The organism is Aeromicrobium sp. P2_G6, from assembly GCF_056403535.1.
Map to the genome: position 1 here is coordinate 1 of NZ_JBFUFH010000008.1, position 56,291 is coordinate 56,291.

The 56,291-nt window shown below is 68.2% G+C and carries 52 protein-coding genes (1 of these 52 running past the window's edge); 36 read left to right on the forward strand and 16 right to left on the reverse strand.

The annotated features are described in order from the left end of the window. Positions 1-340: 340 nt before the first annotated feature. From AC1DVU_RS20580 to AC1DVU_RS20590, 3 genes are read right to left on the reverse strand one after another with little or no spacing between them, the layout of a single operon-like run. On the reverse strand, positions 341-1,507 hold the full coding sequence (locus tag AC1DVU_RS20580) for a thiolase domain-containing protein (RefSeq protein ID WP_476924323.1): 1,167 nt from the start codon (positions 1,505-1,507) through the stop codon (positions 341-343). Further along, positions 1,504-2,562, reverse strand: coding sequence for a thiolase domain-containing protein (locus AC1DVU_RS20585; protein WP_476924324.1), 1,059 nt, complete (start codon positions 2,560-2,562; stop codon positions 1,504-1,506). Before AC1DVU_RS20585 ends, AC1DVU_RS20580 begins: the two co-directional genes overlap by 4 nt. Continuing rightward, entirely contained in the window at positions 2,562-3,521 is a 960-nt protein-coding gene (locus AC1DVU_RS20590) for a Zn-ribbon domain-containing OB-fold protein (protein ID WP_476924325.1), read from the reverse strand. Before AC1DVU_RS20590 ends, AC1DVU_RS20585 begins: the two co-directional genes overlap by 1 nt. 89 nt (positions 3,522-3,610) lie before the next feature. Between AC1DVU_RS20590 and AC1DVU_RS20595 the strand changes: the two genes are divergently transcribed. The 3 genes from AC1DVU_RS20595 to fadD8 are packed head-to-tail and all read left to right on the forward strand — an operon-like array spanning position 3,611 to position 6,486. Beyond that, positions 3,611-4,072, forward strand: a complete 462-nt coding sequence (locus AC1DVU_RS20595; protein WP_476924326.1) for a nuclear transport factor 2 family protein — start codon at positions 3,611-3,613, stop codon at positions 4,070-4,072. Beyond that, positions 4,069-4,917 (forward strand): SDR family oxidoreductase, encoded by an 849-nt coding sequence (locus AC1DVU_RS20600; RefSeq protein ID WP_476924327.1) that lies wholly within the window; start codon positions 4,069-4,071, stop codon positions 4,915-4,917. The genes AC1DVU_RS20595 and AC1DVU_RS20600 overlap by 4 nt, the downstream gene beginning before the upstream one ends. Beyond that, the gene (gene fadD8 / locus AC1DVU_RS20605) at positions 4,918-6,486 is read left to right on the forward strand and encodes a fatty-acid--CoA ligase FadD8 (protein WP_476924328.1); all 1,569 of its coding nucleotides are present in this window, start codon (positions 4,918-4,920) and stop codon (positions 6,484-6,486) included. 190 nt (positions 6,487-6,676) lie between these two features. Here the strand turns inward: fadD8 and AC1DVU_RS20610 are convergent, their stop codons facing one another. Then, positions 6,677-7,471, reverse strand: coding sequence for a crotonase/enoyl-CoA hydratase family protein (locus tag AC1DVU_RS20610; protein WP_476924329.1), 795 nt, complete (start codon positions 7,469-7,471; stop codon positions 6,677-6,679). Positions 7,472-7,517: 46 nt separating this feature from the next. Here AC1DVU_RS20610 and AC1DVU_RS20615 point away from each other — a divergent pair, with 46 nt between their 5' ends. Together AC1DVU_RS20615 and AC1DVU_RS20620 are read left to right on the forward strand one after the other, a co-directional pair. After that, on the forward strand, positions 7,518-9,164 hold the full coding sequence (locus tag AC1DVU_RS20615; protein ID WP_476924330.1) for an acyl-CoA synthetase: 1,647 nt from the start codon (positions 7,518-7,520) through the stop codon (positions 9,162-9,164). Then, the gene (locus AC1DVU_RS20620; RefSeq protein WP_476924331.1) at positions 9,154-10,257 is read left to right on the forward strand and encodes an NAD(P)H-dependent flavin oxidoreductase; all 1,104 of its coding nucleotides are present in this window, start codon (positions 9,154-9,156) and stop codon (positions 10,255-10,257) included. The genes AC1DVU_RS20615 and AC1DVU_RS20620 overlap by 11 nt, the downstream gene beginning before the upstream one ends. A 324-nt stretch (positions 10,258-10,581) precedes the next feature. Here the strand turns inward: AC1DVU_RS20620 and AC1DVU_RS20625 are convergent, their stop codons facing one another. From AC1DVU_RS20625 to AC1DVU_RS20645, 5 genes are all read right to left on the reverse strand, one after another. Then, positions 10,582-13,647, reverse strand: coding sequence for a glycoside hydrolase family 16 protein (locus AC1DVU_RS20625; protein WP_476924332.1), 3,066 nt, complete (start codon positions 13,645-13,647; stop codon positions 10,582-10,584). Positions 13,648-13,791: 144 nt separating this feature from the next. Next, positions 13,792-15,411: a serine/threonine-protein kinase gene (locus tag AC1DVU_RS20630; RefSeq protein WP_476924333.1), complete on the reverse strand. Its 1,620-nt coding sequence runs from the start codon at positions 15,409-15,411 to the stop codon at positions 13,792-13,794. Positions 15,412-15,475: 64 nt separating this feature from the next. Continuing rightward, positions 15,476-17,008 (reverse strand): AMP-binding protein, encoded by a 1,533-nt coding sequence (locus tag AC1DVU_RS20635; protein WP_476924334.1) that lies wholly within the window; start codon positions 17,006-17,008, stop codon positions 15,476-15,478. Further along, positions 17,005-18,102: an acyl-CoA dehydrogenase family protein gene (locus AC1DVU_RS20640; protein WP_476924335.1), complete on the reverse strand. Its 1,098-nt coding sequence runs from the start codon at positions 18,100-18,102 to the stop codon at positions 17,005-17,007. The genes AC1DVU_RS20635 and AC1DVU_RS20640 overlap by 4 nt, the downstream gene beginning before the upstream one ends. 26 nt (positions 18,103-18,128) lie before the next feature. After that, on the reverse strand, positions 18,129-19,313 hold the full coding sequence (locus AC1DVU_RS20645; RefSeq protein ID WP_476924336.1) for an acyl-CoA dehydrogenase family protein: 1,185 nt from the start codon (positions 19,311-19,313) through the stop codon (positions 18,129-18,131). A 60-nt stretch (positions 19,314-19,373) separates the two neighbouring features. Here AC1DVU_RS20645 and AC1DVU_RS20650 point away from each other — a divergent pair, with 60 nt between their 5' ends. The 20 genes from AC1DVU_RS20650 (at position 19,374) to AC1DVU_RS20745 (ending at position 38,405) form a co-directional block, all read left to right on the forward strand. After that, a complete protein-coding gene (locus AC1DVU_RS20650; protein WP_476924337.1) occupies positions 19,374-20,537 on the forward strand; it encodes a 3-ketosteroid-9-alpha-monooxygenase, oxygenase component in 1,164 nt (387 codons plus the stop codon). Then, positions 20,537-20,872 carry a hypothetical protein gene (locus tag AC1DVU_RS20655; RefSeq protein WP_476924338.1) on the forward strand — a complete coding sequence of 112 codons (336 nt, stop codon included), beginning with the start codon at positions 20,537-20,539 and terminating at the stop codon, positions 20,870-20,872. The genes AC1DVU_RS20650 and AC1DVU_RS20655 overlap by 1 nt, the downstream gene beginning before the upstream one ends. Next, positions 20,865-21,923 (forward strand): 2Fe-2S iron-sulfur cluster-binding protein, encoded by a 1,059-nt coding sequence (locus tag AC1DVU_RS20660; RefSeq protein ID WP_476924339.1) that lies wholly within the window; start codon positions 20,865-20,867, stop codon positions 21,921-21,923. Before AC1DVU_RS20655 ends, AC1DVU_RS20660 begins: the two co-directional genes overlap by 8 nt. Beyond that, positions 21,920-23,515, forward strand: a complete 1,596-nt coding sequence (locus tag AC1DVU_RS20665) for an FAD-binding protein (protein ID WP_476924340.1) — start codon at positions 21,920-21,922, stop codon at positions 23,513-23,515. Before AC1DVU_RS20660 ends, AC1DVU_RS20665 begins: the two co-directional genes overlap by 4 nt. Then, entirely contained in the window at positions 23,506-24,279 is a 774-nt protein-coding gene (locus AC1DVU_RS20670) for an MlaE family ABC transporter permease (RefSeq protein ID WP_476924341.1), read from the forward strand. Before AC1DVU_RS20665 ends, AC1DVU_RS20670 begins: the two co-directional genes overlap by 10 nt. Further along, a complete protein-coding gene (locus tag AC1DVU_RS20675) occupies positions 24,279-25,118 on the forward strand; it encodes an ABC transporter permease (RefSeq protein WP_476924342.1) in 840 nt (279 codons plus the stop codon). The genes AC1DVU_RS20670 and AC1DVU_RS20675 overlap by 1 nt, the downstream gene beginning before the upstream one ends. Positions 25,119-25,121: 3 nt before the next feature. Next, positions 25,122-26,261 (forward strand): MCE family protein, encoded by a 1,140-nt coding sequence (locus tag AC1DVU_RS20680; RefSeq protein WP_476924343.1) that lies wholly within the window; start codon positions 25,122-25,124, stop codon positions 26,259-26,261. Beyond that, a complete protein-coding gene (locus tag AC1DVU_RS20685; RefSeq protein WP_476924344.1) occupies positions 26,258-27,325 on the forward strand; it encodes an MCE family protein in 1,068 nt (355 codons plus the stop codon). Before AC1DVU_RS20680 ends, AC1DVU_RS20685 begins: the two co-directional genes overlap by 4 nt. Further along, positions 27,325-28,311, forward strand: a complete 987-nt coding sequence (locus AC1DVU_RS20690; protein ID WP_476924345.1) for an MCE family protein — start codon at positions 27,325-27,327, stop codon at positions 28,309-28,311. The genes AC1DVU_RS20685 and AC1DVU_RS20690 overlap by 1 nt, the downstream gene beginning before the upstream one ends. Then, a complete protein-coding gene (locus tag AC1DVU_RS20695; protein ID WP_476924346.1) occupies positions 28,308-29,513 on the forward strand; it encodes an MCE family protein in 1,206 nt (401 codons plus the stop codon). The genes AC1DVU_RS20690 and AC1DVU_RS20695 overlap by 4 nt, the downstream gene beginning before the upstream one ends. Beyond that, the gene (locus AC1DVU_RS20700) at positions 29,510-30,838 is read left to right on the forward strand and encodes an MCE family protein (RefSeq protein ID WP_476924347.1); all 1,329 of its coding nucleotides are present in this window, start codon (positions 29,510-29,512) and stop codon (positions 30,836-30,838) included. Before AC1DVU_RS20695 ends, AC1DVU_RS20700 begins: the two co-directional genes overlap by 4 nt. Then, positions 30,835-31,965: an MCE family protein gene (locus tag AC1DVU_RS20705; RefSeq protein WP_476924348.1), complete on the forward strand. Its 1,131-nt coding sequence runs from the start codon at positions 30,835-30,837 to the stop codon at positions 31,963-31,965. The genes AC1DVU_RS20700 and AC1DVU_RS20705 overlap by 4 nt, the downstream gene beginning before the upstream one ends. Further along, complete coding sequence (locus AC1DVU_RS20710) at positions 31,962-32,468, forward strand: hypothetical protein (protein ID WP_476924349.1); 507 nt, start codon at positions 31,962-31,964, stop codon at positions 32,466-32,468. Before AC1DVU_RS20705 ends, AC1DVU_RS20710 begins: the two co-directional genes overlap by 4 nt. Before the next feature lies 1 nt (position 32,469). Further along, on the forward strand, positions 32,470-33,261 hold the full coding sequence (locus tag AC1DVU_RS20715) for a hypothetical protein (protein WP_476924350.1): 792 nt from the start codon (positions 32,470-32,472) through the stop codon (positions 33,259-33,261). Positions 33,262-33,312: 51 nt separating this feature from the next. Continuing rightward, positions 33,313-33,513 (forward strand): ferredoxin, encoded by a 201-nt coding sequence (locus AC1DVU_RS20720; protein ID WP_476924351.1) that lies wholly within the window; start codon positions 33,313-33,315, stop codon positions 33,511-33,513. After that, the gene (locus AC1DVU_RS20725) at positions 33,510-34,403 is read left to right on the forward strand and encodes a 3-oxoacyl-ACP reductase (protein WP_476924352.1); all 894 of its coding nucleotides are present in this window, start codon (positions 33,510-33,512) and stop codon (positions 34,401-34,403) included. The genes AC1DVU_RS20720 and AC1DVU_RS20725 overlap by 4 nt, the downstream gene beginning before the upstream one ends. Before the next feature lie 32 nt (positions 34,404-34,435). Further along, the gene (locus AC1DVU_RS20730) at positions 34,436-35,221 is read left to right on the forward strand and encodes a glucose 1-dehydrogenase (protein ID WP_476924353.1); all 786 of its coding nucleotides are present in this window, start codon (positions 34,436-34,438) and stop codon (positions 35,219-35,221) included. Between the two features lie 85 nt (positions 35,222-35,306). Beyond that, a complete protein-coding gene (locus AC1DVU_RS20735) occupies positions 35,307-36,584 on the forward strand; it encodes a glycosyltransferase family 4 protein (RefSeq protein WP_476924354.1) in 1,278 nt (425 codons plus the stop codon). Beyond that, positions 36,571-37,320 (forward strand): class I SAM-dependent methyltransferase, encoded by a 750-nt coding sequence (locus AC1DVU_RS20740; RefSeq protein WP_476924355.1) that lies wholly within the window; start codon positions 36,571-36,573, stop codon positions 37,318-37,320. The genes AC1DVU_RS20735 and AC1DVU_RS20740 overlap by 14 nt, the downstream gene beginning before the upstream one ends. Then, positions 37,317-38,405, forward strand: a complete 1,089-nt coding sequence (locus AC1DVU_RS20745; protein WP_476924356.1) for a prenyltransferase — start codon at positions 37,317-37,319, stop codon at positions 38,403-38,405. The genes AC1DVU_RS20740 and AC1DVU_RS20745 overlap by 4 nt, the downstream gene beginning before the upstream one ends. 49 nt (positions 38,406-38,454) lie before the next feature. Here the strand turns inward: AC1DVU_RS20745 and AC1DVU_RS20750 are convergent, their stop codons facing one another. Continuing rightward, positions 38,455-39,141, reverse strand: coding sequence for a hypothetical protein (locus AC1DVU_RS20750; RefSeq protein ID WP_476924357.1), 687 nt, complete (start codon positions 39,139-39,141; stop codon positions 38,455-38,457). A 174-nt stretch (positions 39,142-39,315) separates the two neighbouring features. Between AC1DVU_RS20750 and AC1DVU_RS20755 the strand changes: the two genes are divergently transcribed. Both AC1DVU_RS20755 and AC1DVU_RS20760 read left to right on the forward strand, forming a co-directional pair. Continuing rightward, complete coding sequence (locus AC1DVU_RS20755; RefSeq protein ID WP_476924358.1) at positions 39,316-40,428, forward strand: sensor histidine kinase; 1,113 nt, start codon at positions 39,316-39,318, stop codon at positions 40,426-40,428. Further along, positions 40,425-41,069: a response regulator gene (locus AC1DVU_RS20760; protein ID WP_476924359.1), complete on the forward strand. Its 645-nt coding sequence runs from the start codon at positions 40,425-40,427 to the stop codon at positions 41,067-41,069. Before AC1DVU_RS20755 ends, AC1DVU_RS20760 begins: the two co-directional genes overlap by 4 nt. A gap of 55 nt (positions 41,070-41,124) precedes the next feature. On the opposite strand, the gene AC1DVU_RS20765 is transcribed toward AC1DVU_RS20760, so the two are convergent. Both AC1DVU_RS20765 and AC1DVU_RS20770 read right to left on the reverse strand, forming a co-directional pair. Continuing rightward, positions 41,125-41,781, reverse strand: coding sequence for a class I SAM-dependent methyltransferase (locus AC1DVU_RS20765; RefSeq protein ID WP_476924360.1), 657 nt, complete (start codon positions 41,779-41,781; stop codon positions 41,125-41,127). Positions 41,782-41,830: 49 nt separating this feature from the next. Continuing rightward, the gene (locus tag AC1DVU_RS20770) at positions 41,831-42,088 is read right to left on the reverse strand and encodes a hypothetical protein (protein WP_476924361.1); all 258 of its coding nucleotides are present in this window, start codon (positions 42,086-42,088) and stop codon (positions 41,831-41,833) included. A 301-nt stretch (positions 42,089-42,389) separates the two neighbouring features. Here AC1DVU_RS20770 and AC1DVU_RS20775 point away from each other — a divergent pair, with 301 nt between their 5' ends. Then, complete coding sequence (locus tag AC1DVU_RS20775) at positions 42,390-43,049, forward strand: TetR/AcrR family transcriptional regulator (RefSeq protein WP_476924362.1); 660 nt, start codon at positions 42,390-42,392, stop codon at positions 43,047-43,049. Here AC1DVU_RS20775 and AC1DVU_RS20780 read toward each other — a convergent pair. Next, a complete protein-coding gene (locus AC1DVU_RS20780; protein ID WP_476924363.1) occupies positions 43,046-44,398 on the reverse strand; it encodes an FAD-dependent oxidoreductase in 1,353 nt (450 codons plus the stop codon). The genes AC1DVU_RS20775 and AC1DVU_RS20780 overlap by 4 nt on opposite strands. Before the next feature lie 316 nt (positions 44,399-44,714). Between AC1DVU_RS20780 and AC1DVU_RS20785 the strand changes: the two genes are divergently transcribed. From AC1DVU_RS20785 to AC1DVU_RS20820, 8 genes are all read left to right on the forward strand, one after another. Then, complete coding sequence (locus tag AC1DVU_RS20785; protein ID WP_476924364.1) at positions 44,715-46,115, forward strand: phytoene desaturase family protein; 1,401 nt, start codon at positions 44,715-44,717, stop codon at positions 46,113-46,115. Positions 46,116-46,248: 133 nt separating this feature from the next. Next, complete coding sequence (locus tag AC1DVU_RS20790) at positions 46,249-46,710, forward strand: FMN-binding protein (protein WP_476924365.1); 462 nt, start codon at positions 46,249-46,251, stop codon at positions 46,708-46,710. Then, positions 46,697-47,569, forward strand: coding sequence for an FAD:protein FMN transferase (locus AC1DVU_RS20795; RefSeq protein WP_476924366.1), 873 nt, complete (start codon positions 46,697-46,699; stop codon positions 47,567-47,569). Before AC1DVU_RS20790 ends, AC1DVU_RS20795 begins: the two co-directional genes overlap by 14 nt. Further along, entirely contained in the window at positions 47,566-49,167 is a 1,602-nt protein-coding gene (locus AC1DVU_RS20800) for an FAD-dependent oxidoreductase (protein ID WP_476924367.1), read from the forward strand. Before AC1DVU_RS20795 ends, AC1DVU_RS20800 begins: the two co-directional genes overlap by 4 nt. Before the next feature lie 78 nt (positions 49,168-49,245). Beyond that, a complete protein-coding gene (locus AC1DVU_RS20805) occupies positions 49,246-49,395 on the forward strand; it encodes a hypothetical protein (RefSeq protein ID WP_476924368.1) in 150 nt (49 codons plus the stop codon). Positions 49,396-49,507: 112 nt separating this feature from the next. Continuing rightward, positions 49,508-52,096: an ATP-dependent chaperone ClpB gene (gene clpB, locus AC1DVU_RS20810; protein ID WP_476924369.1), complete on the forward strand. Its 2,589-nt coding sequence runs from the start codon at positions 49,508-49,510 to the stop codon at positions 52,094-52,096. 138 nt (positions 52,097-52,234) lie between these two features. Beyond that, positions 52,235-53,092 carry a hypothetical protein gene (locus AC1DVU_RS20815; protein WP_476924370.1) on the forward strand — a complete coding sequence of 286 codons (858 nt, stop codon included), beginning with the start codon at positions 52,235-52,237 and terminating at the stop codon, positions 53,090-53,092. An 87-nt stretch (positions 53,093-53,179) separates the two neighbouring features. After that, entirely contained in the window at positions 53,180-54,577 is a 1,398-nt protein-coding gene (locus tag AC1DVU_RS20820; RefSeq protein ID WP_476924371.1) for an NAD(P)/FAD-dependent oxidoreductase, read from the forward strand. Here the strand turns inward: AC1DVU_RS20820 and AC1DVU_RS20825 are convergent. The 3 genes from AC1DVU_RS20825 to AC1DVU_RS20835 all read right to left on the reverse strand — a co-directional run. Then, on the reverse strand, positions 54,574-55,332 hold the full coding sequence (locus tag AC1DVU_RS20825) for a helical backbone metal receptor (RefSeq protein ID WP_476924372.1): 759 nt from the start codon (positions 55,330-55,332) through the stop codon (positions 54,574-54,576). The two genes, AC1DVU_RS20820 and AC1DVU_RS20825, sit on opposite strands and share 4 nt — an antisense overlap. 20 nt (positions 55,333-55,352) lie before the next feature. Next, complete coding sequence (locus AC1DVU_RS20830) at positions 55,353-55,856, reverse strand: hypothetical protein (protein ID WP_476924373.1); 504 nt, start codon at positions 55,854-55,856, stop codon at positions 55,353-55,355. A gap of 110 nt (positions 55,857-55,966) precedes the next feature. Then, positions 55,967-56,291: the 3' end of a hypothetical protein gene (locus AC1DVU_RS20835; protein WP_476924374.1), read on the reverse strand. 395 nt of this gene lie beyond the right edge of the window; the window shows 325 of its 720 coding nt (coding positions 396-720); the start codon falls outside the window, past its right edge; it ends in the stop codon at positions 55,967-55,969.

Genomic DNA, 56,291 nt, shown 5'->3' on the forward strand with positions numbered 1-56,291 from the left:
CTCCCCACTCGACCGGCGACTGGGCCTCCACTCGACCGGGGTAGTCGGCGGTCAAGCAGGGCCGAGGAACGAGGGAGCGTATCGAGACCACGTACGCCTAGGGCTCGCTCGAGCCGTCGACCTCCCGAGGTCTCGATACGGCTCGGCCGCGGGCGGCCTCCCCACTCGACCGGCGACTGGGCCTCCACTCGACCGGGGTAGTCGGCGGTCAAGCAGGGCCGAGGAACGAGGTGCGTATCGAGACCACGTACGCCTAGGGGCTCGCTCGAGCCATCGATCTCACGAGGTCTCGATACGGCTCGGCCGCGGGCGGCCTCCCCACTCGACCGGCGAGATTCTCCTAGTGGTTTGGCTTGTCGGCTCCTACGACCCACATCGCGAAGAACTGCGAGCCGCCGCCGTACGCGTGACCGAGAGCCTTGCGGGCGCCGTCGACCTGGTGCTCGCCGGCCTCGCCCATGACCTGCAGCGCGGCCTCGCCGAAGCGCAGCATGCCGCTGGCACCGATCGGGTTCGAGGACAGCACGCCGCCGCTCATGTTGACCGGGATGCGGCCACCGAGCGCCGTTTCGCCGGCCTCCGTGAGCTTCCAGCCGTCGCCGGGCTCGGCGAAGCCGAGGTTCTCGAGCCACATCGGCTCGAACCAGGAGAACGGCACGTAGATCTCGGCGCAGTCGATCTCGTCGATCGGCGACGAGATGCCGGCCTGCTTCCACAGCGCAGCCGCTGCCTCGCGGCCGGCGTGCGGGTTGACCTGGTCACGCTCGGCGGCGGTGGTCGGCTCGCTGCGCATCTGGGTGCCGTGGATCCAGGCGGGGTTCTTGATGCCGGACCGTTCGACGGCGTCCTCCGACGCGATCACGAGGGCGCACGCACCGTCGGACGACGGGCACGTCTCGTCGTACCGGATCGGGTCCCACAGCATCTGCGACGCCAGCACGGAGTCGACCGTCGTGTCGGGGTTCTGCAGGTGGGCGAACGGGTTCTTCAGCGCGTTCTGCCGGTCCTTCGCGGCGACGATCGCGCCGATGTGGGTGGGTGCGCCCGAGCGCCGGATGTACGACCGGACGTGGGGCGCGAAGTAGCCACCGGCGCCCGCGTGCACCGGCATGATGAACGGCACGGCGATCGACAAAGCCCACATCGCGTTGGACTCCGACTGCTTCTCGAAGGCGACGGTGAGGACCCGTTCGTGGATCCCCGCCTCGACGAGTGATGCGGCGACGATCGCGGTCGAGCCGCCGACGGAGCCGGCCGTGTGCACGCGCAGCAGCGGCTTGCCGGCTGCGCCGAGCGCCTCGGCGAGATAGAGCTCCGGCATCATCACGCCCTCGAACAGGTCTGGCGCCTTGCCGACGACGATCGCGTCGATGTCGGCGAACGTCAGCTCGGCGTCGGCCAGCGCGCGGTCGACCGCCTCACGCAGGAGGCCGGCGATCGACACGTCACCGCGCTTGGCCCGGTGGTGGGTCTGGCCGACACCGACCACAGCAGCCAATGTGCTCATGCGCGAGCCTCCATCGTGAGTACGAGATTCTGTTGCAGGGCCGGCCCTGAGGTCGCGTGGGCGAGGGCGCGCTGGGACGCACCCGACCACACCTGACGCGCCGCCTCGCCGATCCGGTTGAGGCCGGCGGTGAACATCGGGTTGGCGGTGAGCGCCCCGCCCGACGGGTTGATCCGTACGTCGTCGCCGAGGCCGAGCGCCGAGCCGAGGATCAGCTCCTGGTGGGAGAACGGCGCGTGCAGCTCGGCCAGGTCGACCCCGTCGACGCCAGCGGCGGATCCGGCGGATGCCGTGCTGGCGGAGATCGTGAGGTTGCGGCTGTTGAGGGCTCCGGACTCGATGCGGTGCTCGATGCCGGTGATCCAGGCCGCCGGGCCGGGGAGCCGGTCGAACGCCGGGGTGTCGGCTGCCGAGATGACGATCGCCGCGGCGCCGTCCGAGACGGGGGCACAGTCCCACCGGCGCAGCGGATCGGCGTACATCGGCTGGGCCAGGACATCCTCGACCGAGGTGGCCCTCGAACGGATGGCGTTCTCGTTGCCGGCGGCGTCGCTCATCGACCGGGCGACGACTCCTGCCATCTGCTCCTCGTCCCAAGCGCCCTTCTCGAGGCCGGCCCGAGCCTGCAGGCCGGCCACCGAAACGGCATCGGCCCACAGCGGGGTGACGGTGTACGGATCCATCTGCAGGGAGAGGATGCGGCGCAGCTGACCCGCACTGGACTTGCCGAACCCGTAGACGAGCGCGGTGTCGACCAGGCCGGTCTGGATCTTGACCCAGGCCTCGTAGAGCGCCCAGGCCGCGTCCATCTCGACGTGCGACTCCATGACCGGCGGCAGCGCGCCGATCGCGTCGACAGCCGAGACGAACGAGAACGACCGCCCGGCGAGGTAGTCGCTGGACCCCGAGCACCAGAACTCGATGTCGGACTTGGTCCAGCCGGTCTGCTCGAACAGCTCCGCGAAGATCGGGACGAGCAGCTCCACGCACGTGGGGGAGCCGTCGAACTCCTTCATCTGGCGCTGGGCGAACCCAACGATCGCAACGTCCCTCATCACAGGTGCACCTTGTAGGTCTCGAAGTCGGCGTCCGGTTCCCCGGTCGGCTCGAAGTGGCTGATGTTCTCGATCGTCGTGCCCCACTCGTCGCGGGGCTTCCAGACCGCCTTGACCCGCATCCCCATGCGTACGTCGGCGGGGTCGACGCCGAGCAGGAGGTGCAGGAACGCAATGTCAGCGCCGTCGAGCAGCATGTAGGCCGAGACGTACGGCGGCGTGATCTTCTGTCCGAGGAACGGCACGTTGACGATGCAGAACGTCGTGACGATGCCGGTATCGGGCACCTCGACGACGGTCGTGGTGGGGACGCCGTCGACCGGGCAGGCGCCGCGCGGTGGCACGTAGACCTTCTCGCACACCGGGCACCGCTGGCCCAGGATCCGGCCCTCGGCGAGGCCGCGGAAGAACGCCGACTCCTCGGGCGAGGCGGCGAAGTCGTACTCGAGGTGCACCGGCGAGACGATCCCGCTCACCGCTTCACTGTCGTCGGAACCGGGGGTCGCCGCGGGTGAGTCGTCGAGCGGCTCGAACCATCGGATGTCCGTAATGGCGCCGACGGTCTCCTCGGCCCACATCGCTCGTACGCGCATGCCGGTCTGGATCTGGTCTGGCGCCTCGACGGCGACCGCGTGCAGGAGCGGCCTGTCCGCGCCGTCGAGGACAATCTGGGCGAAGGCGAACGGCCGGTCGAGGGGCTGACCCGGCACGGGTTCGGGCACCCACACCCAGCTCTGCACGACTCCTTCGGCGGCGACCGGCACGAGCTCGGTGATCGGATCGTACGTCTGGGAGTCGTACTCCGGCGGCGGCACGGCGACGGTCCCGTCGGAGAGCACTCCGCCGAGGATCCGGCGACGTTTGAGGCCGGTCATGAACTCCGACAGCGTGGGGCCGAGCGACCGGGTGTAGTCGAACTCGACCTTCATGGGGGCGTGCAGCGTCCCTAGCTCCGTCATGCCCCAAAGTGAAACATGTTCTAGTTTTGGCGGCAAGTAGGCAGATCCGCCATCTACCTCAAAAGTAGAACGTGTTCTACAATCGCGACATGATCTCGTCCGATGCCATCACCTGGAATGCACCCAACGACCCGCACCCAGCCCGCGCCGCCTCGCAGCGCTCGTACTCCGCCGTCGCCAAGGGCGACCTCGACGAGTGGCTCACGGTCTACGCCGAGGACGCCGTGATCGAGGACCCCGTCGGGCCGTCGATGTTCGACGCCGAGGGCAAGGGGCACCGCGGCCACGACGGCATACGCGCGTTCTGGAATGCCGCGATCGCGCCCGTAGACCACTTCGACTTCGAGATCAACGACTCGTTCGCGAACCCCGAGGGCAACACCTGCGCCAACATCGGCCGGATCAAGACGACGTTCGCCGACGGCAGCTACAGCACGACCGACCTGGTCATGGTCTACGCCGTCAACGACGACGGCCGCGTGGCATCGATGAAGGCGTACTGGGAGCCCGAACGTGCGATGGCATCGTTCACGAAGGGGGAGTCAGCATGACCGTGTTCGGCGAGAACATCCTCGAGGGCAAGGTCGCCTACGTCGCCGGCGGGACGCGCGGGTTCAACCTCGCGATCGCCAAGCGGTATGCGGCACAGGGCGCCAAGGTCGTCGTCATGAGCCGTGATGAGGAGCGCTGCGCCTCGGCCGCCAAGGAGATCCGCGAGGAGGGCGGCGAGGCGCTGGGGCTGCCGGCCGACGCCCGCGACTACGACCGCGTCGCCGAGACGATGAAGGAGACCGCCGAGACGTTCGGCGGAATCGACATCGTCGTCGCCGGACAGGCCGGCAACTTCTACGCGCCCGCACTGGGCATGTCGTCGTCGGCGTTCCAGTCCGTCGTCGACATCGACCTCATGGGCACGTTCAACCTCTATCGCGCGAGCTTCGAGCACCTGCGGACGCCGGGGGCGTCGTTGATCGCCATCACGGCACCGGAAGCCGTCAAGCCGCTCGCGTTCCAGAGCCATGTCTGCGCGTCCAAGGCGGCCGTCAACATGCTGACCAAGTGCCTCGCGATCGAGTGGGGACCCGCGGGCGTACGCGTCAACGGCATCAGCCCCGGCCCGATCGAGGACACCTGGGGCATGGACAACGTCATCGCGACGATGCCGGGGATCAAGGAGACGATCACGGCGTCGACCCCGCTACGCCGCTGGGGTACGCATGCCGACATCGCCGACGCGGCCCTGTTCCTCGCCTCGGACGCCTCGTCGTACGTCACCGGCACGATCCTCGACGTCGACGGCGGCATCACGATCAACACCGTCGGCGCATCGGAGCGCGACGCGATCAACTTCAAGGACGATCCACGGGTCAAGGGCCCGGGCAAGGGAGCACGCTAGATGACACTCGATCCCGACATCCATCGCGGACCGCACTCGGGGGAGATGCTCCTCGACTCGCTCAAGCGCCACCGAAATGCGCCCGTGCTCCAGCTCGGCGACCGCAGCATCACGGGCCAGGAGATGGCCGACCAGATGAGCCGCTACGTCCGCGCCCTCGAGGACCTGGGTGCCGGTACCGGTGCGGCGGTGGGCCTGCTGGCCACCAACCGGCCGGAGGTGCTGTTCCTGATCGGCGCCGGACAGACGCAGGGCTACCGGCGTACGGCGTTGCACCCGCTGGGCTCGCTCGACGACCACGCGTACGTGCTCGACGACGCAGGTGCCAGCGCACTGATCGTCGACAACGTGCCGATGTTCCTGGAGCGGGCCGAGGCGCTGCGGGACAAGGTCCCCTCCCTCAAGACCGTCATCACGATCGACGACCTGGCCGCGAAGGCGGCGACGTACGACGACCAACCGCTCGTCGCGAAGGAGCTCGCGCCGGACCACGTCGTCGGCATCACGTACACGGGCGGCACCACCGGTACGCCCAAGGGTGTCATCGGCACCGCCGCGAGCATCGCCGCGATGACCCAGGTGCAGCTGGCTGAGTGGGAGTGGCCCGAGACGCCGACGTTCCTGATCTGCACGCCGCTGTCCCACGCCGGCGCGGCGTTCTTCGCGCCGACGGTGGCCAAGGGTGGCCGACTCGTGGTGCTGCCCGGATTCGACCCGGCCAAGGTGCTGGAGACCATCGAGAAGGAGCGGATCACCGCGACGATGCTCGTCCCGAGCATGCTCTACGCGCTCATGGATCATCCGGACTCGCACACCCGCGACCTGTCGAGCCTGGAGACCGTCTACTACGGCGCAGCGCCGAGCAACCCGACACGGTTGGCGGAGGCGATCGACCGCTTCGGCAAGATCTTCGCGCAGTTCTTCGGCCAGTCGGAGTGCCCGATGGTCATCTCCTACCTCGCGAAGGCCGACCACACGCCCGAACGCCTCGCCAGCTGCGGACGTCCGAGCGCGTTCCTGCGCACGGCGCTGCTCGGCGAGGACGGCGAGCCGGTCGAGCAGGGGCAGCCGGGCGAGATCTGTGTCGCCGGTCCGGTGCTTGCGGGCGGCTACCTCAACAAGCCGGCCGAGACTGCAGAGGCGTTCCACGACGGCTGGCTGCACACCGGCGACATCGCTCGTGAGGACGAGGACGGCTTCTGGTTCATCGTCGACCGGGTCAAGGACATGATCGTCAGTGGTGGGTTCAACGTCTTCCCGCGAGAGGTCGAGGACGTCATAGCCGAGCACCCCGCGGTCGCTCAGGTCGGCGTGATCGGCACCCCGCACGAGAAGTTCGGCGAGGCCGTCACTGCGGTCGTCGTGCTCCGCGAGGACGCCAAGCGTGACGGGCGATCGCTCGCGCAGCTGAAGTCGGAGATCCAGGCGTCGGTCAAGGACCGTAAGGGCTCGGTCCAGTCGCCCAAGGAGATCATCGTCGCGGACTCCCTGCCGTTGACGGCGCTGGGCAAGCCCGACAAGAAGGCGCTCCGAGCCCAGTTCTGGACCGGCGACCGCAACGTCGGCTGAGCCATCTCGTCGGTCGAGTGGGGAGGCCGCCCGCGGCCGAGCCGTATCGAGACCCCGTGAGGTCAATGGCTCGAGCGAGCCCGTCGGCGTACGTGGTTTCGATACGCCCCCTAATCGCAGAGCTCGTGGGGGGACCCCCACGGCTCGCAGAGCTCGCGGGCTACTCGACCGGCGAGGATGGCCGCTGGCCCTATTTGCCCTGGAACTCTGGCTTCCGCTTTTCGGCGAAGGCGCGGGGGCCTTCCTTCGCGTCCTCGGACGCGAAGACCGCGGCGCCCACCTCGGCATCGGCCTTCCAGCAGTCGTCCTCGTGCTTGCCCTCGGAGTCGCGGATCGTCTTGAGCACGGCCTGCACCGCGAGCGGTCCGTTGGCGGCGATCATGTCGGCGATCTCGTGGGCCTTCGTCAGCGCTTCACCGTCGGGGACGACGTGCCCGATCAGCCCGATCTCCTTGGCCTCCGGCGCCTTGATGTGCCGTCCCGTGAGGAGCAGATCGGCCGCGACCGTGTACGGGAGCTGGCGCGGCAGGCGTACAGCCGAGCCGCCCAAGGGATAGAGCCCCCACTTCGGCTCGGAGACGCCGAACCGCGCCGACTCGCCGGCGACCCGGATGTCGGTGGCCTGCAGGATCTCGGTGCCACCGGCGATCGCCGGACCCTCGACGGCGGCGATGAGCGGCTTGGTCAGCCGGAAGCCCTTGAGCAGCGGCTTGATGATCGTCGGATCGAACTCGCCGGACTCGAACTTGTCCGACGGCGCCGAGGACGACATCGACTTGAGGTCGGCGCCGGCGCAGAAGTATCCACCCGCACCCGTCAGGATCACGACCTTGACGTCGGGGTCGGAGTTGGTCCGGTCCCAGGCATCGCTCATGATCGACAACATCTCGGCGGACAGCGCGTTGCGAGCGTCGGGACGGTTCATCGTGACGACCAAGGTGTTGCCTTGGAGCTCGACGAGGCAGTGGGGTTCGTGTGCAGGCATATCAAGAGCGTAGTCAAAAACGAGAACGTGTTCTAGTCTTGGGCTCATGCCACTGAACATCGCCGACTTGTTCGAGCACGCCGTTGACGCCGTACCCGACCGTCCGATCCTCCAGGTCGGGCCGCGCAAGCTGACGTATGCCGAGCTGGAATCACAGTCGAACCAGCTCGCGCACTTCCTTGCCTCGCGCGGCATCGGCGCGGGCGACCACGTCGGGATCTACGCCAAGAACAGCATCGAGCACGTCGTCTCGCTACTGGCGATCTTCAAGATCCGCGCGGTCGCGATCAACGTCAACTACCGCTACGTCGAGGCCGAGCTCAGCTACCTCATCGAGAACTCCGACATGGTCGCGCTCCTGCACGAGCGTCCGTACGCCGATCTGGTCGCCGCCACCGCACGGCAGCACCCCACGCTCACCACGATCGTGGCGATGCCCGACCCGACCGACCCCGACCACCAGGCCGACGTCTCACCGTACGGCGGCATCACCTGGGAGGACGCGTTCGCCGGTCAGAGCGCCGAGCGGGACTTCGGCGAGCGCAGCGGCGACGACCTCTACATCGTCTACACCGGCGGCACGACCGGCTTCCCCAAGGGCGTCATGTGGCGCCACGAGGACTTCTGGCGCGTCCTCGGCGGCGGCATCGACTTCATGACCGGCGACCGGATCGAGGAGTTCACGCAGTCGGAGAACGCCAAGACGACCGACCCGATGGTGACGTTCCCGCTCAGCCCGCTGATGCACGGCGGCGCCCAGGCCGCGATGCTGATGCACCTGTTCGCCGGGCACCTCACGATCCTCGAGCCGACGTTCAACGCCGAGGAGACCTGGCGGATCATCGACCGCGAAAAGGTCCAGCTGATCTTCATGACGGGCGACGCGATGGCGCGCCCGCTGATCGAGGCGTACGAAGCCGGGAACTTCGACGGCAGCTCGCTCGTGGCCATCGCCAGCAGCGCCGCCATCTTCAGCCGTCCGGTCAAGGAGGTCTGGATGAAGGCGTTCCCCAACGCGTTCTTCACGGACTCGATCGGCTCGTCGGAGACCGGGTTCTCCGGCACCGGGCTGCAGGACAGCGACAACATCCAGGGGCAGGGCCCCGTCGTCGCGCTCGGCGCGGAGACCGTCGTGCTGGACGACCACAACCAGCCGATCGATCCCGCCAACATCGGCGCCATCGGCCGGCTGGCTCGCTCCGGCAGCGTGCCGATCGGCTACTACCGCGACCCCGAGAAGTCAGCGCGTACGTTCCTCGAGGTCGATGGCAAGCGTTACTCGGTGCCGGGTGACTACGCCCGCATCGAGGCCGACACCAAGGTGACGCTCCTCGGTCGCGGCTCCAACTGCATCAACACCGGCGGCGAGAAGGTGTACCCCGAAGAGGTCGAGATGGCGCTCAAGAGCCACCCCGACGTCTATGACGCACTCGTCGTCGGGCTCCCGGACGAGAAGTGGGGACACCACGTGTCCGCGGTGATCCAGTCGCGGTCCGACGAGCCGCCAAGCCTGGAGGACCTGCAGACGCACCTGCGCCGGCTGATCTCGGGGTACAAGCTGCCGCGCTCCGTCGCGTACGTCGAGGAGATCCCGCGCACCGCGACGGGGAAGGCCAACTACCCGGCCGCCAAGGACATCGCCGAGGCCGCTCACCGCGGCGCCGTTGAGGGGGCAGTCGCTGATGCGCACTGAGCTCTGCGAGCGGTTTGGGATCGAGTACCCGATCTTCGCGTTCACCCCGTCCGAGCACGTTGCCGCCGCGGTCTCCCGGGCCGGCGGCCTGGGCGTGCTGGGCTGTGTCCGGTTCAACGAGGCCGACGAGCTCGATCGCACGCTCGACTGGCTCGACGACAACACGGACGGCAAGCCGTACGGCGTCGACGTCGTGATGCCGATGAAGGTGCCGACCGAGGGCAAGGCCGTCGACCTGCAGGCGATGATCCCGGAGGAGCACATCAGCTTCGTCGAGCGGACCCTGCAGCAGCTCGGCGTGCCGCCGCTGCCCGAGGGCGAAGGCCGGGCCGGTGTGCTGGGCTGGTTGCACTCCGTCGCCCGTTCGCACGTCGACGTAGCACTGAGCGGGAAGCACCGCCCGGTCCTGATCGCGAACGCCCTCGGCTCGCCGCCCAAGGACATCATCGACCAGGCGCACGAGGCCGGCGTCCAGGTGGCAGCGCTGGCAGGAGCGGCGAAGCACGCACTGTCGCACGTGGCGAACGGCGTCGACATCATCATCGCCCAGGGCTATGAGGCCGGCGGCCATACCGGCGAGATCGCCAGCATGGTCCTGACCCCGGAGATCGTGGACGCGGTCGGCCCCGACGTCGCCGTGCTCGGCGCCGGTGGCATCGGCCGCGGCCGTCAGGTGGCGGCATCCCTCGCCCTCGGCGCGCAAGGCGTCTGGACCGGCTCGGTGTGGCTGACCACCGAGGAGTACCAGAACCTCAACACCAACGCCGGTATGACCGAGGCGTTCCTGCGAGCGTCCAGCGCCGACACCGTGCGTACGCGCATCTACACCGGCAAGCCCGCGCGGTTGCTCAAGACCAAGTGGACGCAGGCGTGGGACACCGAGGAGGCGCCCTCACCCCTGCCGATGCCGCTGCAGAACCTGCTCGTGGCCGACGCGCACAGCCGGATGAACTCCGCGGGCAACCCCGACGTGATCTCGATGCCGGTGGGTCAGATCGTGGGCTCGATGAACGAGGTGCGCCCGGTCGCCGAGGTCATGGCCGACCTGATCAACGAGTACGAGGAAACCGTCAAGCGCCTCTCGAGCCTCTGACCGTCCCCTCCCGCTCGCTAGGCCGGCGGAGGAGGCCGGGAGGGGACGAGGGACGAGGCCCCGAAGCGTGGTGAGGTCGAGTGCTCGCCCGAGCCTCTCGTCGTACGCCCCTTCGGTCGCTCGTCCCTCGCTCCCTCCCGCTCGCAAGCTCGCTAGGGGCCGGTGTTCCCGTTCCCTAAGGAGGCCGCCCGCGGCCGACTGGGAGCGAGCTCTGCGAGCGAAGGGTGGTGAGGTCGAGTGCTCGGCCGAGCCTGTCGTCGTACGCCCCTTCGGTCGCTCGTTCCTCGCTCCCCCCGCTCGCAAGCTCGCAAGGGGCCGTCGCCGTCAGGACCAGGCGTGCACGTAGTCGATCGACATGGTTGCCGGCAACGTCGTGTCGACGGTCGCCTCGTTGCCCTGTGAGCCGAGTGCCTGCGTGAAGGCCATGATGTAGCGCTTGTTGAACGCCGGGTCGCCCGACGTGTTGACCAGGCAGGTGTGCCCATTGACGAAGATCTCGAGTCGTTCCGGGCTCCATTCCAGCGTGTACGTGTTCCACACGCCGCGGGTGGCCCGACAGTCGTACGTCGTGTTCTGGGTCGTCCCGGTGAGAATCGAGCCGAGCAGATCGAGGATGGTGTGCAGGAACGGCACGATCAGGTCGGGGTTGTTCGAATAGGTCTCCGCGATGTCGATCTCACCGTTCGCCGGCCAGCCGCCCTGACCTTCGGGATAACGGGTGTCGGGCCACAGCCAGAACGCCTCGTGGAGGCCGGAGGTCGTGGAAGCCGTGTTCTTGATCCGGGCCTCGAAGCGTCCGTACTTCTGTGACCACTTGTGGAAGGTCGACACCATGCCCGACGTGTACGAGGTGACGGCGCCGTTGTGAGCGGCACACGGCTTGGGCTCGCCCTTGATCAGGTTGAGGTTGAGAGCGCCGTTCGCGACCGAGATGTTCTCGGGCGAGTCGACGTAGCAGGCCAGCTCGTTGCCGCCGGTGCCGAAGATCTCCTGGGGAGTCCACTTGGTGCGATCCAGCGTCGTGCCATTGAAGTCGTCGGCGAAGGTGCACGTCCAGGGCTGGCCGTTGGCCTTCAGGACCGACGCTCCGCACGCTGTGGGGTCGGGTTTGGGAGCGGTGTCGACGGACCACACCACGGTCGCCTCACTCGCCTGATCGGTGGCGCTCGGCCGGTAGCGAGCCCGCACCGGGAGATCGCCCCCGGGCCGGGACCCCAGATCGAAGGTGGCTTTGCCGCCGGTCAGGGTGTAGGCGCCCTTGTACTGGCCGTCGACCCACAGGTCGACGAGGTTGGTCGGGACCTTGTTCGGGGCGGTGACCTGGATCGTTCCAGTTCCCTCAGGGAGAACTGTCAGGGTGGTCGTGGTCGGCACCTGTTCAGCGGTTGCGACCGTGAAGGTGGTGATGTCCTCACTGCTCTTGGTCGTGCTGTTCTCGCGGTAGCGCACGTAGATCTGGTACTCGCCTCCCGGCAGGGTGCCCAGGTTGACGTCGGCCTTGCCGTTGGTGAGGGCGTAGGCCTTCTGCCAGTTGGAGTCGATCCAGAGGTCGACGTAGTTGGTTGGCGTTACGCCGTTCTCGGCGGTGACCTGGACGGTTCCGGTGCCGTCGGCGTTGAGCTTCAGTGTGGTGGTCGTTGGCGACTGGACGGTGCCGGGCGCGGTCCAGGTGACGAGTGCGTCACTGGATTTGGTGGTGCTGTTCTCGCGGTAGCGGACGTAGATCTGGTGGTCGCCGTGGGATTGGGTGCCGAGGTCGACGTCGGCCTTGCCGCCTGTGAGGGCGTAGGCCTTCTGCCAGACGGAGTCGATCCAGAGATCGACGTAGTTGGTGGGTGTGACGCCGTTCTCGGCGGTGACTTGGACGGTTCCGGTGCCGTCGGCGTTGAGCTTCAGCGTCGTCGTGGTGGGCGACTGGACGGTCCCCGGGGCGGTCCAGTAGGTGACCGCGTCGCTGGCCTTGGTGGTGCTGTTCTCGCGGTAGCGGACGTAGATCTGGTGGTCGCCGTGAGGTTGCGTCCCGAGGTCGATGTCGGCTTTGCCGTTGGTCAGGGCGTAGGCCTTCTGCCAGACGGAGTCGATCCAGAGATCCACGTAGTTGGTCGGAGTGACGCCGTTCTCGGCGGTGACCTGGACGGTTCCGGTGCCGTCGGCGTTGAGCTTCAGGGTCGTCGTGGTTGGCGACTGGACGGTGCCCGGGGCGGTCCAGTACGTGATCGCGTCGCTGGCCTTGGTGGTGCTGTTGTCCCGGTAGCGGACGTAGATGATGTGGTCGCCCGGGGCCTGGGTGCCCAGGTCGATCGTGGCCTTGCCGTCGGTGAGGGCATAGGCCCTCTGCCAGTTGAAGTCGATCCACAGGTCGACGTAGTTGGTTGGTGTGACGCCGTTCTCAGCGGTGACCTCGACCGTGCCGGTGCCGTCGGCGTTGAGCTTCAGCGTGGTGGTCGTGGGCGACTGGACGGTGCCGGGTGCGGTCCAGGTGACGAGGGCATCGCTGGTCTTGGTGGTGCTGTTCTCGCGGTAGCGGACGTAGATCTGGTGGTCGCCGTGGGACTGGGTGCCCAGGTTGACGTCGGCTTTGCCGTTGGTGAGGGCGTAGGCCTTTTGCCAGTTGGAGTCGATCCAGAGATCGACGTAGTTGGTGGGTGTGACGCCGTTCTCGGCGGTGACCTGGACGGTTCCGGTGCCGTCGGCGTTGAGCTTCAGCGTGGTGGTCGTGGGCGACTGGACGGTGCCGGGCGCGGTCCAGGTGGTGAGGGCATCGCTGGTCTTGGTGGTGCTGTTCTCGCGGTAGCGGACGTAGATCTGGTGCTCACCGTGAGGCTGCGTCCCGAGGTCGATGTCGGCTTTGCCGTTGGTCAGGGCGTAGGCCTTCTGCCAGACGGAGTCGATCCACAGGTCGACGTAGTTGGTCGGTGTGACGCCGTTCTCGGCAGTGACCTGCACGGTTCCGGTTCCGTCGGCGTTGAGCTTCAGCGTCGTCGTGGTGGGCGACTGGACGGTCCCTGGTGCGGTCCAGTATGTGAGAGCGTCGCTGGCCTTGGTCGTGCTGTTCTCGCGGTAGCGGACGTAGATCTGGTGCTCACCGAGAGGCTGCGTTCCCAGGTCGACGGCCGCCTTGCCGTTCGTCAGGGTGTAGGGCTTCTGGTAGGTCGAGTCGATCCACAGGTCCACGTAGTTCGTCGGAATGACACCGTTCTCGGCGGTGACCTCGACCGTTCCGGTGCCGTCGGCGTTGAGCTTCAAGGTCGTCGTGGTGGCAACCGGGTCTGCCGCGGCTGCTGAGCTCAGCGAGCTGGACGCGACCAGCATTCCCGCGGTGATCGTCACCGCGGCAACGACCGCGGTGACCGTTCGGCCTACTCCCTGGCGCGTGAACGGATTCAACATGAGCGTCACCCTCCCCTTGGGTATCTCAATCTGAACGATAAACGTCGAGTGAGCCCTGTAGGGGCGAAATGAGAAAGACTCTCAAGATTTGCTGGGGTTCCAGGCGTACATACATGCCGCCCGCTGTGACCGGGCGAGCGGAAGCTACACGATCTGGTCACCGGCGATCAGGAAGCCGTTGCCCGTCTTCTGCAGGCTGAGCCGTCTCGTCTCGGACTCGACACCGCGGCTCGTCGTGTAGGTCAGTCGTACGTCGACGAGCCCGTCGCCGATCGGTGTGGACCCGTCGACGCGCACCTGTTGGATCGTGCGCCAGAAGCCGACGTAGTTGCCATAGCTCCCGACCCGGGCCTGCATGCCGGGGGACAGGAGGGCCCAGGCGGTCTCGGTGTCACTCGGCAGGTGGGAGTAGTAGTCCTTCACGAACTGGCCCGGGTCGGAGGCCGTGCTGCCCGAAGAACCCGAGGAACCCGAGGAACCCGAGGAACCCGAGGAGCCCGAAGAACCCGATGAGCCCGAAGAGTCGGTGGGCCCGGGCTGGTCGGTTGAGGTGGTCTTGCCCTTGCCGCTGCCGTTGTCGTCCGAAGGTTCGGGGGAACCCCTCGGCTCCGACGTCTGAGAACTCGTGGGGGCTTCACGTGCCGAAGGGTTGCCGTCTTTCTGGTTGAGCAGGTAGGCACCGAGGACACCGGCGGTGACGAGGAGCAGCGCTGCGGTGGCAAGCGCCGTCCGCCGCCGGCGACCGGGCCGCTGCCCCGGGTCATCTGGTGCCGGGTCCGCCGTCGGAGGCGACGGCGAGCCCGGGGCTGGCGCGGTGGCCGACGCAAGGGGCACCGGCTCGGGAGGCCGCTCCGTCGGCCTCAGTGGCACAACCGGCGTGTCGATCTCGGTCGTCGTCTCGCTCGGCTCCGCAACGGGGAGCGTGAACGACACCGTGGTCGGTCCGGTCGATGGGATGCCCCACTGCTCGTGCAGGCGATGCAAGGCGTGCGCCGCGTCAGGCATCGTCCACCGGGTGCTGGGATCCGGGTCCATCATCCGGGTGATGGGTTCGGTCAGGAATCCCGCCTTCTCCAGCGGAGCGGGGGGTTCGGTGGCGATGCGGGACAGCAGCGCGATCGCGTTGGGCTGGTCGGGGTAGGGCAGTCGGCCCTCCACCACGGCGTAGAGCGTGGCTCCCAGGCCCCACACGTCAGCGGCGACGGTGGGATCCTGGCCCTTGGCGAGCTCCGGCGCGAAGTAGGCAGGCGTACCGGTCACCACGCCAGACCGGGTGAGCCGCGGGTCACCGTGGGTCCGGGCGATCCCGAAGTCACTGATCTTCACGAGGTCGTCTTCGGTGACGAGGATGTTGCCGGGCTTGACGTCGCGGTGGATGGTCCCGCGCTGATGGGCGGCTGCTAGCCCGTCGGCAGCCTGAGCGCCGATCCAGACCAGTCGCTCGGGCGGTAGCGGGCCCTCCTCGGCGACGATCTCGGCGAGATTGCGTGAGGGGACGTACTCCATGACGAGCCAGTTGCGATCGCCGTCCTCGACGGCGTCGTAGATGGCGACCACATTGCGATGGTTCAGTGCGGCGGAGTTGCGAGCCTCGCGCAGCGCCCGAGCCAGGTCCGACGTCGATTCGCCCGGCATGCTGCCGACCTCCTTGATCGCCACGTGACGACCCAGCAATTCGTCGCGGCACAGCCAGACCGTGCCCATGCCGCCACGGCCGACTGCGCGTTCAACCGCATAGCGGCCGGCGATCGTCGTGGGCGGCATTCCCGGCTCCTCTCAAGGTCGTCGAGATGACTACCCTCAAGACCCCGTTGGTACGCAGTGCCGCCTAGCCATAACGGGTGCCACGCTCTTCGCGGATCCAGGTGACGTCGGTGGTGCCGGCCGCGGTGAGCTCGCGGTGGATGACCTTGTGCGTCGCCGTACGCGGCAGGTCGTCGAGCACCCTGACGAAGCGCGGTCGCGCCTTCGGCGACAGGTCGGTTTGCTCGTCGAGGAACAGCTCCAGCTCATCGGGGCCGAGCTCGCCCCGCAGGACAAGCGCCGCTGCGACCTGATCGCCGGCACGTTCGTCCGGCACGGCGTAGACGGCGGCCTGGTCGATCGCGGGATGGCGGAGCAGAATCTGCTCGATCGGTGCGCAGGCGAGGTTCTCGCCGTCGACCCGAAGCCACGCAGCAGTACGCCCCGCGAACCAGACCCAGCCCTCGGTGTCGCGGTAGGCGAGGTCGCCGGACCAGTACATGCCTCCGAGCATCCGCTCGGCGGTCGCTTCCTCATCGTTGTAGTAGCCGGCGAACTGCCCGGCACCGGTCGTGTTGACCAGCTCGCCGACGCATTCATCGAGATTGACGACCCGGCCGTTCTCGTCGAGCTCCGCGCGCGGGCACTCCCGGCCGGTCGCGGGGTCGTACACGGCCACCCCGTCAGCCGGCCAGCCGAGCGCGCCCGGCGGCGTGTCCGGGAGCTTGCTGACCGTGACGGCGTTCTCCGTCGAGCCGAACCCGTCGATGACGCGGCAGCCGAATCGTTGCGCGAACGCTCGGATGTCGCGATCGCCTGCCTCGTTGCCGAAGACGAGGCGCAAGGGGTTGTCGGCGTCGTCGGCTCGCTCGGGCGTGGCCAGCACGTACGTCAGGGGCTTGCCGACATACGACGCGTAGGTCGCACCGAACCGGCGTACGTCCGCGAGGAACTCCGAGGCAGAGAACCGCGCGCGGAGCGCCACCGCAGCGCCGGTGACGAGAGCAGGTGCCCAGCCCGCCATGACCGCATTCGAGTGGAACAGCGGCATCGCGACGTAGTGCACGTCGTCGGAGGTGAGGCCGAGGCGTTCGGTGAGGTACTGACCGGGATAGGTGACCTTCTCGTGGGTGATGCGCACCGCCTTGGGCCGCCCGCTCGTGCCCGACGTGAAGATCAGCATGAACAGCGAGTCATCGGTCGGTGATGCGTCAGGGGCCTCAGCGGGCTGCACGTCCCACTCGTCCGTGTCGATGAGCTGGATGCCGGACAGGTCGAGCCCGTCGAGCAGATGGCGTTGCATCGAGTCGGTCAGGAGCACCTGGACGTCGGCGCGGTGCAGGTCGGCCAGCAGCGCCTCGCCGCGACGGGTGCTGTTGACGCCTACCGCGACGTGCCCGCCCAACCCGGCGGCGGCCAGGCCGAGGAGCATCTCGGCGGTGTTGTCCATCAACAGGCCGACGTGCGGAGGACGCTGCCGGTCAAGCAGGCGCTCGACGGCACCCGCCCGGGCCGATGCGTCGGCGACGAGCTCGCGCCAGGTCCACGTACGTTCGTGGGTCAGCAGTGCTGGGGTGTCCTGCTCGGCTCGCGCCAGAAGGAGGTCCCGTACGGTCACGCCGGTTCGGCGGCGAGGAGCCGGCCGAGGCGCAACGCCTGCTCGGTCGCGCCGCCGTGCTGGAACTCGTACCGCGTGGCAGCGGTGAAGTAGCGGTGGGCCACGCCGTCGAGGTCGACTCCCACGCCGCCGTGGATGTGCACCGTCGTGTGCGCGATCCGGTGGCCGGCGTCCGCCGCCCAGAGCTTGGCCGTGGCGATGGCTTCGGCGGCGGGCAGTCGCTCGGCCAGCCGCCAGGCCGCCTGCCACACCGTGAGCGCCTGGAAGCGGGTGTCGATGTAGCCGTCCGCGAGTCGCTGTGACACCGCCTGGAACGTTCCGACCGGCCGGTCGAACTGCTCCCGTGTCTTGGCGTACTCCGCCGTCAGCGCGACGGCACCCTCCGTGACCCCCAGCTGCACGGCACACGTCGCGACGGTGAGGAGGTCAACCAGCCGCTGGGCTGCCTCGCCGTCGGCGGCACCGACGACCCTGTCGGCGGACACGCGGACACCGTCGAGCTCGAGCAGGCCCGCGACATCGCCGTCGCTCAGGTGCTGTTCGTGTATGTGCAGGCCGGCGGCGCCGGAGTCGACCAGGAAGACGGCGGTCCCGGTCGGCGTGGACGCGGGTACCAGGAATGCAGTCGCGACGGTAGCGGCAGGAACGAGGTACTTCGAGCCGGTCAGGACGTACTCATCGCCGTCCTGCGCCGCGGTGGATGTCGGCACGGTCGGAGCGTGCTCGTGCTCCTCGGTGATCGCGCAGCTCAACACGTCAGAGCCGAATCCGAGCCATCGCAGGTCGTCGGTGCCATGCTCGCCGAGGAACGTACGCGCGACGGCGTCCGTGGCGAGCGGCACCGGGGCGACCGTGCGGCCGACCTCGACGAGGACGCGGCACAGCTCGACGAAGCCGAGCCCCGCGCCGTCGTACGCCTCGGGGGTGGTGAGCGTGAGCAGGCCGGCGTCGCCGAGGGCGCGCCACAGGACCGGATCGAACCGGTTGCCGGCGGCCTCGACCTCGGCCAGCCGTGATGGCGTGGTGTGGTCGGCGAGGATCGTCGCCGCGAGGGCAGCGGCGTCGTCGGCTTCGGGGGAGAAGGTGAAGTCCATGCGTGCGCTCCTAGCAGTTCTGGGATTCAGCGCTGCGCGGCCGGAAGGCCGAGCCCGACGTAGCCGATGATGTCCCGCTGGATCTCGTTGGTGCCGCCGCCGAAGGTCATGACCAAGGAGGAGCGGAAGTAGCGCTCGAGCCGGCCGGCGAGCACGGCCCCGGACGAGTCGGCGGCGATGCCGGCTGCGGGTCCGACGACCTCCATGAGGGCGCGGTAGACCTCGATCGCCAGCTCTGAGCCGTAGACCTTGATGGCGGAGGCGTCCGCCGGGGAGAGGGTGTCGATCTCGGTGGCGAGCTTCCAGCCCATCAGGGTCAGAGCCTCGGTGCGAGCCTGCGCCCGGCCGAGGAGGACCTGCACCCACTGCTGATCGATGACGCGTATGCCGTTGGCGTCCTTGGTCTGCCGCGCCCAGTCGGTGACGAGCTCGATCGAGTGGACCAGGGGCGCCGACGAGGTGAGAGCCACGCGCTCGCGGTTGAGCTGGTTCGTGATCAGGGCCCAGCCGCCACCGCGTTCGCCGATGAGGTTGTCGGCCGGCACCCGCACGTTGTCGTAGTAGGTCGCGCTCGTGCCGACGCCGGCGATGGTGTGGACGGGGGTGTAGGAGAAGCCCTCCGCGTCGGCCGGGACGAGGATCATGGACAGCCCCTTGTGGCGGGGCAGGTCAGGATCGGTGCGGCATGCCATCCAGATCCAGTCGGCGTACTGGATCAGCGAGGTCCACATCTTCTGCCCGTTGACGACCCACTCCCCGGTGGACTCGTCGAGCTCGGCGCGCGTACGCAGAGACGCCAGGTCCGTGCCCGAGCCCGGCTCCGAGTAGCCGATCGAGAAGTGCAGCTCCCCGCGCACGATGCGGGGGAGGAAGTACTCCTTCTGCTCCTGGGTGCCGTAGCGCATGATCGTCGGGCCGACGGTGTTGAGCGTCAGGTAGGGGATCGGCACACCCGCCACGGCCGCGACATTGGTGAAGATCAGCTCGTCGACCATCGAGCGGTTCTGCCCGCCCCATTCCTCCGGCCAGCCCATGCCGAGCCAGCCGTCGGTGCCGAGCTGCCGGATGACGTCCTTGTAGACGGTGACGTCCCCGAACTCCCCGGACGACGCGGCGAGAGCCGCGCGACGCTCAGGCGTGACGAGCTCGGAAAAGTAGCCTTTGAGCTCATCACGAAGGCGGAGCTGGGCCGGTGTCAGGGCGACGTACATGTGGTAAAACTATAACGTGTTCTCGTTTTGGTCCACTGGGGACCGCAATCGGAGGCAATCGTGACTGAGACCCGCGTGCTCGACACTGGCTCTGTTCCGGAGCGATTCGCCCGGGGCTGGCACTGTCTGGGCCTCGAGCGTGACTTCGCCGACGGCAAGCCGCATGCGGTGCCGGCCTTCGGCGGCAAGCTCGTCGTCTGGAGTGACTCGCAGGGGGAGCTGCACGTCCTGGACGGCTACTGCCGGCACATGGGCGGTGACCTGACGCAGGGCACCGTCAAGGGCGACGAGATCGCCTGCCCGTTCCACGACTGGCGTTGGGGCGGCGACGGCAAGTGCAAGGCGATTCCGTATGCCAAGCGGGTGCCACTGCGGGCGCGTACCCAGCGCTACGAGAGCGTGGTCCGCAACGGCCAGCTGATGATCTGGCACGACCCCGAGGGAAGCCCGGCCGACCACGACGCACTGCCGCCGGTCCTCGAGGGCGTGGGCACGGACAAGTACACCGACTGGACCTGGGACGTCATCGAGGTCGACAACGCCCACTGCCGCGAGATCATCGACAACGTCGTCGACATGGCGCACTTCTTCTACATCCACTTCGCGTTCCCGACGAACTTCCGCAACGTGTTCGAGGGCGACAAGGCCACGCAGTTCATGGAGTCCACGGGCCGCCCGGACATGAAGGCCGAGGGCTACGGCGACGAAGACCTCGTCCTCAAGTCGGAGGCCACCTACTTCGGGCCGTCCTACATGATCAACTGGCTCGACACCGACTACAAGGGCTTCCTGACCAAGGTCATCTTGATCAACTGCCACATCCCGACGGGTCCCAACTCGTTCAACCTGCAGTTCGGGTTGTGCGTCGAGAAGCCCGAGGGCGTTGACGATGCCACCGCCGACTACATCGGCAAGAAGTATGTCGAGAGCTTCTCGGTGGGCTTCCTGCAGGACGTCGCTATCTGGCAGAACAAGGCGCCCGTGCAGAACCCGCTGCTCTGCGAGGAGGACGGGCCGGTCTACCAGCTGCGTCGCTGGTACGAGCAGTTCTACGTCGACAAGGCCGACATCGAGACCGAGATGGTCGAACGGTTCGAGTTCGAGGTCGACACCACCAAGGCCAACGAGAACTGGCGGGCCGAGGTCGCAGAGAACCTCGCGCGCAAGGAGGCCGAGGACCGCGCCGCTGCGAACGACAGCGCCGTCGAGACGGCTGACGCCTGATGGCGTACATCGTCCCCACGCTCCGGGAGACCCTGGACGATCGGGAGCTCTACACCCGGAGCAGCCTGTCGGACGTGACCTGTCGGCAGTGCCAGGCCCGGGTCATGGTGCGCAAGAACATCGAGCACCACACCTCGATCCAGTGGACCCGCGAGGCCGTGGAGACCTGTGCCGTCTTCTCCGATCTGGACCAGCGTGAGGACGGTCGCCCCGTCCACTCGGGCTGCCCGCAGCTGGCGGCGTCGATCGAGTACGCCGTGAGCGAGGGCATGGTCACGGTCGGCACCGGGGTCGACCCGGCCGGCCTCGACCAGGGCCACCACGATCATGAGTGAGAACTCCTTCGAGCTCGAGGTGCTCGACGTCATCGAGGAGACCGGCGATGCCCGCTCGGTCGTTCTCGACCCGGGCGAGCACCGTGATCGCTTCAGCTATACGCCGGGGCAGTTCCTCACCGTCGCCGTGCCCAGCGACCGCACGGGACTCGTGGCGCGCAGCTACTCACTCTCGTCGACGCCCGTTGACGAGGAGGGCCCGCTGACGATCACCGTGAAACGTACGCCCGACGGCTACGCCTCCGGCTGGATCTGCAGCGAGCTCCGGCCGGGCGATCGGCTGCGGGTGCTCCCGCCGAGCGGGATCTTCACGCCCAAGGACCTCGACGCCGACCTGCTGCTGTTCGCCGGCGGCAGCGGCATCACCCCGGTGATGTCGATCATCCGCACCTCCCTGGCCCGCGGGACCGGACGCATCGTGCTGTTCTACGCCAATCGCGACGAGCGCTCGGTGATCTTCCACCAGGCGCTCGCCGAGCTCGCCGCCGAGCACCCCGATCGCCTGCAGGTCGTGCACTGGCTCGAGTCGGTGCAGGGCCTGCCCAGCCAGGCCCAGCTGCGCGCCTTCGCCTCGCAGTACGTCGAGTGGGACGCCTTCGTGTGCGGGCCGGCGCCGTTCATGGCGGCGACCGTGGCAGCGCTCAAGGAGCTCGAGTTCCCGCGGGATCGCCGCCACCAGGAGAAGTTCGTGTCCCTGGGCGGCAATCCGTTCGAGACCGCTGCGGAGCGTGAGCCGGGTGCCGGTGACGACGACGAGGCACCATCGCCGGTCGGGCAGGTGCACCTGCAGGTCGAGCTCGACGGTGTGGACTACGAGTACACCGACTGGGGACCCGGCACGACCCTCCTCGAGCATCTCGAGAGCAAGGGGGTCAAGGCTCCGTACTCCTGCCGGGAGGGTGAGTGCTCCGCGTGCGCCGTGCGCCTGCTGGAGGGTGACGTGACGATGCGCGCCAATGACGTGCTCGATGACGAGGACCTGGCCGACGGCATCCGTCTCGGCTGCCAGAGTGAGCCGGCGTCGGAGAAGGTCAAGGTGACGTACTCGTGACGAGCGTGGAGATTCCCGCCGACGTGGCGGCTGACGCTGTGGCGTCGTGGTCGGACGAGGTCGACGTGCTGGTCATCGGTGCCGGCATGGCCGGGACCGCAGCCGCGATCGAAGCGGCGCAGGCCGGCGCTCGGGTGCTCGTGCTTGACCGCGGCGGCCGGCTGTCGTGCACCAGCGCGATGGCTGGCGGCCACTTCTATCTCGGCGGCGGCACCCCTTGTCAGGAGGTCAGCGGCTACGAGGACACGCCGGCCGAGATGGCGAAGTACCTCCAGGCAGTCTCGCCCGAATGCGATCCCGAGAAGATCCGCCTCTACAGCGAGGGCAGCGTCGAGCACTTCCACTGGCTGGAGTCACTGGGCTTCGAGTTCGAGCGGACGTACTTCCCGGGCAAGTCCGTCATGGCGCCGGGCACCGAGGGCGTGATGTTCACCGGCAACGAGAAAGTGTGGCCGTTCCATGAGCTCTCCGTCCCGGCACCGCGTGGGCACCAGCCCCCGGTGGTTGGCGACTCCGGAGGCGGCGCACTCGTGCTCGACCTCGCCCTGAAGAGGCTGGACGAGCTGGGCGTCGAGGTCCGCTACGAGACCGGGGCCACGGCACTGGTGACGGACGGCGGCAGAGTCGTCGGCGCAGCCTGGAAGCGCTTCGCCGAGACCGGCGCCGTGCGGGCTGATGCCGTCGTCATCGCGGCCGGTGGCTTCGTGATGAACCCCGAGATGGTCCACGCGTTCGCCCCGCCGCTCGAGGCACTGTTGGCACGTGGCATGGCGCTCGGCAACACGTACGACGACGGCCTCGGCATCCGTCTGGGTGAATCGGTCGGCGGCGCCACCGAGCACATGGAGGGCGCGTTCCTGACCGCCCCGTTCTATCCTCCCGGCGACCTGGTCAAGGGGATCTGCGTCAACAACCGGGGTGAGCGGTTCGTCGCCGAGGACTCCTACCACTCGCGGACCTCGGCGTTCGTGTTCGACCAGCCTGAGCAGAAGGCGTGGCTGATCCTCGACTCGGTGCACATGGCCGAGCCTGCGTACGGCCTGCAGCCCCTCGTCGACGGGTGGGAGACCGTCGCGGAGATGGAAGTCGGGCTCGGTGTGCCGGAGGGCTCGTTGGCCAGGACCCTCGACGACTACAACGCGGCAGCGCGTGACGGTCACGACCCCGCGTTCCACAAGGCCGCGCCCTACGTCGCGCCGCTCGACCAGCCGCCCTACGGCGCGTACGACCTGACGCCGGGACAGGCCTTCTACTCCGGATTCACGTGCGGTGGCCTGCGGGTCGATCCCGACGGCCGGGTGCTGCAGGACGATCGCTCTGCCGTCGCCGGCCTGTATGCAGCGGGCGCCTGCGCCTCCAACATCGCGGTGGACGGCAAGGGATACGCATCGGGAACGCAGCTCGGCGAGGCGTCGTTCTTCGGCCGGCGTGCCGGGCGCCATGCGGCCGAGATGACGGCAAAAAACGTAACCGGCATCACATCCGGTCGTTACTCATCAGTAGTCACGCCGACAGCGCCCCCCACCAGCGCTCTACGTTCTGGGTCTCGTCACACCCGGGTCGACGGACCACAGGAGGAGACATGGGCGTGAGCCTTGCATCGGTTGTCCGTGGCCCCGGCCAGGTCGCCGCCATGTCCTGGGACGTCGCCAAGCTGACGTTCACGACCCGCTTCCAGAGCCGCGAGTTCGTCGAGCAGGCCTGGTTCGTCGCGAGCGTCACCCTGATGCCGACGATCCTCGTGTCAATCCCGTTCGGCGCGGTCATCGCGCTCCAGGTCGGCAACCTCACCGGTCAGCTCGGCGCCGAGTCGTTCGCCGGTGCCACCGCCGTCCTCGCCACGGTCAGGGAGGCGGCGCCGATCGCCGCGGCCCTGATCATCGCGGGTGCGGCCGGGTCGGCGATCTGCTCCGACCTCGGCGCGCGCAAGATGCGCGAGGAGATCGACGCGATGGAGACCCTGGGCATCGACCCGATCGCGCGCCTGGTCGTGCCTCGGGCCCTGGCGACGGTCGCCGTGGCGATGCTGATGAACGGCATCGTCATCACGGCCGGCATCGCCGGTGGCTACTACTTCACGGTGATCGTGCAGGGCGGCTCCGCCGGAGCGTTCCTCGCCTCGTTCACCGCGCTCGCCACGCTGCCCGACATCTACGTCTCGATGATCAAGGCCGCGACGTTCGGGTTCCTCGCCGCGATCGTGGGGTCCTACAAGGGCCTCAGCGCCGGCGGCGGTCCCGCCGGCGTCGGCCGGGCCGTCAACGAGTCGGTGATCCTCTCGTTCATGTTGCTCTTTATGCTGAACTCGATCATCACGGCGCTCTACTTCCAGTTCGTCCCCCAGGCAGGCCTCTGATGAGCGTCCTCACCGAGCTCGGAGGCTCAGCCGTCAAGTCCGGACGCATCCGCCTGGAGACGATGGGCGACCAGCTGTTGTTCTACGGCAAGGCGCTCGCGTCGGTGCCGCACGTGTTGCGCAGCTATCGCAGGGAGGTTGCCAAGACCCTCACGGAAGTCGTCTTCGGAGTCGGGGCGCTCTCGGTGATCGCCGGCACCGTCGGCGTGATCGCCTTCCTCGCGTTCTTCGCCGGCACCGAGGTCGGCCTGCAGGGCTACGCGTCGCTGAGCCAGATCGGCGTCGCGAAGTTCACGGCGTTCATCTCGGCCTACTTCAACACGCGTGAGGTGGCCCCGCTGGTCTCCTCCATCGCACTCGCGGCCACGGTCGGTTGCGGCTACACCGCACGTCTTGGCGCGATGCGGATCTCGGAGGAGATCGACGCCCTCGAGGTCATGGGCGTGCCCTCGATCCCGTTCCTGGTGACGACCCGCATGATCGCCGGCTTCGTCGCGGTCATCCCGCTCTACTGCGTGGCTCTGCTGGCGTCCTACCTCTCCCCGCGGCTCATCACCACGATGATCTACGGGGAGTCCGTCGGCACGTACGACCACTACTTCCGCCAGTTCCTGCCACCGGTCGACATCCTGTGGTCGTTCGGGAAGATGATCTTCCTGGCCGTCGCGATCATCCTGATCCACTGCTACTACGGCTACACCGCCTCCGGCGGACCTGCGGGCGTCGGGCTGGCCGTCGGCCGCGCGATCCGCTCGTCCATCGTGACGGTGGTCGTGGCCAACTTCTTCCTGAGCTTCGCGATCTGGGGATCGACCACGACCGTGCGGATCACGGGGTAGCCGATGCTGGTCAACCTCGTCCACGACACACCGCGGGAGCATCAGCGCCTGTGGCTCGCCGGGATCGTCAACCTCGTCTCGATCTCCCTCCTCATCGCCTTGGCGATCGCGATCTACGACAAGAAGTTCACGTCGAGCACCAACGTCACGGTGATGGCCGACCGCGCAGGCCTGCAGCTCTCGCGGTTCGGAGATGTACGCCTGCATGGCGCCCTGGTCGGCCACGTGAAGGAGATCGGGAGCAACGGCAAGGAGGCCGAGATCACGCTGGCCCTGAGCCCCGACGCAGCGCGCAGCATCCCGGGCAACGTCAGCGTGCAGATCCTGCCGACCACGCTGTTCGGCCGGAACTACCTCGAGCTGGTGCCGCCCAAGAGCGGCACCGAGGATGCGCCGCTGCGCGACGGCTCGGTCATCCCGGCCAAGCGCGTGACGACGAACGTCGAGCTGCAGCGCATCCTGGCCAACCTCTTCCCGCTGCTGCGCTCCATACGCCCCGCTGACCTGAACTCGACGCTCTACGCAATCTCACACGCCCTGCAGGGCAAGGGCGACCAGATCGGCGACACCTTCGAGACGCTCGAGGGTTATCTCGGCCGGATGAATGTCGAGCTGCCGACCCTGCGGTCGGACCTGCAGCTGCTCTCGCAGGTCTCCAGGACGTACGAACTCGCCGCGCCCGACCTCATCCGGCTGTTGCGCAACGCCACGGTGACCGCGCGGACCCTCACCGACAAGCAGGACGACCTCAATCGGGCACTCGTCAGCCTCACCGGGCTGGCGAGCACCACGCGGGTCACCCTCAAGGAGAACGAGAAGCAGCTGATCGCCCAGACGCGCTCGGGCCGGCCCCTGTTGGCCCTGCTCGACACGTATGCGCCCGAGCTGCCGTGCGTCATCGTCGGGCTCGACCGGCAGATCCCCAACGCCAAGAACGTCTTCAACGACGGCATCATCCACCAGACCCTCGAGCTCGGCGCACCTCAGCGCTCGGCCTACACGGCTGCGGACGCCCCGGCGTACGGCGAGGTCGGGCATGGACCGTGGTGCCTCGGACTCCCGGACAACTACAGCAAGCCGGCGCCGTTCCAGCCGCTGAAGGACGGGTCCGACAAGGACGACCCGGACGGTGGCATCGGATGAACCGCCGGGACACTGCGTTCGCCGCTGCCGCGATCAAGCTCAGCATCTTCACCGTGGTCTCGCTCGTCGTGACGGGGATGCTCGTCATCATCATGGGCGGCTTCGGCCTCGGCTCCCAGACCGAGTACAAAGCGGTGTTCAGCAACGCTTCGGAACTGACGTCGGGAGACGACGTACGGATCGCGGGCGTCATCGTCGGCAAGGTCAAGGACGTCAAGATCTACAACCGCGACCAGGCCATGGTGACGTTCAAGGTCAAGGACGGCGTGCCGTTGACCCGGGACTCGCGCGCGAGCATCCGGTTCCTCAACCTGATCGGCGATCGCTACATGTCGCTGTCCGAGGGCACGGATCGCGCGCCGCGACTGCATTCCGGGGACACCCTCCCGCTGGACCGCACCACGCCGGCGCTCAACCTGACGGCGCTGTTCCAGGGCTTCCAGCCGCTGTTCGCCGCGCTGCGTCCCGAGGACGTCAACAAGCTCTCGCTCAACCTCATCCAGGTGCTCCAGGGCGAGGGCGGCACGGTCCAGGAGCTGCTCGCCAACACGGCGTCGCTGACGAACACGTTGGCCGATCGCGACCAGCTGATCGGCGAGGTGATCACCAACCTGAGCTCGCTGATGACGACCGTCGATGACCACCACCAGCAGCTCGACGAGCTGATCACCAGCATGCGCTCGTGGTTCGGCGACCTGGCCAAGGATCGCGAGGTCATCGGTTCGTCGCTGACCAACATCTCGGCGGTCACCAAGTCGGTCGCCGACCTGCTCACCGAGGGCCGGCCGTTGCTGAAGCAGGACGTCGCGCAGCTGCGCAGGCTGTTCACGATCCTCGCCAAGCCGGAGAACAAGGCATACCTCGACAAGACCCTCGACCTGCTGCCGACGATGCTGGCCAAGCAGACCCGCATCGGCGTCTACGGCTCTTGGTACAACTACTACCTCTGTGAGTTCCATGGCGGCGTCGTGCTGCCGAGCGTCCTGATGGACACGCTGCCGGCCGATGTGCAGAAGCAGATGTCCGACTTCACGATGTACAGCCACGCAAAGAGGTGTCAGTGATGGCACGTCGAAGTGACTCCCAGATCCTGCAGATGGGCATCATCTCGCTGGCACTGCTGCTGCTCGTGATGGTGGGGTCGTTCAACCTGCAGAAGCTGCCGTGGCTGCGCGGCACGACCTATCACGCGGAGCTGTCCGATGCGAGCGGTCTCCGCACGGGGAGTGAGGTCCAGGTCGCCGGCGTGCGCGTCGGCCGGGTCAACAAGCTCAAGATCGGGCCCCAGAAGGTCGTCGCCGACTTCGACGTCTCGGGCGCGACCCTGGGCCGCTCGACGCGAGCGAGCGTCGAGGTCAAGAGCCTGCTGGGCGAGAAGTTCCTCAACATCAAGCCGGAGGGCAGCGGCACGATGGCTGCCGGCGCCACGATCCCGCTGTCGCGCACCGACGTCACGTTCGACATCGTCGGCACCCTCGGCGAGCTGACCACGCAGACCGAGGAGACGGACAAGAAGAACCTCACCAAGGCGCTGGACTCGCTGGCCGAGGTCATCGACTCGGCCGCGCCCGAGGTGCAGACGAGCTTCACCGGCCTGTCGCGCCTCTCCACGACGATCGCGTCGCGCGACGAGGAGATCGAGAAGCTGTTGCAGCGTTCGAGCAACGTCACGCAGCTGCTCGACGAGCGCAAGGGCGATCTCGTGACGCTGATGAAACAGGCCAACCTGATCTTCCAGGAGCTGCAGCAACGCAAGCAGACGATCCACGAGCTGCTCGTCAACGCCAACCAGCTCGCGACCGAGCTCGAGGGCGTCGTCAAGGACAACCGCAAGCAGCTTCGGCCGACCCTGGACAAGCTCGAGGACGTGCTGACCTTCCTGCACGCGCGGGAGAACCAGATCGAGACGCTGATCCACAACTACGGGCCGTACGTCAGCATCCTGGGCAACATCGTCGGCAGCGGACCGTGGTTCGACGCGTACGTCCCCAACATGACCGGTGTGTTCCTCGGTGAGTTCACGCCCTCCAAACCCGGGGGTGGCGGATGACGGCCTGGAGCAGACGAACCCAGCTGATCGCGGCGGCAATCCCCTTCACGTTGCTCCTGCTCACGTTCCTGGTGTTTCCGCGGGACGGGTCGCGGACGGTCACGGCGCACTTCGACCGTGCGGTCGCGGTCTATCCGGGAACCCACCTGAGGGTCATGGGTGTGCGAGTCGGCGAGGTCACCGCGGTCGTGCCCGAGGGCAACAGCGTCCGCGTCGAGATGACGTACGACAAGGCGTACAAGCTGCCGGCCGACGCCAAGGCCGCGGTCGTGACACCGACCCTGGTGGCGGACCGCTACGTCCAGGTGTTCCCCGCGTACTCCAAGGGGCCGGCGATGGCCGACCACGGCGACATCCCGCTCGCCCGCACGCAGACACCGATCGAGCTCGATCGCATGTTCAAGTCGCTGGACGACCTGGCCGTGACCCTCGGCCCGAAGGCCGGCTCGACCAGCGGAGCGCTCGACAACCTGCTCACGGCCGGCGCGAAGGCTCTCGACGGCAACGGCGCCTTGGGCTCCAAGACGATCCGCAACCTGTCACACGCGGCGGAGGTGTTCGCGGACAACCGCGGGCCGCTGTTCGAGAACGTCCGCGCCCTCGCGGGGATCACCGACACGTTGGCGGCCAACGACACGACCGTGCAGGCGTTCATGGCGGACCTGGCGTCGGTGTCCGAGCAGTTCGCGGGTGAGCGCGACGAGCTCCGCGATGTGGTCGCCTCTCTGGCCCGCGTGCTCGGCACCGTGAAGGGATTCGTGCACGAGAACCGGGCGACCCTCGGCAAGGACCTCGAGCTGTTGAGCAGCCTGCTCGAACGAGTGGACAACCAGAAGGATGCCCTCGGCCTGGTCGTCCAGAAGGGCTCGCTGGCGATGAGCAACCTCGCGCTGTCGTTCGAGTCCGGCACGGGCACGTTCGGCTCCAGGGTGCAGATCGCGCCCGGCATCCAGTTCCGTCCTGACCAGTTCCTGTGCCAGACCCTGGTCAACATCGGAACGCCGGAGGCGGTGTGCTCGATGCTGACCAACCTCCTCCAGCCACTGCTTCCGGCGACCTCAGGCGCGGCGGCAGCCAGCCCGACGGGCTCGACCGCGGAGACCACGACGCCGGCCGCCCCGACGGAGGACTCGACGCCGTCGCCGTCCGGCACGCAGAGCGGACTACCCGCTCTCCTCGAGCTCCTCGGGGGTGCGTCATGACCTCCCTCCGGCTCCGTATGATCCTCGGTCTCGCCGTGGCGCTCCTGCTGAGCGGTTGCGGCTTCAGCGGCATCTACGACGTGCCGCTGCCCGGCAACAAGGTCAACCACGACAACGGATTCGAGGTCAGTGCCGACTTCGCCGACGCTCTCAACCTGGTCCCGCGCTCGTCGGTCAAGGTGGGGGATGTCGCCGTGGGCCAGGTCGAGTCGGTCACCAGGGTCGGCTGGCACGCGCGGGTCACGATGCTGGTCCGCAAGGACGTCGTGCTCCCCGCCAACGCGGAGGCGCAGATCCGGCAGACGAGCCTGCTCGGCGAGAAGTTCGTGGAGCTGTCGGCGCCCGCTGCGGGCTCGGACGTGACGCCCGCGAGCACCGGACGCCTCGGCCCCAACGACGTCATCCCGATGGATCGCACGGGCCGCAATCCCGAGGTCGAGGAGGTCCTCGGCGCCTTGTCGCTCGTGCTGACGGGCGGCGGTGTCGGGCAGATCCAGAGCATCACCCACGAGCTGAACGAGATGATGGACGGCCGCACCGGCAAGATCCGCAACGTCCTCGGCCAGGTCAACACGCTCGTCAAGACGCTCAACTCGCAGAAGGGCGACATCGTCCAGGCCATGGAGTCGATCAACGGGCTGAGCAAGACCCTCGTCACGGAGAAGGACACGATCGGCGCCGCGCTGGATGCCGCCGGGCCCGCGATCACGGTGCTGCGCGACCAGCACACCGAGCTGGTCAAGATGCTCTCCGAGCTGGACCGGCTCGGCAGCGTCGGGACCCGCGTCATCAACGAGACCAAGGACGACCTCATCGCCGAGCTGCGCCATCTCGAGCCCGTGCTCCGCAAGCTCTCCGACACCGGGGACTCGCTCGTGCCGGGTCTGGTCGCCGCAGCCAGCTACCCCTTCCCGATGGATGCGGCCGATGCCATCAAGGGCGACTTCGCCAACGTCATCTTCAGCATGCAGATCAAGCTGACTCCGGTGAGCGAGGGCGGCCTGCTGCCGACGACGCTCGACGACGTCGTCACGCTGTGCCGCGCCACTCCGGCCGCTCCGATCTGTTCGCCGGCCGGTGACGCGGTTGACCAGCTCTGCTCGGTGCTCAGCACGCTGCCGTTGTGCAGCGACGCGGATGTCGACGAGGTGGCGGCTGCGCTCTCCCGTGCGCAACAGGGTGGTGCTGACTCCGCGACCTCGCCGGACTCGGAGGGCTCGTCAGGCGGCTCAGGCTCGACTCCGGAACCCGACGCGGGTGGCGGCGGATCTGACAGCGGCCTGGTCGAGCTGATCGGCGGACTGCTCGGGGGAGGGTCGTCATGAGGCGTGGCATCAAGGTCCGGTTGATCGCGTTCGCGATCCTGAGCTCGCTGGGCATCCTCTACATCGGAGCCTCCTACCTCGGCTTCGTCGACCAGGCCCTCGGGCGCGGTTACACGGTGCACGTGCTCCTGCCCCAGTCGGGCGGCCTGTACAAGGGGAGCGAGGTCACCTATCGCGGCGTCAGGATCGGCAAGGTGTCGGCGATGGACGTCAAGGGCGATGGTCTGAAGGTCGACGTTGCACTCGACGAAGGCACCCGCGTACCGGCGGATGCACCGGTGTATGTGCACAACCTCAGCGTCGTCGGCGAGCAGTACATCTCCTTCGAGCCGGGCTCCAAGAATGGCCGGGTGCTGCGCAACGGTGACACCGTGCGCGGCACGCAGGAGAGCCTGCCCCTCGGCGAGGACGTGCTGCTGCAGGACCTGAGCCGGTTCGTCTCGAGCCTGGACGCCGGTGAGCTCAACACCGTGGTCGGCGAACTCGGCACGATGTTCCGCGACAACGCGACCCCACTCCGCTCTATGGTCGACAGCATGCAGGCGTTCGTCGAAGCTGCCGCGGCCAACGAGTCCGCGACCGTCGATCTGCTGAACAACGCCAAGACGGTGCTGCGGACCCAGCAGGACAACTCCACCAACATCCGCGCATTCGCCAACGACCTCGCGGACGTGACCGGCACGCTTGCCGACTCGGACGCCAATGTGCGGCGCATCCTGGACCGCGCCGGTCCCGCGGCCGATGAGGTGACCAGCCTGATGAGCAGCCTGCGCAAGACGCTGCCGCCCCTGCTCCTCCACGCCGTCAACGTGACGGAGGTCCTCGATGCCCGTCTGCCCGCGCTCGAACAGCTCCTGGTGACCTTCCCGCGGCTGATCTCGGCCGGCCCCTCAGCGCTCACGCCCGGCGACCAGAAGTTCGGTCGTGTCCACCTCAACATGAACCAGGATCCGCCGGCGTGCACCGAGGGCTACCTCCCGCCCGGACAGTGGCAGCCCACCTCGAGGGAGAGCTTTGTGCCGTACTACAACGCCGAGTGCAAGTCGGGAGCGCCGGTCAACATGCGCGGCATGAAGTACGCGCCGCACCCGATCGACTGGAAGAGCCAGGGCGGGGGCGACGAGTGAACCGTACGGCCGCGACCCGTGCTGTGCTCGCCGTGATCCTCGTGGCGCTGTGCAGCTGGCTGGCAGTCTTCGCCGTACGTGGCGGCGAGGCGGCGCCCGGCAGCACGCCGTCCGAGGAGCTGGCCCAGCAGTACACCGACATCAGGCGGGCCGCGCGTGAGGAGACCATGGCATTCCTGGCGGTGGACCACAAGCGCATGGATGAGCTGACCGACCGGGTGATCTCGGGGGCGACCGGCGCGTTCGCGAAGCAGTACAAGGCGTCCTTGAAGTCGTTGAAGGAGACCGCTATCAGCCAGGAGTCGATCTCCAAGGGACATGTCGACGAGGTCGGGCTGAGCGAGGTCGAGTCGCGTTCGGCCACGGTCTTCGTCTCGGCCGGCAGCAAGGTCCAGAACAAGGGCACCAAGGGCGAGGTCGAGGACCGGTCCTGGCGGATCAAGCTGACCATGGTCAAGCAGGACAGCCGCTGGCTGGTCTCCCAACTCGAGTTCGTGGGCTGACATGCCGAAGCTGAAGCGCGACGAACGCATCTGCCCTTACTGCGCAGAGACCATCAAGGCGTCCGCGATCCGTTGCCGGTTCTGCCAGTCGGACGTGACCCCGGTGATCGAGCCCGAGGTCCGCCCCGAGCCCGCGGCGAAGCCGGTGAGACAGTCCGTGGCGCAGTCTGCAGTCCTGACCGAGGTCCTGCCCGACAGCGAGTCCGAGCCCACCGCTGCGGTCGAGGAGCCGCGCGCGGCACGGAGCTGGGCGGTGCCGAGCCTCCAGGACGCCCGGGCGTTCGTGGTGCGACGTCTCACGCTGGTGCTCGCCGTCCTGGTCCTGCTCGCCGGAGCCGGCGTCGGGGTGGCCTGGTGGCGTGCCGAGCAGGGATCATCGGCGGTCGCCCCGAATGGCGCACTCGTCGGTGAGGACGCCCGCACCGAGGTGCTCATCTCGGCGGCGGACCTGGCTCAGCGCACGCTGTCGTACGACTACAAGACCCTCGCGAACGACATGGAGATCGCGCGCGCCCGGATGACGCCCGCGTTCCGCAAGCAGTACGACGCCACGATGGCGCAGGTCCGGGCCAACACGACCAAGAACAAGATCGTGCTCCAGGCCGTTGCCGTGTCCTCGGCGATCATCAACGCGACCGAGCACAAGGCCAAGGTGCTGGTGTTCCTCAACCAGACGACGACCGCCGGCACCGGCAAGACCGCGAACCAGCAGATGAGCCGCAACAGCCTGGTCATCAACCTGACCAGGGGCGACGGCGACTGGGCCATATCCAAACTGACGTCGCTGGGCTAGAATAGAACACGTTCTAGTTCTAGGTTTTCCAAGCGAGGAGGCAGATCGCTGATGGCGAGGGTTGAGGTCGATTTCGACGTGTGTGAGTCGAACGCCCTGTGCGAGGCATTCGCACCAGACGTCTTCTTCGTGGATGACGACGACGAGCTGCAGATCGAGGACCCGACGGTCACCGACGAGAACCGCTCGCGCGTGGAGCAGGCCGTCGCCTCGTGTCCCAAGTCGGCCCTGCGGATCGTGGACCAGGCATGACGGATACGTCCCTCGACGGGCGGGTTGCCGTCGTGACGGGGGCGGGTGCGGGCCTCGGGCGTGCCGAGGCGCTCGCGGTCGCAGCTGCCGGCGCGCGGGTCGTGCTCAACGACCTGCCCGGGGCTGCTGACGAGACCGCCGCAGAGATCAAGGCGCTGGGCGCCGAGGTGGTTGTCGCCGCGGGTGACGTGGGCGAGAGGTCGACCGCGGACCTGATCATGCAGACCGCTCTCGAGTCGTTCGGCTCCCTCGACATCGTGGTCAACAACGCCGGTGTCACCCGCGACCGGATGCTGTTCAACATGTCCGACGAGGAGTTCGACCTCGTCGTACGCATCCACCTGCGCGGCCACTTCCTGCTGTCGAGGAACGCTGCGGCCCACTGGCGAGAGGTGGCCAAGGAGACCGGCGGGACGGTCGACGCCAGCGTGATCAACACGGCGTCCGAGGCATTCCTCACCGGCTCGCCCGGCCAGGCCAACTACGCCGCTGCCAAGGCCGGCATCACCGCGCTGACGCTTTCGACGGCGCGAGGGCTGTCGCGCATCGGCGTGCGGGCGAACGCCATCTGCCCGCGCGCCCGCACGGCGATGACGGCCGAGGTGTTCGGCCCCGACGAGTCCGGCAGCGCGATCGACCCCTACAGCCCGGACCACGTCGCGCCCTTGGTCGCCTATCTCGCGTCGCCGGCGGCCAGCCGCATCAGCGGTCAGGTCTTCGTCGTCTACGGCGGGATGGTGGCGCTCATGGCCGCCCCGGTCGTCGAGCGCCGGTTCGACACCGGAAACGAGGTCTGGTCGACCGACGAGCTGGACCGGACGGTCGGCGGCTTCTTCGCCGACCGCGACCCCGACATCTCGTTCGCGGCCGACTCGGTCCTCTCGCTCTAGCTCACCCACCCGCCACCTGCTCAAGGAGAACGATGTCCCGTCTCAAGGACAAGCACGCCATCATCACCGGCGCCGCCCAAGGTCAGGGCGCGGCCATCGCCCGTGCCTTCGTGGCCGAGGGCGCGAGAGTCGTCATCGCCGACGTCGCTGACGACGCTGGCGCCGCCCTGGCGGAGGAGCTGGGCGACGTGGCGTACTTCAGCCACCACGACGTGAGCGACCCGAGCTCCTGGGACAGGCTGGTGACGGAGGCCGAGGAACGCTACGGCGCGCCGGTCAACGTCCTCGTCAACAACGCCGGGGTGCTCCGGTTCGGCGAGGTCGACACCATGCCGCTGGACGATCTCGACCTGCTGATCAGCGTCAACATGCGCGGCTGCTTCCTCGGCATGCGGGCCGTCGCCCCGGCGATGAAGCAGAACCGGCAGGGATCGATCATCAACTGCTCCTCGGTCGAGGGACTCGCCGGCATGGCAGCCCTGACGGCGTACACCGGGACGAAGTTCGCCATCCGCGGCATGACCAAGGCGGCCGCGGTCGAGCTCGGTGCGTACGGCGTCCGGGTCAACTCGGTGCACCCGGGCATGATCGACACCGGGATGACCCGCGAGGTCGGCGGCGAGGCGGCGATGCAGTGGGGAGCGACCCGCGTACCGCTGGAGCGTGTGGGGACACCTGAGGACGTCGCACCGCTGTATGTCTACCTGGCGAGCGACGAGAGCGGTTACACGACCGGGGGTGAGTTCGCGGTCGATGGAGGAGTGACCGCGACCCACTCCTTCTACCCCGGCAACAGCGGCCAGGGTGCCGCCTCGTGAGATGACCGATACCCCACTGTCACACCGAGTTACCTTGCCAAAGGATGATAGGAATCAGTTCCAGCCAGTCAACCGGAGGCGGCCCTTGCGCATCGCACTGTTGTCCTACCGCAGCAAGCCGCACTGCGGCGGTCAGGGCGTCTACGTACGCCACCTCAGTCGCGAGCTGGTCGCCCTCGGGCACACCGTCGAGGTGTTCTCAGGGCAGCCCTATCCCGAGCTGGACGAAGGCGTCGCCCTGACGAAGGTCCCGTCGCTGGACCTCTACCGCGAGCCCGATCCGTTCCGCACGCCCAGGCCCAAGGAGTTCCGCGACCTCATCGACGTCGAGGAGGTCCTCACGATGTGGACGGCGGGGTTCCCCGAGCCCAGGACCTTCAGCAAGCGGGTGGCTCGGCTGATGAAGGACCGCATCGGTGACTTCGACATCGTCCACGACAACCAGACGCTCGGCTCCGGCATGCTCGACATCGCCGAGCTGGGCTTCCCGCTGATCACCACGATCCATCATCCGATCACGTTCGACCGTCGCATCGACATCGCGAATGCCCCGACGCTTCGCAAGAAGCTCAGCCTCCGTCGCTGGTACGGCTTCCTGGGGATGCAGAAGAAGGTCGCCCGGCAGCTCACCAAGATCCTCACGGTCTCGGAGTCGAGCCGGCGCGACATCGTGACCGACTTCGGCGTCGATCAGTCGCGGCTCGAGGTCATCACGCTCGGTGTCGACGACGTCTTCGTCCCGCCGACCGCACCGCGAGTTCCCGGCCGCATCGTGGCCATGGCCAGTGCGGACGCCCCGATGAAGGGCATCGCGACACTGCTCGAGGCGTTCGCGAAGCTGCGCACCGAGCGCGACGTCGAGCTGCTCCTCGTCACGTCGCTCAAGCCGGGCGGACGGACCGAGCGGCTCATCGACGAGCTGGGCATCGTCGAGCACGTGACGTTCGTCAACGGGATCACTGACGCTGAGCTCGTCGACGTCATGGGTTCGGCCGAGGTCGCCTGCGTCCCGTCGCTGTACGAAGGGTTCTCCCTCCCGACTGCCGAGCTGATGGCCTGCGCGACGCCGCTGGTCGTCAGCCGGGCCGGCGCGATCCCCGAGGTCGTCGGCGACGACGGCGCCTGCGCCACGCTGGTGACGCCGGGCGACGTCGGTGAGCTCGAAGCCGCGATCGAGGTGCTCCTCGACGACCCTGCGCGTCGCGAGGCCATGGGCCGGGCCGGCCGCGCACGGGTGTTGGAGAAGTTCAGCTGGCGGGCGGTGGCGAACGCCACGGCCGCCGCGTACGAAGAGGTCATCGCCGCCAGGGCGGCGCACCAGACAGAGCTGGGACAGAAGGGGAAGAACCATGCTGACGGTTGATTTCGACCGGTTGGGGCTGCGGCCCGGCGACCGGGTCATCGACATGGGCTGTGGTGCCGGACGGCACGCATTCGAGATGTACCGCCGTGGTGCCGACGTCATCGCGTTCGACCAGGACGCCGACGAGCTGGCCGGCGTCCTCGAGCTGTTCGGCGCGATGAAGGAGGCCGGTGAAGTCCCCGAGGGTGCCTCCGCGGACATCAAGGAGGGCGATGCCCTGGCGCTTCCCTTCGGCGACGGTGAGTTCGACCGGGTGGTTGCGTCCGAGGTGCTCGAGCACATCCCGGCCGACATCCAGGCGATCACCGAGCTCGTACGCGTCCTGCGCCCGGGCGGCACGATGGCCGTGACGGTGCCCCGCTGGTTGCCCGAAGTGATCTGCTGGAAGCTCTCGGAGGACTACCACAACACGCCGGGAGGACACATCCGCATCTACTCCGACAAGGAGCTGATCGGCAAGCTCGAGAACGCCGGCATGACCTTCGAGGGCATCGACTACGCGCACGGGCTGCACTCGCCGTACTGGTGGCTCAAGTGCGCTGTCGGCGTCAAGAACGACGACCATCCCCTCGTGAAGGCGTACCACCAGGTGCTGGTCTGGGACATCATGAAGACGCGCGGCTACAGCACGGTCACACGCCTGGCGGAGAAGGCGCTGAACCCGTTGATCGGCAAGAGCATGGTGCTGTACCTGCGCAAGCCGATGGTGCCGGCTGGAGACGGCACCGCTTCATGACGCAGAGCATGCTGACGCCGGACCAGATCGCTGAGACGGCGGCGAGCATCGCCGCGATGCAGGAGCCGGACGGCGCCATCCCCTGGACGATCGGTGAGCACACCGACGCGTGGAACCACGTCGAGGGCGCGATGGCGCTCGTGGTGGGTGGTCAGCTGGACGCTGCCGCCGCGGCGTACGACTGGTGCGCCCGCACCCAGCGCCCCGACGGTTCCTGGCCCATGAAGATCGTCGGTGGTCGCGTTGAGGACGCCAGCACCGAGACCAACATGGCTGCCTACATCGCCGTCGGAGTGCTGCACCACTGGGTCATCCGCCAGGATCGCAGCTTCCTCCAGCGCATGTGGCCGGTCGTACGACGCGCACTGGACCTGGTCGTCGACCTGCAGCTCCCGTTCGGCGGGATTGCCTGGTCGCGCGAGTGGGACGCCGACGGACCGGCGACGATCAACCGCGAGGCCCTGCTGGCGGGCAGCTCGAGCATCTACCAGGCGCTGCGTTGCGGTGTCGCGCTCGCTGAGCTGGTGGGGGAGCCGCAGCCGGAGTGGGAGCTCGCCGGCGGTCGCCTCGGGCACGCCCTCCGGGAGCACCGCGACCAGTTCCTCGACAAGTCGACATTCTCGATGGACTGGTACTACCCGGTCCTCGGCGGTGCCGTGCGCGGACCGGCTGCCGAGGCGATGCTGGCCTCGGAGTGGGACACGTTCGTCGTCGACGGGCTCGGGATCCGCTGCGTCAGCACCAACCCGTGGGTCACCGGCGCCGAGACGTGCGAGCTCGCGATGGCCCTGAAGGCCGTCGGGGACGAGCGCGCCGCGACGCTCTTCGCGGACATGCAGCACCTGCGCACCGAGCGGGGTGCCTACTGGACCGGCTTCGTCTTCCCCGAGAACGTCAACTGGCCGGTGGAGCACACGACCTACACCGCTGCCGCGATGATCCTCGCGTGGGATGTCCTCACCGAGACGACCCTGGGCGCCGGTGTCATGACCGGCCACGGCATCGGGGTGGACTTCGACGAGATCATGCTCGAGTGCGGCTGCCCGTCATCCGACTGGCTCGCCGGCGTTCCGGCCGCGCGCTAGGACCAGCCGAGGCCCCCACCGCGATCTGGGTGGGAGCCTCAGCCGGGTATCAGCGCTCGGAGCGCAGCCAGTGCCAGGCGACCGCGCCGACCCACAGCTCGTACCCGAGGGTGCTCAGAGCCAGGAGCGGGAAGAGCGCGCCTGCGATCAGCGTCGCGCTTCCGATCAGGCTGACCGGGAGCAGCACCAGGCCGACCCGCTGCAGCCGCGGCGCCGTTCCTGCCATCCGGAGGCCCAGCACCAAGGCGCCGATGAAGAACAGCCGCGGCAGCACCGAGAAGGCGAGCGAGTACGGCGCGACCGCGTCCCAGCCGGCCAGGATGCGCACGTCTGTGCCGTCCGCCGCGGTGTCGAGAGCGACATCATGCAGGACGCCGGCGAACGGCCAGACGACGGCGAGGAGGGTGCCGGCCGCGATTGCGACGGTGGACAGCACACCACTGGCGTCGATGCGCCTGAGGCGGACGTGGACAGCGCCGAGGAAGCCGAGCAGCAACATCCCGGAGATCATGAAGGCGTAGTTGCCGAGACGGTAGGCCGTTTCGGCGTCGAGGACGTTGTGGCCGCGCTCGAGGGCCGGATCGGCCGGTGAGCCACCGTTGGGCAGGACGAAGATCGCCATCAGGATCATCACGCCGACCTGGCACGCAGTGAAGGCGATGCCGAAGCGGGCACTGAGTCGCGTCAAGGAGCCCTCGGCCGCACGCGGGGTGACTTCGTTGAAGGAGCTGGTCATGTCATGTCATCCGTTCTGTGATGAGGAGGCTCGGACGAGCCCAACCAGAACGTACGAATCCGACGGGACGTGGCACATCGACCGGCGGGCTGGTTTGTGGGTCATCCCGGAGCGCCCGGCGAGTCAGCCCCTGGGCTGATGCGCAAAGCAGGACGGCTGACTTAGTCTCGGCGCGTGGAACTTCTCGACCGGCTGCGGACGAATCGCCTGGATGCGGCGCTCGCCGCGGGCTTCGTGCTGAGCGGGCTCGCGCAGCTGTTTGTCGTGCCGATCGCGTCGTCCGCGCCGGTGAGTGTGGTGTACGTCGTGGGGTCGATGCTCCCCCTCGCCTGGCGCCGGACGTACCCGGTCGAAGCGGCGCTCGCATCGGCGGCCTTCTGGCTGATCCCGCTCGACGGCTACCCCCTGGTCGGGTTCGTCGCCGTGATCCTGCAGTTCTTCGCCCTCGGCAACAAGGGCGAACCGGGGCGCGCTGTGGGGCTCGTCGCCCTGGCGGCGTCAGGGATGGCGGTCATCGGCACGCTCCTCGGCCCGGAGGCTCCGGTCGCGGCGATCGGGGCCGGACTCGTCGTCATCGCCCCCACGGTCGCCGGCCGGTTGGTGCGTCATCAGCAGCGACAGAACCAGGCGCTCGTGTCGCTCAGCCAGGAGCTGGCCGAGGAACGATCTCGCGCGGAGGCCGCCGCGGTCGGCGCGGAGCGCGCGAGGATCGCGCAGGAGCTGCACGATGTCGTCGGTCATGAGGTCACCCTGATCGCCATCCAGGCCGAGGCCGCAGCAGCGGCGTTGCGGGTCACGCCCGAACGGGCTGCCGCATCAGTGGAGGCCATCCGCGAGACCGCGCACCGGACCCTGACCGAGATCCGCGCGGTGCTCGGCGTCCTCGCTCCTGACATGCAGGGACCACCGAGCTCGGAGAGCTTGAGCGCGATTGCGGACCGGGCCCGCGAGGCCGGGATCGTCAACACCCTGGACATCACCGGCACGCCGTCCCCCGACGGGGCACCGGTCGCGCTCGCGGTGGGCCGGATCGTGCGCGAGTGCCTCACCAACGCAGGCCGGCACGCACCCGGTGAGCCCGTCAGCCTCTCGGTGGACTGGCAGCCGGGCGAGGTCAGGGTGCGCTCGGTCAACGGCACCGGGAGCCGCGACCGGAAGCCGCGCGCCGGGCGAGGGCTGACCGGCATGCGGCACCGAGCCGAGCTGCTGGGTGGGACGTTCGAGGCGGCTCATTCCGGTGGCCGGTTCGACGTGCAGGTCGTCATTCCCGTCAGGAGCAGCCCATGACGCGCGTGCTGCTCGTCGACGACCAGGACCTGGTCCGCCATGGGCTGCGGCTGATCCTTGAGCTCGGGGACATCGAGGTGGTTGCCGAGGCCGCGGACGGTGCAGCCGCTGTCGCAGCGGCCCTCGAACTGCGGCCGGACGTCGTCCTGATGGACCTGCGCATGCCCGGGATGGATGGCGTTGAGGCGACTCGACGTATCACGGCAGCAGGCACGGGAACCGTGATCGCCTTGACCACGTTCGATGCCGACCAGCATGTCGCCGACGCGATCGGGGCGGGCGCAGTCGGTTTCCTGCTCAAGGACGTGACCGCAGAGGGGCTGGTCGACGCCGTGCGACGGGCGGCGGCTGGCCAGCCGGTCGTCGCTCCGGCCGTCCTTGCGCGGCTGATGGCGCACTTCTCCGAGCATCCGCCCGCTGAGCTGCGACAGCTGCCGGGTCTTGCCGACCTCAGTCAGCGGGAGCGCGAGATCCTGGCGTTGATCGGCGAGGGCTGGTCCAACGCCGAGATCGCCAGCGAGCTCGTGATCAGCATGGCGACGGTGAAGACGCACGTACGGCACGTGTTCGCCAAGCTCGACCTGCGTGACCGGGCCCAGGCCGTGGTCGCGGCGCGCGAGGCCGGATTGAACCGCTCCTGACCAGCGCCCGCGGGGTCCGGACGGCGCCCAGCTCAAGCCCGAGTGCGGCTGCCCGTCAGCCGACTGGCTCGCCGGCGTCTCCCCGGCCGCGCGCCAGGGCCCGCATCGAGCCGACCGTCGCGAGCGGCTCGAAGCAGCCGGAGTCGACCGCGCGCTGCCAGACGTGGAATGGTGCCTGCCCCCCGTCCTCAGGTCGTTCGAAGACGTCGTGGATCACCAGGGTGCCGCCGGTCATGAGCCAGTGGGCGAAGCCGGAATAGTCGTTCTGCGCGTGCACCTCGGCGTGGCCGCCGTCGATGAACAGCAGGCTGACCGGCGTGCGCCACCACGACGCCACCGTGGTCGAACGGCCGATCACGGCGTTGACGTGGTCCTCGAGGCCGGCCCGCGCGACGGTCTTCCGGAAGACCGGGAGGGTGTCCATGAGGCCAAGCTCGTCGTCGACGAGCGATGCGTCGTGGTGCTCCCAGCCGGCCTGGTTCTCCTCGGAGCCGCGGTGGTGGTCGACGGTCAGCACGGTGCCGCCGACCTCGCGCGCTGCGGCGCCGAGATAGATCGCGGACTTGCCGCAGTAGGTCCCGATCTCCAAAGCAGGTCCGTGGGGGAGCCGCTCGCGAGCCATGCTGTGCAGGAAGGCGCCTTCGTCCTCCGGCATGAAGCCCTTCGCGGCGAGGGCGTGCTCGAGCAGGTCGGCGGGCATCTCGGGGTTCATGGTCATCATCCTTTCGGGGACCAGACCGTCCGCCAGACCCGGGTCGAGATCACCTCCGCCGCCGGCGGCCCCCTGATCGCTCCTTGGCCGTCGATTGCGGCCTGGCGGGCTCGACATCGGGTAGTCCGGGCGGCAGGTCGGCGACGTCAATCGGCCGCCAGTCGTCGCCCGCGAAGATCTCGACCGCGAGCAGCGGATCCGGGATCCATTTCTGCGACTCGGGCTCGAAGTATGACGCGGAGCTACGCCGCTGCCACCGAGCCACCTCGTCGGGCTGGCCCGGTGTGGTCAGGATGAAGTACCGCATGGCACCCAAGGCATCGTTCTCCCACGATCTACCCTCCCAGTACGAGTGTGGTTCACGGATCACGTCCGGCGCAGGAGTTCTGGTGAGAATTAGGTGAACATCACAAGACCCCGGCCAACTGGAAGCCAGTGGGTCCGGGGTCTGTGTGCAAAGTAGAGCCGGTTCCAGCCCCGAGATCTGCACCGACCATCGTGCGGTCGTATGGATGAGACGGTGCCCCGAGCGGATCGTGACGCGATTCCGGTGCCGCCGGTCCACCGCGAAAAGCGGAATTCGTTTTCCGATTCGCTATGATGGAGGTATGACGACGGAACCGGCAACCCAGGAAAGGCCGCTGCGCCGCGACGCCGTGCGCAACCGCGAGCTGATCCTGGCGACGGCTGCCGAGGTGTTCGCCGAGCAGGGCCTTGACGCTGGCTATGACGAGATCGCTCGCCGCGCCGGCATCGGCGTCGGCACGGTCTACCGCCGGTTCCCCGAGCGCGCGGAGCTCGTCCAGGCGCTGTTCGAGTCGCGGATCGAGGAGATGGTGGCCATCGCCCAGGAGGCCGTGAGCCAACAGGATCCGTGGGCCGGGTTGACGATGTTCCTCGAGCGACTCCTCGAGCGGCAGGTCACGGACCGTGGCCTCAAGGAGGTCATGGTCCAGACCATGTCCGAGGGTGATCACGTTGCAGTCGGCCGCGAGCGGTTGGGCCCGATGATCGACGACCTCATCGCGCGGGCTCAGGCCACCGGCGCACTCCGGTCAGATGTGGGGTCCACGGACATCGGTATGCACATCATGCTGCTGAGCTCCATGACGACGCCCGAGCAGCCGGACCTCTGGCGTCGTTACCTGGCGCTGCTGCTCGACGGACTGCGCGCGCGTACGGACCAGGCACCGTTGCCACTCGCCGCGCCCGCCGATGAGGCGATGCACGAGCTCATGTGCAACCTGCACGGCCGCCGCACGTCCTAGCTGCGCGAGATCTGCACCATCTCGTCGCGGGGCACGACCTTGATGCGGGTACGCCCGGCGGCCTCGCCGAGCGCGAGCTCATGCTCGTCGAGCTGCTCCCAGCCCTCCCACGTCGTGAACTCGATGCCGCGGCCCGCCAGGTAGCGGTCGACGGCCTCGCGCTCAGGCTCCGGCGGGGCGACCAGTCGGTCGACGTCCGCGAGCAGGAGCTCGATGGTCTGGGCGGCGTCGGACTTGGTGTGGCCGATGAGGCCGACGGGTCCGCGCTTGATCCACCCGGTGACGTACGCGCCGGGCAGCGGGTCACCTTCGATGTCGATGACCCGGCCACCGTCGTTGGGCACGATCGCCTGGGTGTCGTCGAACGGGATGCCGGCAAGGTTCTCCGAGCGGTAGCCGACCGCCCGGTAGACCGCCTGCACGGGCCAGTCGACGAACTCGCCCGTGCCACGGACGTTGCCGGTGCCGTCGAGCTCGGTCACCTCGGTGCGCAGGCCGACGACCTGGCCGTCCTCGCCCAGAACCTCGACGGGGTTCTGGCAGAAGTGGATGTGGATGCGGTGCGGGGCGCCGGTCGGCTCCTTGGCCAGGTAGTTCTGCAGCACGTCGACGACGAGCTTGACCGACTTGGAGGCGCGGATCGCGTCCATCGATCCCTCGTCCAGCTCGAAGCCCTCGGGGTGGATGATGACGTCGATGCTGGGGGAGTGCGAGAGCTCACGCAGCTCCATCGGGGTGAACTTGACCTGCGCGGGGCCGCGGCGGGCGAACACGTGGATGTCCTTGGCGGCGTTGGCCTTGAGCCCGGCGTAGACGTTCTCCGGGATCTCCGTGACGAGCTGCTCGTCTGCGGTCTTGGCGAGCATGCGGGCCACGTCGAGGCCGACGTTGCCGACGCCGAGGACCGCGACCGTCTCGGCTCGGGGGTCGAACGGCCAGTCGCGTGGGGCGTCGGGGTGTCCGTCGTACCAGGAGACGAAGTCAGCGGCGCCGAACGAGCCCTTGAGCTCGATGCCGGGGATGTCGAGGTCGCGGTCGGCGCGGGCGCCGGTGGCGAAGATGACGGCGTCGTAGAACTGCTGGAGGTGGTCGAGCTTGAGGTCGGCACCGTAGTTGACGTTGCCGAAGAACCGGATGTCGTCGTTGGACAGGACGCGCTTGAGCGCCTTGACGATCTCCTTGATGCGCGGATGGTCAGGTGCGACGCCGTAGCGGATCAGGCCGAAGGGTGTGGGATCGCGGTCGAGGATGTCGATCGTGACGTCGACCTCGGACTTGGTGAGGATGTCCGCCGCGTAGATGCCCGCTGGTCCGGCGCCGATCACGGCGACACGCAATTGCCTGCTCATACACAACTCCTGGGAAGGTTTGTCACCATGTCTTAGGCAAGGCTAAGGACGCGCACCAACCGTCTTGGGGGCGTCTTGCGATGCGAACGGCAATCGTGTGGGGTGGGTCACACCTGAACTGAGTTCAGGTGTGCGACGAGTTTACGCGTGCCAGTGGCCGCGGTGTCAGACTTGTGGCGCGGCTCACATTTTGTCCGGCACCGAGGCCGCTCGCGGCCGAGCGTGCCGGGCAGGTTGAGCCGATCGCGGCGAAGCCGCCACCTGACGAAACCCGGCGAGATGAAGGCTCGCCCAGCCTGACGACTAGGTTGAGGGCATGACCACCGCTGTCGTCGTTGGCTCGGGGCCCAACGGGCTGGCAGCTGCTGTCGTCCTCGCCCGCGCCGGGATCGACGTGACGGTGCTGGAGGCAGAGGACGAGATCGGCGGGGGCACGCGTTCGGCCGAGCTCAACGTGCCCGGTGTCCTGCACGACATCTGCTCCGCGACGCATCCGACCGCGGTGGCATCGCCGTTCTTCCAGTCGCTCGACCTCGCCCGCCACGGGCTCGAGTGGCTGTGGCCCGAGGTCGACGCGGTGCACCCGCTCGACGGCGGCCGGGCCGGGGTGCTGTTCCGCGACCTCGACCGTACGGTCGAAGGCCTCGGCATCGACGGCGCGGCGTGGCGCAAGCTGTATGCCCCGCTGGCGGCCTCGAGCGACGAGCTCATCGGCGAGCTGTTCCGGCCGATCGTGCACCTGCCGAAGCATCCGATCCTGATGGCGAAGTTCGGCATGCGAGCGCTGCAGCCGGCGTCATGGATCGCCCGTCGCTGGGAGACGGACGAGGCGCGCGGCCTGTTCGCCGGCCTCGCCGCACATGCGATCCATCCACTCAACCGGCCGACGACCGGCGGCCTCGGCCTGATGTTCGGCCTGACGAGTCATGCGTACGGCTGGCCGGTGGCCAAGGGTGGCTCGGCCGCGATCGCGCGGGCCCTCGCCGCCGACATCGCCGAGCACGGTGGTCGCATCAAGACGGGCCACGAGGTCACCGAGCTGCCCGAGGCCGACATCGTCATCTTCGACACCTCGCCGCAGAGCGCTCTGCGCATCGCCGGTGACCGGCTGCCCCGGCGCGTGCGCCGGCCGCTCACGCGCTGGCGCTCCGGCCCCGGCGTGTTCAAGGTCGACTTCGCGGTCGAGGGCGGGGTCCCGTGGACCAACGAGTGGGCGCACAAGGCGGGCACCCTGCACCTCGCCGGGACGTTCGAGGAGCTCAATGCCGCCGAGCGGGAGGTCCACGCCGGCCGGATGCCCGATCGCCCGTTCGTGCTGGTGTGCCAGCAGTACCTCGCCGACCCGGGGCGCTCGGCCGGCAACGTGCACCCCGTGTGGTCGTACGCCCACGTGCCCACCGGCTACACGGGTGATGCCACGGAGGCGATCACCGACCAGATCGAACGCTTCGCCCCGGGCTTCCGTGCTCGGATCATCGCGAAGACCACGACGGGGCCGGCCCAGCTCGAGGCGCACAACGCCAACTACCGGGGTGGTGACATCGGCGGCGGTGCCAACGATGCCTGGCAGCTCGTCATGCGGCCGCGGTTCTCGGCCAACCCGTACTCCCTGGGCGCCAAGGGCCTCTACATCTGCTCGGCGTCGACGCCTCCGGGAGGCGGCGTGCACGGGATGGGCGGCTTCCACGCCGCGATGGCCGCTGTGGAGAACCTGTGAGTCTGCGACAGCTGCCTCGAGGCGGAACTTCCGCGCATGAAGTCCCCGTTCATACGGTTGAACGTTCAGCCAACCTGTCCCGTTCTACACATTGCACGCTGATTCCATGCCTTCGAGCCCAGGAGCCCGACCGATGAAACTTCCAGCGCACAAGAAGATGCTTTCCGCCGCGGCCGCCGCGTCCGTCATGCTGCTGACCGCCGCATGTGGCAGCGGCAGCGACGATGCGTCGTCCGACAAGCCGAGCTCGTCGGCAACGTCCGACAGCAGCGACGACTCGTCCGCCGCTAGCTCAGGGACGTTCAAGGACGGCAACTACAAGGAGGAAGAGACCTACGCCAACCCGGCCGGGGAGTCCAAGGTCGAGGTCGAGGTGACCCTGGCGGACAACAAGATCTCCGAGGTCAAGGTCACTCCGATGGCCGAGAACTCCACGTCGAAGCAGTACCAGCAGAAGTTCGCCAGCGGCATCTCCGACGAGGTCGTCGGCAAGAGCCTCGACGAGCTCAACGTCTCCAAGGTCGCCGGGTCGTCGCTGACCTCCATCGGATTCAACGCGGCGATCGACGACATCAAGGCTGATGCCAAGGCCTGAGCCGGCCGCCTGGCAGTTCGAGGCGATCGGCACCGCGTGGCAGATCGACACCGCGGAGCCGCTTGCCGCGGACACCGCCGCAGCCGTGACCGCCCGCATCGACGACTTCGATGCGGTGTGGTCGCGGTTCCGGCCTGACTCCGTGGTCTCACGGATCGCTGCCGAGGGTGGTGCGTGGGTCTTCGACGGGGACGCCCGCGCGCTGCTCGACCTGTATGTCGCGCTGCACGACGTGACCGACGGTGCCGTCACGCCGCTCGTCGGACGTACGCTCTCCGATCTCGGCTACGACCAGGGCTATTCGCTGCGAGCCGTCGCCGAGCCTGCCGCGGTGCCGGCCTGGGAGTCGTTCGACTGGACGTACCCCACCCTCGTCGCGCACGAGCCGGTGCTGCTCGACGTCGGTGCCGCCGGCAAGGGCCACCTCGTGGACCTGGTCGCCGAAGTGCTGGCAGAGAACGGCGTCACCGAATTCACGATCGACGCCAGTGGTGACCTCCTGCATTGCCAGGAGGAGCCGTTGCGCGTCGCCCTCGAGCACCCGGCTGATGCGACGCGGGCCATCGGGGTTGCCGAGCTTCCGGAAGGCATCGCCCTGTGTGCGTCGGCGACCAACCGGCGAGCCTGGGGCGACGGTCTGCACCACGTGCTCGACGGACGTACCGGCCGGCCCACCCGCGACGTCGTCGCGACCTGGGTCGTGGCGGACTCGTGCCTGCTGGCGGACGGGCTCGCCACGGCTCATTTCCTCACCGAGCCCGCCCGACTCATGTCACGCTTCGAGCACGACTTCGTACGTATGCACGCTGACGGCCGGGTCGAGTGGTCCCCGGACTTCCCAGGAGAGGTGTTCTCATGAACGAGCGTCAGCGAGAGAAAGTGGGCGCCGGCATGAAGCTCGACCCGCGAGACCTGCTGGACCGCCAGCTCGGCCGCGTCACGATGTACCGGCTCATCACGATCGTCCTGCTCGTCCTGGCCGCGGTGTACGTGGTCTTCTCGGCGACCGGCGTCCTCGACGGCCTGTCGACGAAGAACCACCTGATCAGCCTCCTCGTACTGGTCGTTGCGTCGTACGCGAGCAGTCGCCTCTTCGGACTGATCTGGCGGGTCCGTCCGCACGGGGAGTCGTCGATCATCACGGCCCTCCTGTTGTTCTTCCTCTACGTCCCGCTGTTCGAGACGGACGCCGAGAGCCTGGCCTGGCTCGCCGGTGCGGCTGTCCTGGGCAATGCGTCGAAGTACGTCCTGGCGTGGCGCGGGCGGCACATCTTCAACCCTGCGGCGGCCGGCGCGTTCCTCACGTACGTCGTGCAGGACCTCGTCGGCCGGGAGAGCCCGATCAACGCGATCTGGCAGACCGCCGCCACCAAGCAGCTCTTCCCGTTCATCGTCGTGGGTGCGTTCCTCGTGCTGTGGCGGACGCGTCGCCTCGACATCGGCCTGATCTTCATCGTCCTGGCCGGCGCGATGTTCCTCGTCGGCTATCACGATCTGGGGCAGAGCTGGGCCGATGCGCTCGAGGCGACGTTCTACTCGACGCCGGTCGTGTTCCTGGCCGGCTTCATGCTGAGTGAGCCGCTGACCCTGCCGCCTCGCCGGCACCAGCAGTGGGTCGTGGCCGTCGTGGTCTCGGTGGTCGCGGCCTATCCGATCTTCGGTTATGTCCTGATGGACACACCCGAGACCCTGGGAATCGATTCGGGGCAGTTCCTGGCCTTGTCGCTGCTGGTCGGCAACCTGCTGGCCTTCGCCTTCGCGCGGCGGCACGGGGTGACGTTCGTGCTGGAGGAGACCCGCGAGCTGACGCCGGAGATCCGCGAGCTGACGTTCCGGGCCAAGCGGCCGGTCTCGTTCGAGCCCGGCCAGTTCGCCGAGCTGACGGTGCCCCACGCGGGTGTCGACGGGCGCGGCAGCCGTCGTTCGTTCAGCATCGCGTCGCCGCCGAAGGCCGATGGACGCGTCTCGTTCGCGCTGCGGGTGCCGGACAACGCGTCCAGCTTCAAGAAAGCACTGATTGCCCTGCAGCCCGGTGACACGGTGCACGCGACCGGCATCGGCGGTGACTTCCTGCTGCCGGCCGACCGTTCGGAGCCGCTGCTGCTGGTCGCCGGCGGCATCGGCATCACGCCGTTCCTCAGTCAGCTGCGACACGAGTCGTCGCGCGACGCAGTGCTCGTCTACGGCGTCTCGTCGCCTGACGAGGTGCCGTTCGTCGAGGAGCTCGCAGGAGTCCGCGTCGTGCTCGTCGGGCCGGCCCGGCCCAGTGGCCTGCCCGAGGGTTGGACATACGTCGAGGCGCCGTTCCTGTCACCCGAGCTGATCGCCGAGGCGGTCCCGGACCTGGCGGACCGTCGGGCGTACGTCTCGGGTCCGCCCGCGATGGTCAACGCCGTGCGTGCCGGGCTCGCGAAGCGGTGCAAGGGCGTCAAAACGGACTACTTCACCGGCTACTGACCGCTAGCAGTCCTTGCCGATCCACGGCTCGGCGACCTAGTGTGACGCAGGACACACTGTGTAGCGCGAGGAGGTCGCATGTCCGAGATGCCCGCGGAGTTCCTGGAGCCTGGGCTGGGGGAGGACGACGAGGTCCCGAGCCTGCGTGACCGGGGCGGCGACGAGCCGCTTCGCGATCCTCGTATGTCGAGCCAGCCCGACACCGACCTGCCGTACGGCGACGGCTGAGCAGATCGCGAGACCAAGGTCCCTGTCCCGGATTCGACAAAGTTGATAGGAATGGACTCAACTTTAGATGCGTTGAGATGAGTGACACTCGTTCCATCCCAGGAGTACACCCATGGACCTTGCCAAGTTCACGACGCGCAGCCAGCAGGCGCTGGGCAGCGCAGTCTCTTCTGCCGCCACCGCGGGCAATCCCGCCGTCGAGCCGGCCCACCTGCTGTCCGCCCTCCTCACGCAGGACGGCGGCACCGCCGCACCCCTGATCCAGGCCGCAGGCGTCGACGCCCAGGCCGTACGTGTCGGGCTCAAGTCCGCGCTGGAGTCGCTGCCGTCCGCCAGCGGCGCCAGTGTGCAGAGCCCGGCGCTCTCCCGCTCGAGCCACGAGGTGCTCCAGCGGGCCCAGGACCTGGCTGACCAGCTCGGAGACGACTTCGTGTCGACCGAGCACCTGATGGTCGGCATCGCGACGGTCGACTCGACCGCCAAGAAGGTGCTGACGGACGCCGGCGCGAGCGCCGAGTCACTGCAGGCCGCCTTTGCCGCCGTGCGCGGAACGGCGCGGGTCACCAGCGCCGATGCCGAAGACACCTACCAGTCGCTGGAGAAGTACGGCGTCGACCTCACCGCGATCGCCCGTGACGGCAAGCTCGATCCGGTCATCGGTCGCGACAGCGAGATCCGGCGCGTGATCCAGGTGCTGTCGCGGCGTACGAAGAACAAYCCGGTGCTGATCGGCGAGCCCGGCGTCGGCAAGACCGCCGTCGTCGARGGCCTCGCGCAGCGAATCGTCGCGGGCGACGTGCCCGAGTCCCTGCGCGGTCGCCGACTCATCTCGCTCGACCTGGCCGCGATGGTCGCGGGTGCGAAGTACCGCGGCGAGTTCGAGGAGCGGCTCAAGGCGGTCCTGACCGAGATCAAGGAGTCCGAGGGCCAGGTCATCACGTTCATCGACGAGCTGCACACGGTCGTGGGCGCAGGCGCCGGCGGCGACAGCGCGATGGACGCCGGCAACATGCTCAAGCCGATGCTGGCTCGCGGCGAGCTGCGCATGATCGGCGCGACGACGCTCGACGAGTACCGCGAGCGCGTCGAGAAGGACCCGGCCCTGGAGCGCCGGTTCCAGCAGGTGTTCGTCGGCGAGCCCAGCCCCGAGGACACGATCGCGATCCTGCGCGGACTCAAGGAGCGCTACGAGGCGCACCACAAGGTGTCGATCTCCGATGCCGCGCTCGTCGCCGCTGCGACGCTGTCCGACCGCTACATCGCCGGCCGCCAGCTGCCCGACAAGGCGATCGACCTGATCGACGAGGCCAGCAGTCGGCTCCGCATGGAGATCGACTCGAGCCCCATCGAGATCGACGAGCTGCGGCGTGCCGTCGACCGGCTCCGCATGGAGGAGCTGCACCTCGACAAGGAGGAGGACGAGGGCAGCCGCGACCGGCTCGCCAAGCTGCGTGTCGAGCTGGCGGACAAGCAGGAGGCGCTGCGTGCGCTCGAGACCCGGTGGGAGCGCGAGAAGCAGGCCCTGAACGCGGTCGGCGAGATCAAGGAGCGGATCGACGAGGTCCGCAGCCAGGCCGAGCGCGCCCAGCGCGAAGGCGACATGGACACCGCGAGCCGGCTGATCTACAGCGAGATCCCCGCCATGGAACGCCAGCTCGAGGACGCCCAGGCCGCCGAGGCCGCGCAGGAGGGCGACTCGATGGTGCACGAGGAGGTCGGCGCTGACGATGTCGCCGAGGTCGTGGCCTCGTGGACCGGCATCCCGACCGGGCGACTGCTCGAGGGCGAGACCGGCAAGCTCCTGCGCATGGAGGAGGAGCTCGGCAAGCGACTCATCGGCCAGAAGACCGCGGTGACCGCGGTGTCCGATGCCGTACGGCGATCGCGCGCCGGAATCTCCGACCCCGACCGGCCGACCGGCTCGTTCCTGTTCCTCGGACCGACCGGCGTCGGCAAGACCGAGCTGGCCAAGACTCTTGCCGAGTTCCTGTTCGACGACGAGCGGGCGATCATCCGCATCGACATGAGCGAGTACTCCGAGAAGCACTCGGTCAGCCGCCTGGTCGGTGCGCCTCCGGGCTATGTCGGCTACGACGAGGGCGGTCAGCTCACCGAGGCGGTACGCCGTCGGCCGTACTCCGTCGTCCTGCTCGACGAGGTCGAGAAGGCGCACCCGGAGGTGTTCGACATCCTCCTGCAGGTGCTCGACGACGGCCGGCTGACGGACGGCCAAGGTCGTACGGTCGACTTCCGCAACGTGATCCTGGTCCTGACGTCCAACCTCGGGTCGGCGTTCCTTGCCGATCCGGCTCTCGACGACAGCGCCAAGCGCGCAGCCGTCATGGACGTCGTGAAGGCGTCGTTCAAGCCCGAGTTCCTCAACCGGCTCGACGAGATCGTCACGTTCGACGCGCTCGGCACCGACGAGCTCGCGCACATCGTGGACCTGCAGGTGTCGGCGCTGGCCAAGCGGCTCGCGGTCCGGCGCATCACCCTGGACGTCACGCCGGCCGCCCGCGAGTGGCTCGCGCTCACCGGCTGGGACCCGGCGTACGGTGCCCGGCCGCTGCGCCGCCTGGTGCAGCAGGCGATCGGCGACCGCCTCGCGCGGTCCCTGCTCAGCGGCGAGGTGCGCGACGGTGACACCGTCGTGGTCGACCGGGCGCCGGATGCTGACGAGCTGACGGTCAAGGCGGCGTGAGGCATGTGACCTTTGGGACCGCGTTGGCGCGTCGCACATTCCCGTCGAGTCGCGAGCATGGGTGCGGGAGCGACGTCTACCTGCGCCGCGACGCCAGCCCACCATTTCCTCACCACGGCGGCGTGATGAGATAGGTGGATGACCGACCACCGCTCTGAGCGTCCGCCGAGGCTGGTGACGACGTGCGCCTACCTGGGCGTGATCGGCGTGTTCCAGGTCGTGCAGGCGCTCGTCGTGCTGCTCGGTTGGTACTCCGCGAGCGGCGAGGACCAGGTCAAGCGGTTCACCGACCCCCTCGTCGCTGACGGCATCGACCGCGGCGACGCGGAGATGGTCTACCGGGTCTACCTCGGGATCCTCGTGTTCCTTGCGGCGTCGGTCCTGGTGTTCGCGGTCTACACCGCGATGGGCCAGGCCGTCAGCCGCATCATGCTGACGATCACGGCGCCACTGTTGGCGCTGCTGGGCATGACGCAGGGCTCGTTCGTCTCGATCCTGTTGAGCGTCGTGACGCTCACCTGTGTGCTCCAGCTGTGGAACGCCGACGTACGTCGGTGGTTCGCGGTGCTCGCAGGCCGGGAGGAGCCGGCGCCGGTCGCGTCCACCGGCTGGCCTCCGCCGCTGCCGCCCGCTCCCGCACAGCAAGGTCAGCAGGCCACGCCGCCGCAGCAGTGGGCGCCACAGCCTCCGGCGTACGCTCCTCCGCGCCCGCCGGGCGGCACGGACGCGGTCAAGATCCTGTCGATCATCACCCTGATCGGCGCGTCGGTCGTCGCGGTCGGCTGCGGGTTCTTCCTCCTGGTCTACGGTCTCGCGCGCGAGGAGCTGATCAAGGAGATGCTCACGTCGGACAGCAACTGGATGGACCTCACCGAGACAGAGATCCGCGACAGCATCCACGACCTGGCCACGCTCTCGTGGGTCATGCTGCCGGTGTGCCTCGTGGCGATCGTCGTCTCGACCGTGCTCCTCGTGCGTCGGCGGAGTCGCAACTGACCCGGATGTTTTGTCCGGACATGAGAGTGGTCACAGCCCCCGCCCGCGATGTGCGTCGCTGCGGTGCCGCTCGATAGAGTGGGGGGCATGCCAGAAAGCACCGTTCCCGGTCAGAAACGCCCTCACGTCGTCGTCGTCGGAGGCGGATTCGGAGGCATCGCTGCCGTCCGCAAGCTCAAGCGCGCCGACGTCGACGTGACGCTGATCGACCGTCACACGTACAACACGTTCCAGCCGCTGCTCTACCAGGTCGCGACCGCCAGCCTCAACCCCGGCGACATTACCTGGTTCCTGCGGGCGATCCGCGCCAAGCAGAGCAACGTCCGCTTCCTCAAGGGCCTCGTCGAGTCGATGGACCACGAGAGCAAGACGCTCAAGCTCGACGGCGGCGTCGAGGTCAAGTACGACTACCTGGTCATCGCCGTGGGCGTGACCGCCAACTTCTTCGGCATCCCCGGTGCTGCTGAGCTCGCGATGCCGCTCTATCGCCGCTCGCAGGCGCTCGCGGTGCGCGACAAGATGTTCGCCGCCCTCGAGGACGCCGCGGTCAACGGCCAGGATCGCGATCTGCGCATCATCGTCGTGGGTGGTGGCGCCACCGGCGTCGAGACCGCCGGCGCGTTCGCCGAGCTGCGAAACAACGACATGCCGGTCACCTATCCCGAGCTCGACCGCAAGCGCATTCACATCACGCTGATCGAGATGATGCCGCACGTGCTCGGGCCGTTCCACCCGAAGCTGCGCGAGTATGCCCGCAAGTCGCTCGACAAGCGCGATGTCGACCTGCGCCTCGAGACCGCCGTCAAGGAGGTCCGCGAGGACGGTGTGCTCGTCGAGCACAACGGCGAGCAGGAGTTCCTGCCGGCCAGCATCGTCGTCTGGGCCAGTGGCATCACGGCCCACCCGACGGTCCAGGACTGGTCCGTGCCGCAGGGCCGCGGTGGACGCATCGAGACCGACGAGCAGCTGCGCGTCAAGGGCATGAGCGACGTCTTCGCGATCGGCGACGTCTCGGTCAGCCCCGACGAGCCGCTCCCGCAGCTCGCCCAGCCCGCGATCCAGGGCGGCAAGCACGTCGCGAAGTTCATCAAGGCCGAGCTCAAGGGCAAGACCGTCAAGCCGTTCAAGTACAAGGACAAGGGCACGATGGCCACGATCGGCCGCTCGTCCGCAGTCGCCGAGATCAAGTTCCTGCCCCGGCTCACCGGCTTCCCGGCCTGGGTCATCTGGATCCTGCTCCACGTCGTCACCCTGCTGGGCAACCGCAACCGGTTCGCCACGATGATCAACCTCACGGCCAAGTACCTCGTCTGGGGCAGCCACAACGCGATCGTCGGCGAGACCCCGCCGGTCGTCGCGCTCAAGCCCGTCACGGTCGAGGCGCGCGAGCCCCGCAAGGCCGTGTCGCGTGCGGCCGCCCGCAAGGCAGCCGTGGCGAGCGCTGCCAAGGGCGTCGACGCGCTCCGGCAAGACCCGAAGGACTAGTCGAGGATCGACTCGAGCTCGGCGCGGGCCGTCAGCATCGATGGCCCGTACCAGGTGAGCGACCGGCCCGACACGAGTCGGGTCGGCGTGTGCTCGAAGGCCTCTGGCCCGTCGTCGGCAGTGAAGACGTACGGCTCGTCCGGCAGCAGGACGAGGTCGACGTCGGGGGAGTCGATGTCTGCGAGCTCGACCTTCGGATAGCGGTCATCGCCGTCGCTGAACGCGTTGACGAGGCCGAGTCGGTTAGCCAGGTCACCCGTGAACGTACTGCCGCCGACGACCATCCACGGATCGCGCCAGATAGGGATCGCCACCCGTCGCCCGGAGTCGGGTGCCGGCTCGGCCCACACCGCCCGGGCCTCATCGAGCCAGTCCGGGAGCTCCCAGCCGAGCGCCTCGGTGAACATCCGCTCGATCGAGGCGAACGCCTCGTCGACCGTCTCGATGACGGTGACCCAGACCGCGATGCCGGCCTTACGCAGTCGTCGCACGTCGAGCTCGCGGTTCTCCTCGCGGTTGGCCAGCACGAGGTCCGGCTCGAGCGCAGCGATCGCCGCACGGTCCGGGTTCTTGGTGCCGCGAACCCGCGGTACGTCGAGGTCGGCGGGGTGCGTGCACCAGTCGGTCGCGCCCACGAGGGCCTCGCGGCGGGTCACTGCGATCGTCTCGGTGAGTGACGGCACCAGCGACACGATGCGCTGCGCAGGACGGACGACCTCGACCGTGTGGCCGAGGTCGTCCGTTGCGACAGTCATGACGTCACTCTAGGCAGTTCCTACGGCACGTCCCGGCGGGTGTCGCGTACGTGCTCGCCGGCAGGCGGTTGGTCGCTCAGCCGCTCGCCTGTGCTCCGGTCATCGTCGCCGAACGAGTCGTTCGACCGGTCACCGTCGATGCCTCGCCTGTCATTGGCGACGTCTCGGTTGGTGAGGTTGTCGTCGACATCCGGGTCGATCTCCTCGGCCTTGGCGAGCCGGTCCCCGGCTTCAGCGCGTACCTGGCCGGCATCGCGCTCCTGTTCCCGTGCCTGGCGATCGAGCTGCTCGGCGGCGACCCGGGCCTGCTCGGCCTCGGCGCGCGCGGCGGCAGCGTCGGCCTCGCGGCGGCTCGCCTCGACGGCGCCCACCTCGGCCTCCTCGCGGAGCTCGCCTGCGCGGAACCGATCGCGCTCCACCTTCTTCGCGTGAGCGCGGTTCCGCATCGTGATCCCGATGATCGCAATCAGCGCGATGACGGCCAGGGCAATCAGCGCCCATACCCACCAGTTGCTGTCGTCCATGTCGGTCTCTCCCTCTTCTCGAGCGGCTCGCGTCCAGGCGGAAACGGGCCGATATCCACAGGGGACTACCCGATTTCGGGATCATCAAGCACGTTGCCGCTCCTGCGCGCTCACCCCTCGAGGGATCCCACGGCGCGGGCGATGACCAGCAGCGACGTGAGCAGTGCGGCTGTCGCCTCGATGCCCATCAGCACCTTGGCACGCGAGCTGAGCGGCATCGTGTCGGTCGGGCTGAACGCGCTGGAGTTCGTCAAGGAGACGTACAGGTAGTCGACGAAGGTCGGGATCCAGCCGGAGCTCCTGCTGGCAGTCACGGCGACCTCCTCGACCGCGTCGTGGTTCTCGTCCTGGGAGAATCGCCAGTCCGCCGCTGCCATCTGCTTGTGCGTCTTGACCCGCCGGGCGACCGGACCGCCCCGGTCGAGCTCCCAGAAC

Coding starts and splice junctions, on each gene's coding strand:
- AC1DVU_RS20580 (WP_476924323.1), bottom strand. CDS start 1,507: ATGAGCACATTGGCTGCTGTGGTCGGTGTCGGCCAGACCCACCACCGG.
- AC1DVU_RS20680 (WP_476924343.1), top strand. CDS start 25,122: ATGCTGGTCAACCTCGTCCACGACACACCGCGGGAGCATCAGCGCCTG.
- AC1DVU_RS20690 (WP_476924345.1), top strand. CDS start 27,325: ATGGCACGTCGAAGTGACTCCCAGATCCTGCAGATGGGCATCATCTCG.
- AC1DVU_RS20760 (WP_476924359.1), top strand. CDS start 40,425: ATGACGCGCGTGCTGCTCGTCGACGACCAGGACCTGGTCCGCCATGGG.
- AC1DVU_RS20730 (WP_476924353.1), top strand. CDS start 34,436: ATGTCCCGTCTCAAGGACAAGCACGCCATCATCACCGGCGCCGCCCAA.
- AC1DVU_RS20595 (WP_476924326.1), top strand. CDS start 3,611: ATGATCTCGTCCGATGCCATCACCTGGAATGCACCCAACGACCCGCAC.
- AC1DVU_RS20750 (WP_476924357.1), bottom strand. CDS start 39,141: ATGACCAGCTCCTTCAACGAAGTCACCCCGCGTGCGGCCGAGGGCTCC.
- AC1DVU_RS20800 (WP_476924367.1), top strand. CDS start 47,566: ATGAACGAGCGTCAGCGAGAGAAAGTGGGCGCCGGCATGAAGCTCGAC.
- AC1DVU_RS20825 (WP_476924372.1), bottom strand. CDS start 55,332: ATGACTGTCGCAACGGACGACCTCGGCCACACGGTCGAGGTCGTCCGT.
- AC1DVU_RS20705 (WP_476924348.1), top strand. CDS start 30,835: ATGAGGCGTGGCATCAAGGTCCGGTTGATCGCGTTCGCGATCCTGAGC.
- AC1DVU_RS20805 (WP_476924368.1), top strand. CDS start 49,246: ATGTCCGAGATGCCCGCGGAGTTCCTGGAGCCTGGGCTGGGGGAGGAC.
- AC1DVU_RS20790 (WP_476924365.1), top strand. CDS start 46,249: ATGAAACTTCCAGCGCACAAGAAGATGCTTTCCGCCGCGGCCGCCGCG.
- AC1DVU_RS20620 (WP_476924331.1), top strand. CDS start 9,154: ATGCGCACTGAGCTCTGCGAGCGGTTTGGGATCGAGTACCCGATCTTC.
- AC1DVU_RS20655 (WP_476924338.1), top strand. CDS start 20,537: ATGGCGTACATCGTCCCCACGCTCCGGGAGACCCTGGACGATCGGGAG.
- AC1DVU_RS20615 (WP_476924330.1), top strand. CDS start 7,518: ATGCCACTGAACATCGCCGACTTGTTCGAGCACGCCGTTGACGCCGTA.
- AC1DVU_RS20740 (WP_476924355.1), top strand. CDS start 36,571: ATGCTGACGGTTGATTTCGACCGGTTGGGGCTGCGGCCCGGCGACCGG.
- AC1DVU_RS20780 (WP_476924363.1), bottom strand. CDS start 44,398: ATGAGCAGGCAATTGCGTGTCGCCGTGATCGGCGCCGGACCAGCGGGC.
- AC1DVU_RS20590 (WP_476924325.1), bottom strand. CDS start 3,521: ATGACGGAGCTAGGGACGCTGCACGCCCCCATGAAGGTCGAGTTCGAC.
- AC1DVU_RS20765 (WP_476924360.1), bottom strand. CDS start 41,781: ATGAACCCCGAGATGCCCGCCGACCTGCTCGAGCACGCCCTCGCCGCG.
- AC1DVU_RS20610 (WP_476924329.1), bottom strand. CDS start 7,471: ATGCCTGCACACGAACCCCACTGCCTCGTCGAGCTCCAAGGCAACACC.
- AC1DVU_RS20770 (WP_476924361.1), bottom strand. CDS start 42,088: ATGCGGTACTTCATCCTGACCACACCGGGCCAGCCCGACGAGGTGGCT.
- AC1DVU_RS20675 (WP_476924342.1), top strand. CDS start 24,279: ATGAGCGTCCTCACCGAGCTCGGAGGCTCAGCCGTCAAGTCCGGACGC.
- AC1DVU_RS20625 (WP_476924332.1), bottom strand. CDS start 13,647: ATGTTGAATCCGTTCACGCGCCAGGGAGTAGGCCGAACGGTCACCGCG.
- AC1DVU_RS20815 (WP_476924370.1), top strand. CDS start 52,235: ATGACCGACCACCGCTCTGAGCGTCCGCCGAGGCTGGTGACGACGTGC.
- AC1DVU_RS20795 (WP_476924366.1), top strand. CDS start 46,697: ATGCCAAGGCCTGAGCCGGCCGCCTGGCAGTTCGAGGCGATCGGCACC.
- AC1DVU_RS20720 (WP_476924351.1), top strand. CDS start 33,313: ATGGCGAGGGTTGAGGTCGATTTCGACGTGTGTGAGTCGAACGCCCTG.
- AC1DVU_RS20785 (WP_476924364.1), top strand. CDS start 44,715: ATGACCACCGCTGTCGTCGTTGGCTCGGGGCCCAACGGGCTGGCAGCT.
- AC1DVU_RS20600 (WP_476924327.1), top strand. CDS start 4,069: ATGACCGTGTTCGGCGAGAACATCCTCGAGGGCAAGGTCGCCTACGTC.
- AC1DVU_RS20700 (WP_476924347.1), top strand. CDS start 29,510: ATGACCTCCCTCCGGCTCCGTATGATCCTCGGTCTCGCCGTGGCGCTC.
- AC1DVU_RS20630 (WP_476924333.1), bottom strand. CDS start 15,411: ATGCCGCCCACGACGATCGCCGGCCGCTATGCGGTTGAACGCGCAGTC.
- fadD8 (WP_476924328.1), top strand. CDS start 4,918: ATGACACTCGATCCCGACATCCATCGCGGACCGCACTCGGGGGAGATG.
- AC1DVU_RS20725 (WP_476924352.1), top strand. CDS start 33,510: ATGACGGATACGTCCCTCGACGGGCGGGTTGCCGTCGTGACGGGGGCG.
- AC1DVU_RS20585 (WP_476924324.1), bottom strand. CDS start 2,562: ATGAGGGACGTTGCGATCGTTGGGTTCGCCCAGCGCCAGATGAAGGAG.
- AC1DVU_RS20670 (WP_476924341.1), top strand. CDS start 23,506: ATGGGCGTGAGCCTTGCATCGGTTGTCCGTGGCCCCGGCCAGGTCGCC.
- AC1DVU_RS20695 (WP_476924346.1), top strand. CDS start 28,308: ATGACGGCCTGGAGCAGACGAACCCAGCTGATCGCGGCGGCAATCCCC.
- AC1DVU_RS20645 (WP_476924336.1), bottom strand. CDS start 19,313: ATGTACGTCGCCCTGACACCGGCCCAGCTCCGCCTTCGTGATGAGCTC.
- AC1DVU_RS20715 (WP_476924350.1), top strand. CDS start 32,470: ATGCCGAAGCTGAAGCGCGACGAACGCATCTGCCCTTACTGCGCAGAG.
- AC1DVU_RS20745 (WP_476924356.1), top strand. CDS start 37,317: ATGACGCAGAGCATGCTGACGCCGGACCAGATCGCTGAGACGGCGGCG.
- AC1DVU_RS20660 (WP_476924339.1), top strand. CDS start 20,865: ATGAGTGAGAACTCCTTCGAGCTCGAGGTGCTCGACGTCATCGAGGAG.
- AC1DVU_RS20685 (WP_476924344.1), top strand. CDS start 26,258: ATGAACCGCCGGGACACTGCGTTCGCCGCTGCCGCGATCAAGCTCAGC.
- AC1DVU_RS20775 (WP_476924362.1), top strand. CDS start 42,390: ATGACGACGGAACCGGCAACCCAGGAAAGGCCGCTGCGCCGCGACGCC.
- AC1DVU_RS20640 (WP_476924335.1), bottom strand. CDS start 18,102: ATGGACTTCACCTTCTCCCCCGAAGCCGACGACGCCGCTGCCCTCGCG.
- AC1DVU_RS20820 (WP_476924371.1), top strand. CDS start 53,180: ATGCCAGAAAGCACCGTTCCCGGTCAGAAACGCCCTCACGTCGTCGTC.
- AC1DVU_RS20830 (WP_476924373.1), bottom strand. CDS start 55,856: ATGGACGACAGCAACTGGTGGGTATGGGCGCTGATTGCCCTGGCCGTC.